Annotated in this window: 54 protein-coding genes and 1 pseudogene (1 of these 55 running past the window's edge); 46 read left to right on the plus strand and 9 right to left on the minus strand. The window is 66.0% G+C overall.

From position 1 onward, the window contains the following. Positions 1 to 33: 33 nt before the first annotated feature. From EET13_RS09670 to EET13_RS09705, 8 genes are all read left to right on the plus strand, one after another. The gene (locus EET13_RS09670) at positions 34 to 441 is read left to right on the plus strand and encodes a PPOX class F420-dependent oxidoreductase (RefSeq protein WP_122442085.1); all 408 of its coding nucleotides are present in this window, start codon (positions 34 to 36) and stop codon (positions 439 to 441) included. A gap of 187 nt (positions 442 to 628) precedes the next feature. Further along, on the plus strand, positions 629 to 2,113 hold the full coding sequence (gene mqo, locus EET13_RS09675; RefSeq protein WP_122442086.1) for a malate dehydrogenase (quinone): 1,485 nt from the start codon (positions 629 to 631) through the stop codon (positions 2,111 to 2,113). After that, positions 2,110 to 2,580: a GNAT family N-acetyltransferase gene (locus EET13_RS09680; RefSeq protein ID WP_122442087.1), complete on the plus strand. Its 471-nt coding sequence runs from the start codon at positions 2,110 to 2,112 to the stop codon at positions 2,578 to 2,580. Before mqo ends, EET13_RS09680 begins: the two co-directional genes overlap by 4 nt. Beyond that, positions 2,577 to 4,547: a magnesium chelatase subunit D family protein gene (locus tag EET13_RS09685; RefSeq protein WP_122442088.1), complete on the plus strand. Its 1,971-nt coding sequence runs from the start codon at positions 2,577 to 2,579 to the stop codon at positions 4,545 to 4,547. The genes EET13_RS09680 and EET13_RS09685 overlap by 4 nt, the downstream gene beginning before the upstream one ends. A 33-nt stretch (positions 4,548 to 4,580) precedes the next feature. Then, a complete protein-coding gene (gene cobO, locus EET13_RS09690; RefSeq protein ID WP_122442089.1) occupies positions 4,581 to 5,204 on the plus strand; it encodes a cob(I)yrinic acid a,c-diamide adenosyltransferase in 624 nt (207 codons plus the stop codon). A gap of 4 nt (positions 5,205 to 5,208) precedes the next feature. After that, positions 5,209 to 6,576, plus strand: a complete 1,368-nt coding sequence (locus tag EET13_RS09695) for a cobyrinic acid a,c-diamide synthase CobB (RefSeq protein WP_244603840.1) — start codon at positions 5,209 to 5,211, stop codon at positions 6,574 to 6,576. Positions 6,577 to 6,708: 132 nt separating this feature from the next. Further along, positions 6,709 to 7,944 (plus strand): uroporphyrinogen-III C-methyltransferase, encoded by a 1,236-nt coding sequence (cobA, locus tag EET13_RS09700; RefSeq protein ID WP_122442091.1) that lies wholly within the window; start codon positions 6,709 to 6,711, stop codon positions 7,942 to 7,944. Between the two features lie 22 nt (positions 7,945 to 7,966). Beyond that, positions 7,967 to 9,559, plus strand: a complete 1,593-nt coding sequence (locus EET13_RS09705; protein WP_122442092.1) for an MFS transporter — start codon at positions 7,967 to 7,969, stop codon at positions 9,557 to 9,559. 12 nt (positions 9,560 to 9,571) lie between these two features. On the opposite strand, the gene EET13_RS09710 is transcribed toward EET13_RS09705, so the two are convergent. Both EET13_RS09710 and EET13_RS09715 read right to left on the minus strand, forming a co-directional pair. Beyond that, the gene (locus EET13_RS09710; protein ID WP_122442093.1) at positions 9,572 to 10,849 is read right to left on the minus strand and encodes a sterol desaturase family protein; all 1,278 of its coding nucleotides are present in this window, start codon (positions 10,847 to 10,849) and stop codon (positions 9,572 to 9,574) included. 139 nt (positions 10,850 to 10,988) lie between these two features. After that, positions 10,989 to 11,669, minus strand: a pseudogene (locus EET13_RS09715) (transposase); the annotation flags it as partial. Between the two features lie 313 nt (positions 11,670 to 11,982). On the opposite strand from EET13_RS09715, the gene EET13_RS09720 reads away from it, so the two are divergent. Then, positions 11,983 to 13,731, plus strand: a complete 1,749-nt coding sequence (locus tag EET13_RS09720; RefSeq protein ID WP_122442094.1) for a proline--tRNA ligase — start codon at positions 11,983 to 11,985, stop codon at positions 13,729 to 13,731. Here the strand turns inward: EET13_RS09720 and EET13_RS09725 are convergent, their stop codons facing one another. Both EET13_RS09725 and EET13_RS09730 read right to left on the minus strand, forming a co-directional pair. Then, a complete protein-coding gene (locus tag EET13_RS09725) occupies positions 13,732 to 14,220 on the minus strand; it encodes a ferritin-like domain-containing protein (protein ID WP_122442095.1) in 489 nt (162 codons plus the stop codon). After that, complete coding sequence (locus tag EET13_RS09730; protein ID WP_122442096.1) at positions 14,217 to 14,753, minus strand: hypothetical protein; 537 nt, start codon at positions 14,751 to 14,753, stop codon at positions 14,217 to 14,219. Before EET13_RS09730 ends, EET13_RS09725 begins: the two co-directional genes overlap by 4 nt. A 227-nt stretch (positions 14,754 to 14,980) precedes the next feature. On the opposite strand from EET13_RS09730, the gene rimP reads away from it, so the two are divergent. From rimP to EET13_RS09785, 11 genes are all read left to right on the plus strand, one after another. Next, on the plus strand, positions 14,981 to 15,514 hold the full coding sequence (gene rimP, locus EET13_RS09735; RefSeq protein ID WP_122442165.1) for a ribosome maturation factor RimP: 534 nt from the start codon (positions 14,981 to 14,983) through the stop codon (positions 15,512 to 15,514). Further along, positions 15,511 to 16,575, plus strand: coding sequence for a transcription termination factor NusA (gene nusA, locus EET13_RS09740; RefSeq protein WP_122442097.1), 1,065 nt, complete (start codon positions 15,511 to 15,513; stop codon positions 16,573 to 16,575). The genes rimP and nusA overlap by 4 nt, the downstream gene beginning before the upstream one ends. Before the next feature lie 180 nt (positions 16,576 to 16,755). Beyond that, the gene (locus tag EET13_RS31310; RefSeq protein ID WP_244603847.1) at positions 16,756 to 16,986 is read left to right on the plus strand and encodes a YlxR family protein; all 231 of its coding nucleotides are present in this window, start codon (positions 16,756 to 16,758) and stop codon (positions 16,984 to 16,986) included. Between the two features lie 88 nt (positions 16,987 to 17,074). Further along, on the plus strand, positions 17,075 to 19,942 hold the full coding sequence (gene infB, locus EET13_RS09750) for a translation initiation factor IF-2 (protein ID WP_122442098.1): 2,868 nt from the start codon (positions 17,075 to 17,077) through the stop codon (positions 19,940 to 19,942). Positions 19,943 to 20,016: 74 nt separating this feature from the next. Continuing rightward, positions 20,017 to 20,514 carry a 30S ribosome-binding factor RbfA gene (gene rbfA, locus EET13_RS09755; RefSeq protein WP_122442099.1) on the plus strand — a complete coding sequence of 166 codons (498 nt, stop codon included), beginning with the start codon at positions 20,017 to 20,019 and terminating at the stop codon, positions 20,512 to 20,514. Further along, entirely contained in the window at positions 20,489 to 21,502 is a 1,014-nt protein-coding gene (locus tag EET13_RS09760) for a DHH family phosphoesterase (RefSeq protein WP_122442100.1), read from the plus strand. Before rbfA ends, EET13_RS09760 begins: the two co-directional genes overlap by 26 nt. Positions 21,503 to 21,508: 6 nt before the next feature. Next, on the plus strand, positions 21,509 to 22,831 hold the full coding sequence (locus tag EET13_RS09765; RefSeq protein ID WP_122442101.1) for an MATE family efflux transporter: 1,323 nt from the start codon (positions 21,509 to 21,511) through the stop codon (positions 22,829 to 22,831). An 89-nt stretch (positions 22,832 to 22,920) separates the two neighbouring features. After that, on the plus strand, positions 22,921 to 23,832 hold the full coding sequence (locus EET13_RS09770) for a carbohydrate ABC transporter permease (protein WP_244603841.1): 912 nt from the start codon (positions 22,921 to 22,923) through the stop codon (positions 23,830 to 23,832). Further along, positions 23,832 to 24,665 (plus strand): carbohydrate ABC transporter permease, encoded by an 834-nt coding sequence (locus tag EET13_RS09775; RefSeq protein ID WP_122442102.1) that lies wholly within the window; start codon positions 23,832 to 23,834, stop codon positions 24,663 to 24,665. Before EET13_RS09770 ends, EET13_RS09775 begins: the two co-directional genes overlap by 1 nt. A gap of 6 nt (positions 24,666 to 24,671) precedes the next feature. Further along, positions 24,672 to 25,985 (plus strand): ABC transporter substrate-binding protein, encoded by a 1,314-nt coding sequence (locus tag EET13_RS09780; RefSeq protein ID WP_122442103.1) that lies wholly within the window; start codon positions 24,672 to 24,674, stop codon positions 25,983 to 25,985. Continuing rightward, the gene (locus tag EET13_RS09785; RefSeq protein WP_122442104.1) at positions 25,978 to 27,060 is read left to right on the plus strand and encodes an ABC transporter ATP-binding protein; all 1,083 of its coding nucleotides are present in this window, start codon (positions 25,978 to 25,980) and stop codon (positions 27,058 to 27,060) included. The genes EET13_RS09780 and EET13_RS09785 overlap by 8 nt, the downstream gene beginning before the upstream one ends. A 6-nt stretch (positions 27,061 to 27,066) precedes the next feature. On the opposite strand, the gene EET13_RS09790 is transcribed toward EET13_RS09785, so the two are convergent. Beyond that, positions 27,067 to 27,816, minus strand: a complete 750-nt coding sequence (locus EET13_RS09790; RefSeq protein WP_122442105.1) for an enoyl-CoA hydratase — start codon at positions 27,814 to 27,816, stop codon at positions 27,067 to 27,069. A gap of 490 nt (positions 27,817 to 28,306) precedes the next feature. Here EET13_RS09790 and EET13_RS09795 point away from each other — a divergent pair, with 490 nt between their 5' ends. The 4 genes from EET13_RS09795 (at position 28,307) to EET13_RS09810 (ending at position 31,721) form a co-directional block, all read left to right on the plus strand. Beyond that, the gene (locus EET13_RS09795; RefSeq protein ID WP_122442106.1) at positions 28,307 to 29,512 is read left to right on the plus strand and encodes a PPE family protein; all 1,206 of its coding nucleotides are present in this window, start codon (positions 28,307 to 28,309) and stop codon (positions 29,510 to 29,512) included. A 127-nt stretch (positions 29,513 to 29,639) separates the two neighbouring features. After that, positions 29,640 to 30,881: a PPE family protein gene (locus tag EET13_RS09800; RefSeq protein WP_122442107.1), complete on the plus strand. Its 1,242-nt coding sequence runs from the start codon at positions 29,640 to 29,642 to the stop codon at positions 30,879 to 30,881. A 28-nt stretch (positions 30,882 to 30,909) separates the two neighbouring features. Then, the gene (locus EET13_RS09805) at positions 30,910 to 31,179 is read left to right on the plus strand and encodes a DUF2277 family protein (RefSeq protein ID WP_122442108.1); all 270 of its coding nucleotides are present in this window, start codon (positions 30,910 to 30,912) and stop codon (positions 31,177 to 31,179) included. Then, positions 31,176 to 31,721, plus strand: a complete 546-nt coding sequence (locus tag EET13_RS09810; protein WP_122442109.1) for a DUF1802 family protein — start codon at positions 31,176 to 31,178, stop codon at positions 31,719 to 31,721. The genes EET13_RS09805 and EET13_RS09810 overlap by 4 nt, the downstream gene beginning before the upstream one ends. On the opposite strand, the gene EET13_RS09815 is transcribed toward EET13_RS09810, so the two are convergent. Both EET13_RS09815 and EET13_RS09820 read right to left on the minus strand, forming a co-directional pair. Beyond that, complete coding sequence (locus EET13_RS09815) at positions 31,680 to 33,371, minus strand: CocE/NonD family hydrolase (RefSeq protein WP_425294233.1); 1,692 nt, start codon at positions 33,369 to 33,371, stop codon at positions 31,680 to 31,682. The genes EET13_RS09810 and EET13_RS09815 overlap by 42 nt on opposite strands. A gap of 10 nt (positions 33,372 to 33,381) precedes the next feature. Then, a complete protein-coding gene (locus EET13_RS09820) occupies positions 33,382 to 33,963 on the minus strand; it encodes a DUF3558 domain-containing protein (protein WP_023372435.1) in 582 nt (193 codons plus the stop codon). A gap of 136 nt (positions 33,964 to 34,099) precedes the next feature. Here EET13_RS09820 and EET13_RS09825 point away from each other — a divergent pair, with 136 nt between their 5' ends. The 10 genes from EET13_RS09825 (at position 34,100) to EET13_RS09870 (ending at position 43,060) form a co-directional block, all read left to right on the plus strand. Next, positions 34,100 to 34,420 (plus strand): hypothetical protein, encoded by a 321-nt coding sequence (locus EET13_RS09825; protein ID WP_023372436.1) that lies wholly within the window; start codon positions 34,100 to 34,102, stop codon positions 34,418 to 34,420. Positions 34,421 to 34,423: 3 nt separating this feature from the next. Next, on the plus strand, positions 34,424 to 36,112 hold the full coding sequence (locus tag EET13_RS09830; RefSeq protein ID WP_122442111.1) for an alpha/beta hydrolase family protein: 1,689 nt from the start codon (positions 34,424 to 34,426) through the stop codon (positions 36,110 to 36,112). Next, positions 36,112 to 36,675 carry an LppA family lipoprotein gene (locus tag EET13_RS09835; protein WP_122442112.1) on the plus strand — a complete coding sequence of 188 codons (564 nt, stop codon included), beginning with the start codon at positions 36,112 to 36,114 and terminating at the stop codon, positions 36,673 to 36,675. Before EET13_RS09830 ends, EET13_RS09835 begins: the two co-directional genes overlap by 1 nt. Before the next feature lie 41 nt (positions 36,676 to 36,716). Next, positions 36,717 to 37,277 carry an LppA family lipoprotein gene (locus EET13_RS09840; RefSeq protein ID WP_122442113.1) on the plus strand — a complete coding sequence of 187 codons (561 nt, stop codon included), beginning with the start codon at positions 36,717 to 36,719 and terminating at the stop codon, positions 37,275 to 37,277. 43 nt (positions 37,278 to 37,320) lie between these two features. Then, positions 37,321 to 37,881 (plus strand): LppA family lipoprotein, encoded by a 561-nt coding sequence (locus tag EET13_RS09845; protein WP_122442168.1) that lies wholly within the window; start codon positions 37,321 to 37,323, stop codon positions 37,879 to 37,881. A gap of 70 nt (positions 37,882 to 37,951) precedes the next feature. Further along, positions 37,952 to 38,917: a metallophosphoesterase family protein gene (locus EET13_RS09850; RefSeq protein WP_122442114.1), complete on the plus strand. Its 966-nt coding sequence runs from the start codon at positions 37,952 to 37,954 to the stop codon at positions 38,915 to 38,917. Further along, a complete protein-coding gene (pptT, locus tag EET13_RS09855) occupies positions 38,914 to 39,597 on the plus strand; it encodes a 4'-phosphopantetheinyl transferase PptT (RefSeq protein ID WP_122442115.1) in 684 nt (227 codons plus the stop codon). Before EET13_RS09850 ends, pptT begins: the two co-directional genes overlap by 4 nt. Next, positions 39,594 to 40,490 carry a tRNA pseudouridine(55) synthase TruB gene (gene truB / locus EET13_RS09860; protein ID WP_122442116.1) on the plus strand — a complete coding sequence of 299 codons (897 nt, stop codon included), beginning with the start codon at positions 39,594 to 39,596 and terminating at the stop codon, positions 40,488 to 40,490. The genes pptT and truB overlap by 4 nt, the downstream gene beginning before the upstream one ends. A 110-nt stretch (positions 40,491 to 40,600) precedes the next feature. Beyond that, positions 40,601 to 41,791 carry a lipid-transfer protein gene (locus EET13_RS09865; RefSeq protein ID WP_103802705.1) on the plus strand — a complete coding sequence of 397 codons (1,191 nt, stop codon included), beginning with the start codon at positions 40,601 to 40,603 and terminating at the stop codon, positions 41,789 to 41,791. Between the two features lie 15 nt (positions 41,792 to 41,806). Continuing rightward, positions 41,807 to 43,060, plus strand: a complete 1,254-nt coding sequence (locus EET13_RS09870) for an acyl-CoA dehydrogenase family protein (protein ID WP_122442117.1) — start codon at positions 41,807 to 41,809, stop codon at positions 43,058 to 43,060. 2 nt (positions 43,061 to 43,062) lie between these two features. Here EET13_RS09870 and mntR read toward each other — a convergent pair whose 3' ends face one another. Continuing rightward, positions 43,063 to 43,755, minus strand: a complete 693-nt coding sequence (gene mntR, locus EET13_RS09875; protein ID WP_122442118.1) for a manganese-binding transcriptional regulator MntR — start codon at positions 43,753 to 43,755, stop codon at positions 43,063 to 43,065. 225 nt (positions 43,756 to 43,980) lie between these two features. Here mntR and EET13_RS09880 point away from each other — a divergent pair, with 225 nt between their 5' ends. The 11 genes from EET13_RS09880 (at position 43,981) to EET13_RS09930 (ending at position 55,847) form a co-directional block, all read left to right on the plus strand. Beyond that, positions 43,981 to 44,955, plus strand: coding sequence for a bifunctional riboflavin kinase/FAD synthetase (locus EET13_RS09880; protein ID WP_168990734.1), 975 nt, complete (start codon positions 43,981 to 43,983; stop codon positions 44,953 to 44,955). A 120-nt stretch (positions 44,956 to 45,075) separates the two neighbouring features. Continuing rightward, entirely contained in the window at positions 45,076 to 45,345 is a 270-nt protein-coding gene (rpsO, locus tag EET13_RS09885) for a 30S ribosomal protein S15 (protein WP_023372450.1), read from the plus strand. An 11-nt stretch (positions 45,346 to 45,356) separates the two neighbouring features. After that, positions 45,357 to 45,875 (plus strand): LppU family putative lipoprotein, encoded by a 519-nt coding sequence (gene lppU, locus EET13_RS09890; RefSeq protein WP_122442119.1) that lies wholly within the window; start codon positions 45,357 to 45,359, stop codon positions 45,873 to 45,875. Positions 45,876 to 46,261: 386 nt separating this feature from the next. Continuing rightward, positions 46,262 to 48,556, plus strand: a complete 2,295-nt coding sequence (locus tag EET13_RS09895) for a polyribonucleotide nucleotidyltransferase (protein WP_122442120.1) — start codon at positions 46,262 to 46,264, stop codon at positions 48,554 to 48,556. After that, complete coding sequence (locus tag EET13_RS09900) at positions 48,534 to 49,850, plus strand: M16 family metallopeptidase (RefSeq protein ID WP_122442121.1); 1,317 nt, start codon at positions 48,534 to 48,536, stop codon at positions 49,848 to 49,850. The genes EET13_RS09895 and EET13_RS09900 overlap by 23 nt, the downstream gene beginning before the upstream one ends. Before the next feature lie 4 nt (positions 49,851 to 49,854). Continuing rightward, positions 49,855 to 50,889, plus strand: a complete 1,035-nt coding sequence (locus EET13_RS09905) for a nitronate monooxygenase (protein ID WP_122442122.1) — start codon at positions 49,855 to 49,857, stop codon at positions 50,887 to 50,889. 137 nt (positions 50,890 to 51,026) lie between these two features. Beyond that, positions 51,027 to 51,488 (plus strand): SRPBCC family protein, encoded by a 462-nt coding sequence (locus EET13_RS09910; protein WP_122442123.1) that lies wholly within the window; start codon positions 51,027 to 51,029, stop codon positions 51,486 to 51,488. Between the two features lie 87 nt (positions 51,489 to 51,575). Continuing rightward, positions 51,576 to 52,493 carry a metal-dependent hydrolase gene (locus EET13_RS09915; protein ID WP_122442124.1) on the plus strand — a complete coding sequence of 306 codons (918 nt, stop codon included), beginning with the start codon at positions 51,576 to 51,578 and terminating at the stop codon, positions 52,491 to 52,493. 27 nt (positions 52,494 to 52,520) lie between these two features. Continuing rightward, on the plus strand, positions 52,521 to 53,630 hold the full coding sequence (locus tag EET13_RS09920; protein WP_122442125.1) for a PDR/VanB family oxidoreductase: 1,110 nt from the start codon (positions 52,521 to 52,523) through the stop codon (positions 53,628 to 53,630). 99 nt (positions 53,631 to 53,729) lie between these two features. Then, the gene (locus EET13_RS09925) at positions 53,730 to 54,755 is read left to right on the plus strand and encodes a Rieske 2Fe-2S domain-containing protein (RefSeq protein WP_122442126.1); all 1,026 of its coding nucleotides are present in this window, start codon (positions 53,730 to 53,732) and stop codon (positions 54,753 to 54,755) included. Between the two features lie 3 nt (positions 54,756 to 54,758). Then, on the plus strand, positions 54,759 to 55,847 hold the full coding sequence (locus EET13_RS09930; protein WP_122442127.1) for an NAD(P)H-dependent amine dehydrogenase family protein: 1,089 nt from the start codon (positions 54,759 to 54,761) through the stop codon (positions 55,845 to 55,847). A 4-nt stretch (positions 55,848 to 55,851) separates the two neighbouring features. On the opposite strand, the gene EET13_RS09935 is transcribed toward EET13_RS09930, so the two are convergent. Further along, positions 55,852 to 57,192 carry an HNH endonuclease signature motif containing protein gene (locus EET13_RS09935; protein ID WP_122442128.1) on the minus strand — a complete coding sequence of 447 codons (1,341 nt, stop codon included), beginning with the start codon at positions 57,190 to 57,192 and terminating at the stop codon, positions 55,852 to 55,854. A gap of 235 nt (positions 57,193 to 57,427) precedes the next feature. On the opposite strand from EET13_RS09935, the gene dapB reads away from it, so the two are divergent. Further along, positions 57,428 to 57,671 carry the 5' end (the start) of a 4-hydroxy-tetrahydrodipicolinate reductase gene (gene dapB, locus EET13_RS09940; protein WP_122442129.1) on the plus strand. The gene runs 494 nt beyond the window's last position, so only the first 244 of its 738 coding nucleotides appear in the window; its start codon is at positions 57,428 to 57,430; the stop codon falls past the right edge of the window.

Genomic DNA, 57,671 nt, shown 5'->3' on the forward strand with positions numbered 1-57,671 from the left:
CGCCCCAACCCGCCCAGGTGAGGATCACCGCTTGTGACTGTGTTCACCGAAGTCGAGATCGAGTACCTGGCTAGCCAGCGGCTCGGCAGGCTTGCGACGCTCGCGCCCAAAGGCTCCCCCCAGATACGCCCGGTCCGCTTCCAGTACAACGCGGAGCTGAACACCATCGACATCGGTGGCCGAGCCATGGCCGGTAGCCGCAAGCTTCGCAACGTCCAGAACGATCCCCGAGTGTCGTTTGTCATCGATGACCTCGCCTCCATTGATCCGTGGCGCCCTCGAGGAATCGAGATCCGCGGGCGGGCCGAAGCGCTGTCGGCCGATGGCGCCCAGGAGGGGTCCGGCGGTGCCATGATCCGGATCCATCCCCGGCGGATCCTGGTTTGGGGACTCGACAGCGAGTCACCTGCTCTGCAGGCCCGCAACGTGACGCAAGTTTGACGCCGGCTGGGTGAGCATTCCCGCAGAACGTTATGCGGCCTCGTGCCGGTAACTTTCACCCCGAGAGCGCGATGGGTCGGCCCAGACCATCGGGTAGGGATCGTCGCCGGATGGAGGGGAAGTCGTCGACCCCGGCCGCCGGGATAACCTTGGGACCATTACACCCGAGGGAAGGACCAACAATCCGGTGGCAAGGCTAGCCAGGGCCGCTGATGTCGTGCTGGTGGGCGCGGGCATCATGAGCGCCACGCTGGGCGCGTTGCTCAAGCGGCTGGAGCCGGACTGGTCGATCGTCGTCGTCGAGAGGCTCGATGCCGTCGCCGCCGAGAGCAGCAGTCCCTGGAACAATGCCGGCACCGGGCATGCGGGGCTGTGCGAAATGAACTACACCCCAGCCAGTCCCGGCGGTGCCATCGACATCACCAAAGCGGTCCTGATCAACGAGCAATTCCAGGTCACCCGCCAGTTCTGGGCCTACGCCGCGGAAAACGGCATGCTGAGCGACGTGCGTGGCTTTCTCAATCCCGTTCCGCACGCCAGTTTCGTGCACGGAGCCGACGGCGTCGACTACCTACGGCGCCGGCGTGATGCGCTGGCGGGCAACCCGTTGTTCTCCCGCACCGAACTGATCGACGACCCGGATGAGTTCGCCGCCCGGCTGCCCTTCATGGCCGCCAAACGAGACTTTTCAGAGCCGGTCGCGCTCAGCTGGGCTCCCGACGGCACCGATGTCGACTTCGGTGCATTGTCGCGCCAGCTCATCGGCTATTGCGTCCGCAACGGCAGCACCGCACTTTTCGGTCACGAGGTCCGCGACCTTCATCGCCGGTCCGATGGCGGTTGGACATTGACCGTCAACAACCGTCGCAGCGGCGAAAAGCACACGCTGGAGGCGAAATTCGTCTTCGTCGGAGCCGGGGGAGACGCGTTGCCGTTGTTACAGAAGTCGGGGGTGAGGGAGATCCGGGGTTTCGCCGGTTTTCCGATCGGTGGCCGCTTCCTGCGCAGCGACAACCCCGCGCTCACCGCCGCGCACCGAGCCAAGGTCTATGGGGTGCCCTCGCCGGGTGCGCCGCCGCTGGGGGCGCTGCACCTGGACCTGAGGTTCGTCAACGGCAAGCCGTGGCTGGTTTTCGGGCCGTACCCGGGCTGGTCGCCAAAGTTCTTGAAACACGGCCACTTCAGCGACCTGCCCCGGTCGATCCGGCGAAACAACCTGCTGTCCCTGCTCGGTGTCGGCGTCACCGAACTGACCTTGCTGAACTACCTGATTGGCCAGCTGCGGCTCTCGACGCCTGATCGTGTCGATGTGCTACGTGAATTTGCACCCAATGCAAGGGATTCGGACTGGGAGCTGACCGTGGCCGGTCAGCGGGTGCAGGTGATACGGCGCGACAAGCGCAAAGGTGGGGTGCTCGAGTTCAACACCACATTTGTCGGCGCCGCCGACGGCAGCATCGCCGGACTGCTGGGAGGCTCGCCGGGAGCCTCGACAGCAGTGCCCATCATGTTCGAGGTCCTGCAGCGCTGCTTTGGTCATCGGTATCAGTCGTGGCTGCCCACGCTCAAAGAGATGGTGCCGTCGCTGGGGGCCGAGCTCTCGCAGGAGCCCGCGCTGTACGACGAAGTGTGGTCCTGGACCACCAAGGCGCTGCAGTTGGACGCCGCATGACCGAAGCCTTGCGCCGAGCGTGGTCGAAAGACCTTGACGCGCGGACCCTATACGAGTTGCTCAAGCTGCGCGTGGAAGTCTTCGTGGTCGAACAGGCCTGCCCGTATCCCGAGCTGGACGGCCGCGACCTGCTCTCCGAGACCAGGCACTTCTGGCTGGAAACCCCTGAGGGTGAGGTGATCTGCACCCTGCGGCTGATGGAGGAACACGCCGGAGGTGAGAAGACCTTCCGCATCGGTCGGCTGTGCACTCGGCGGGATGCCCGCGGTCAGGGGCACACCACCCGGCTGCTGCGCGCCGCGCTGGCCGAAGTGGGTGACTTTCCATGCCGGATCGACGCCCAGGTCTATCTGGCCGACATGTACGCTCAGCACGGATTCGTCCGTGACGGCGACGATTTCATCGACGACGGTATTCCACATGTGCCGATGCTTCGGCCCGCGTCCGGTCCGGCGGCCCACTCGTGAAGCCGTATCCGTTCAGTGCGATCGTCGGGCACGACCACATGCGGCTTGCGTTGCTGTTGTGCGCCGTTCGCCCGCAGATCGGCGGGGTACTGGTCCGCGGCGAGAAAGGCACCGCGAAATCGACGGCCGTGCGCGGACTTGCGGCGTTGCTGTCGGCGGCAACCGGGCATGCCGACGCCGGGCTGGTCGAGATGCCGTTGGGAGCCACCGAGGACCGCGTGGTGGGTTCGCTGGATCTGCAAAGGGTCCTGCGCGACGGTGAGCACGCGTTTTCGCCGGGCTTGCTGGCCCGTGCTCATGGGGGAGTGCTCTACGTCGACGAAGTCAACCTGCTGCATGACCATCTGGTCGACATATTGCTCGACGCCGCCGCGATGGGTCGGGTACATGTCGAGCGTGACGGCATATCGCATTCGCACGAGGCCCGTTTCGTCCTGATCGGCACGATGAATCCCGAAGAGGGCGAACTGCGTCCGCAGCTGCTGGACCGATTCGGTCTCACCGTTGACGTACAAGCGTCGCGGGACGTCGACGTGCGCGTGGAGGTCATTCGGCAACGGATGGCCTACGAGGCCGATCCCGACGGGTTCGCCGAACGCTACGCGGAGGCCGACGCGAAACTGGCTCGCCAGATCGCCGCGGCGCGTGCTCGCGTGGATGACGTCGTGTTGCCGGACAGGGAATTGCGGCGCATCGCCGCGCTATGTGCGGCCTTCGACGTCGACGGCATGCGAGCCGATCTGGTGGTGGCCCGAACGGCCGCTGCCCACGCCGCCTGGCGGGGTGCGCCCACCGTGGAGGAACACGACATTCGCGTGGCCGCCGAACTGGCGTTGCCGCATCGCCGCCGCCGAGACCCCTTCGACGATCACGGCATAGACCGTGACCAGCTCAACGAGGCGCTGCAGCGGGCGGGCTCCGACCAGGATCCCGAGCCCGACCCGCCCGGCGGCGGTCAGGCAGCCGAAGAGCCGGCGCCCCAACCCAACCCCCACTCAACTGACGACCCGCCGAGCCCGGCTTCGCCGGGCTCGCGGTCGTCACCGGACTCGATGGGCGACGACCCGCCGCGCCCGGCTTCGCCGGGCTCGCGGTCGTCACCGGACTCGATGGGCGACGACCCGCCGAGCCCGGCTTCGCCGGGCTCGCGGTCGTCACCGAAACCCAGCGCGCCACCGTCGAAAATCTTTCGGACCCGCGCGCTGACTGTTCCCGGCGTCGGCGAAGGCGCTCCCGGCCGGCGGTCGCGGGCCCGCAATTCAACTGGCAGTGTGGTCGCGGCGGCCGACCCCAGCGAAACCGGCGCGCATGGATTGCATCTGTTCACAACCGTGTTGGCTGCCGCCGAGCATGCGTCGGGGGCGGGTCCATTGCGGCTGCAGCCGGACGATGTGCGCCGGGCGGTCCGCGAGGGACGCGAGGGCAACCTGGTGATCTTCGTCGTCGACGCCTCCGGGTCGATGGCCGCCCGCGATCGCATGGCCGCGGTCAGCGGCGCCACCATGTCGCTGCTGCGCGACGCCTATCAGCGGCGAGACAAGGTCGCGGTCATCACGTTCCGACAGCACGAGGCCAGGGTGTTGCTGCCGCCCACGTCGTCGGCGCACATCGCGGGCCGGCGGCTGGCCGGGTTCGACACCGGCGGCAAGACTCCGCTCGCGGAAGGTCTGCTGGCCGCGCGCGAGCTGGTCATCCGGGAGAAGGCGCGTGACTTCGCTCGCCGCCCCTTGGTGGTGGTGCTCACCGATGGGCGCGCCACTTCTGGACCAGATCCCTTGGGCCGCAGCCGGATTGCGGCTACTCGACTGGCCGCCGAAGGCGTGGCGGCCGTGGTCGTGGACTGTGAAATGTCTTACGTGCGACTCGGATTGGCCGCTCAGCTGGCCCGCCAGCTCGGTGCGCCGGCCGTGCGCCTGGAGCAACTGCACGCCGACCACTTGGCGCGGGCCATTCGTTGCGTGGCCTAAAGCCGGGACCACAAGCTGGAAAGGCAACCGCTTATGCCGCAGGGAAATCCGACCTATGTCCCCGACGACGGTCTGACCACCAGAGCGCGGCGTAACTTGCCGGTCCTGGCGGTACATACCGGCGAGGGCAAGGGAAAATCGACGGCAGCCTTTGGAATGGCATTGCGCGCCTGGAACATTGGGCTCGACGTTGCCGTATTTCAGTTCGTCAAGAGTACCAAATGGCGGGTGGGCGAAGAGGCGGCGTTCCGTCAGCTCGGGCAGTTGCACGACGAACACGGGATCGGCGGGGCCGTTGAATGGCACAAGATGGGCGGCGGCTGGTCGTGGACGCGTACATCGCGCAAGGCCGGCAGCGACTCCGACCACGCCGCAGCGGCGGCGGATGGCTGGGCCGAGATCGCGCACCGCCTGGCGGTGCAACGCCACCAGTTTTACGTGCTGGACGAGTTCACCTACCCGCTGAAGTGGGGGTGGGTTGACGTCGACGACGTGGTGAATGTCTTGCGGACACGGCCCGGCCACCAACACGTCGTGATCACCGGACGTGACGCACCGCCGCAATTGATCGAGGCCGCCGACTTGGTGACGGAGATGACCAAGGTCAAACACCCGATGGATGCGGGCCGTAAGGGCCAGCAGGGCATCGAGTGGTGAGGCCGTGACCTCAACACCGGCCCTGGTCATCGCCGCGCCCGCATCGGGCAGCGGAAAGACCACCATCGCAACGGGTTTGATGGGGGCGCTGCGCCGGGCCGGTCACCGCGTTGCGCCCTTCAAGGTCGGTCCCGACTTCATCGACCCCGGCTACCACACCCTGGCCGCTGGGCGGGTCGGCCGCAACCTGGACCCGGTACTGGTCGGGGAGCAGCTCATCGGCCCGCTCTACGCGCACGGCACCGTCGGCGCCGACATTGCCCTGGTCGAGGGTGTGATGGGCTTATTCGACGGACGCATCGGTGGCGCGGTCAGCGGCCCGGCGGCGGGGTCCACCGCGCACGTCGCAGGCTTGCTGGGAGCCCCCGTACTCCTGGTGGTCGACGCACGGGGCCAGAGCCACAGCGTCGCCGCGCTGGTGCACGGCTTCGTCACGTTCGACTCGGCCACCCGAATCGCGGGCGTGGTCCTCAACCGGGTCGGGACCGCCCGGCACGAACATGTGCTACGACAGGCGTGCGAACAGGCCGGTGTCGCGGTGCTCGGAGCCATCCCCAGAAGCGCTGAATTAGAGCTTCCAACAAGGCATTTAGGTCTCATCACCGCTGTCGAGTACGGTCGTCGGGCCCGGCTGGCGGTCGAGGCGATGACGGCGTTGGTCGCTCGGCACGTCGATTTGACCGCAGTGGCCGCGGCCGCCGCAAGCCGGGTCGGCACGCCTCCCTGGGACCCGGTGGCAGCCGTCGGCGGGCCGCGGGGCAGGCGCCCCACTGTAGCGATGGCCGCGGGCAAGGCTTTTAGCTTCGCCTACGCCGAACATGCCGAGTTGTTGCGGGCGGCCGGCGCCGATGTCGTCGACTTCGACCCGCTCAGCCAATCGCTGCCCGAAGGAACGAACGCCGTGCTGCTGCCGGGTGGATTCCCCGAGCAATTCGCCGCGGAGCTCTCTGCCAATGAGCTGGTCCGCGGTCAGCTCCGGCACTTGGCGGCCGCAGGGGCTCCCGTACACGCCGAATGCGCCGGACTGATTTATCTGGTATCCGAACTCGATGGATACCCGATGTGCGGCGTGCTGGCCGGCTCCGCTCGCTTCACGCAGCGCCTCACACTGGGATACCGCGACGCCGTCGCGGTCGCCGATTCACCGCTGTTTTCGGTTGGCCAGCGAGTTGCCGGACACGAATTCCACCGCACCACGGTCACATTCACCGATAACTACCAGCCGGCTTGGGCCTACCGAGGCGATGAAACGCACGCTGTAAGAGACGGCGCCGTGCACGCTGGCGTGCATGCGTCTTATCTGCACACGCATCCGGCTGCCAACCCCGGCGCGGTGGCACGCTTCCTAGCACATGCCGCAACTCTGTCGTAACCGCGAGCACTAGCCCGCGAACGTACGCCAGGGCGAAAATTCGCGCCTGGAGTCGCCGTGGCGTTACATTCGCGGCTCGACAACACCCGCGTCGCGCTCCGCCGCGCTGGCGATCACCACTAAGCTTGGCGGGTGACCGAGAGCCCCTACCTCGTCGGATTGCGACTGGCCGGCAAGAAGGTGGTAGTGATCGGCGGGGGCAATGTCGCCCAACGCCGCCTGCCCCTTCTCATCTCGAGCGGCGCAGACGTGCACGTCATCTCCCGTAGCGCCACCCGCGCCGTGGAGGCGATGGAAGGCATCACATTGTCGCTGCGTGAATACCGTGACGGTGACCTCGAAGGCGCCTGGTATGCGATAGCGGCCACCGACGACGCGGAGGTCAATGCGACCGTCGTCGCGGAGGCCGACAGCCGGCAGATCTTTTGTGTCCGCGCCGACATCGCCGTCGAAGGAAGTGCAGTCACCCCGGCGACGTTCAGCTATGCAGGGCTGTCCGTGGGCGTGCTGGCCGGCGGCGAGCACCGCCGTTCGGCTGCCATCCGGTCTGCGATTCGCGAGGCGTTGCAGACGGGGCTGATCACCCCGGAAAGCCCGGAAAGCCCCTTAAGCTCCGACATCATTCGCGGCGGGGTAGCGCTGGTCGGTGGCGGCCCGGGCGATCCTGAACTGATCACTGTCCGCGGCCGGCGCCTGCTTGCCCACGCCGATGTCGTGATCGCCGACCGTCTGGCACCACCCGAGCTGCTCGCCGAACTGCCACCACATGTGGAAGTTATCGACGCCGCCAAGATCCCGTATGGCCGGGCCATGGCCCAGGACGCAATCCACGCCGCCATGATCGAGCGAGCCAAATCGGGGAGCTTCGTGGTTCGTCTGAAAGGCGGCGATCCGTTCGTGTTCGCCCGGGGCTACGAGGAGGTACTGGCATGCGCCGAAGCCGGTATTCCGGTGACCGTGGTGCCAGGTGTGACGAGTGCCATAGCAGTTCCTGCTTCCGCGGGCGTTCCGGTCACGCATCGGGCCACGAATCACGAGTTTGTCGTGGTCAGCGGCCATCTCCCGCCCGGTCACCCCGAATCGTTAGTGAATTGGAATGCATTGGCAGCATTGTCGGGCACCATTGTTTTGCTGATGGCCGTGGAACGGATCGAACTTTTCGTCGATGCCCTTTTGAAAGGCGGACGACCTGCGGAAACGCCGGTCGTGGTGGTTCAGCACGGAACGACGCCCGCTCAGCACACGTTGCGGGCCACCCTCGCCGACACGCCGGAAAAGGTCCGCGCAGAGGGGATTCGACCTCCGGCGATCGTTGTCATCGGGGCCGTGGCGGGCCTCAGCAGCGTTCGGGGTTTAAACAATTCTTAAGATTACTGTAAGGTAACCCGTTATGACGGCTCTCAACGACACAGAGCGGGCTGCCCACAATTGGACGTCCGGACGGCAGGAGCGTCCGGCGTCGGCTCGCCCGGCGCGCTCGGCGGAGACCGCCTCGCAGCGCATCACCAGGTATTACCCGACTTGGCTGCCCTCTCGTCGCTTCATCGCCGCAGTCATCGCGATCGGTGGAATGCAGCTCTTGGCGACCATGGACAGCACCGTCGCCATCGTCGCGCTTCCTAAGATCCAGAACGAACTCAGCCTGTCCGACGCCGGCCGTAGCTGGGTGATCACCGCCTACGTGCTGACCTTCGGCGGCCTGATGCTGCTCGGTGGGCGTCTCGGCGACACCATCGGGCGCAAACGGACCTTCATTGTCGGCGTCGCGCTGTTCACCATCTCCTCGGTGCTGTGCGCGGTCGCCTGGGACGAGGCCACGATGGTCGTCGCGCGACTGTCCCAGGGCGTCGGGTCTGCCATCGCCTCGCCGACCGGTCTGGCGCTGGTGGCCACCACGTTCCCGAAGGGGCCAGCCCGTAACGCCGCCACGGCGGTGTTCGCTGCGATGACGGCTATCGGTTCGGTGATGGGCCTGGTGGTCGGCGGAGCCCTGACCGAGGTCTCGTGGCGGCTGGCGTTCCTGGTGAACGTGCCGATCGGTCTGGTGATGATCTACCTGGCCCGCACCGCGCTGCGGGAAACCAATCGTGAGCGGATGAAGCTCGACGCGACCGGCGCCATGCTGGCCACGTTGGCCTGCACCGCGGCCGTCTTCGCCTTCTCGATGGGACCGGAAAAAGGCTGGATCTCGGTGACCACCATCGGTTCCGGCGCGGTGGCTCTGGCGGCTGCTCTCGCGTTCATCGTGGTGGAGCGCAGTGCTGAAAACCCGGTCGTGCCGTTCCACCTGTTCCGTGACCGCAACCGGCTGGTCACCTTCATCGCGATCTTCCTGGCCGGCGGTGTCATGTTCACCCTGACGGTGTGCATCGGTCTGTACGTGCAGGACATCCTGGGCTACAGCGCGCTGCGCGCCGGGGTCGGATTCATCCCGTTCGTTATCGCAATGGGTATCGGCCTGGGCATCTCCTCGCAGCTGGTGTCGCGGTTTTCGCCGCGGGTGCTCACGATCGCCGGGGGATACCTGCTGGTCTTGGCCATGCTGTACGGCTGGTTGTTCATGCATCGTGGCGTGGCTTACTTCCCCAACCTGGTGGTGCCCATCGTTGTGGGCGGGGTCGGCATCGGGATGGCGGTAGTTCCGCTGACCCTGTCGGCGATCGCCGGCGTGGGTTTCGACCAGATCGGCCCGGTGTCCGCGATGACGCTGATGCTGCAGAGCCTGGGCGGGCCGCTGGTGTTGGCCGTGGTTCAGGCCGTGATCACCTCGCGCACGCTGTACCTCGGTGGTACCACCGGTCCGGTGAAGTTCATGAACGACGCTCAGTTGGCAGCGCTTGACCATGGCTACACCTATGGCCTGCTGTGGATCGCCGGAGCGGCCGTCATCGTCGGCGGGGCTGCGGTGCTGATCGGCTACACCCCGGCGCAGGTCGCCCATGCGCAGGAGGTCAAGGAAGCCATGGACGCCGGAGAGTTGTAACTCTTCCGGGTGTCAGCGCAGCGGCCACACCAGTTGGCGAACATAGCCGTCGGGTTGGTCGTCGTCGATGCCATACTCGGCGGGCCAGCGGTCGGCGGGTAGGTACAGCGTGCCGAACAGCGCATCAACGAGAGGGAACTCCGCGGCGTAGTTGGAGTTGTAAGCCTGGGGCTGGCGTGCGTGGTGCCAGTGGTGGAACTGCGGAGTGGCAATCAGCCAGCTCAGCGGCCTGCAGGTCAGCCTTAAGTTGGCATGGATGAAGATGTCCTGCAGCGTCAACAGAATGACGATCGCGCCCAGGCCGACCCGACCAAAGCCCAGCGCATACAGCGGCACCACAGCGGCCGAGCGTATGGCTATCTGGTCGAGGGGATGCATGTGGGCGGCCGCGAGCCAGTCCATCTCGCGGACACTGTGGTGCACGCGGTGGAATCGCCACAGCACGGGGACCTCGTGCATGGCGCGATGCCCCGCGTAGCCACCCACTGCGGTAATGGCCAGGGCCGCAACGACTTGCAACCAACCCGGGTTCCCGACGACCGCGGCGCGAAAGGTCGCCGGTACCAGGGCCTGCAGGGCGGTGCCGGCCACCGCCACGGCGCCGACTAGACCGACTTTGCGCGCGGCCCCGTTGACCAGGTAATGCACCACATCGGTACGCCACCCACGGCGTAGCACTTGCCGCGGGTGAAGTGCGAACAGCCGCTCGAGGGGAATGAAGATCGTCGCCAGGATCGCCAGCTTGACCGCCATCTCACTGCGCACGCTGAGTGCGACGAGCACCAGCAACGAAGTGACCAGCACCAAGGCAATGCCGCCGGGTCTAACCCCGCCCGGCGCCCCGACTTCGACCGACGGGGGAGTAGCTGCGCTCACGGCGCGCGTCGGGCGGTCGGCTATGGCTAACGGCCGCCCGAGTCTGGACAGCCTGCCCCACCCGGCCAGCACACCGGCCGCCACGATGACGGCGGGAACTCCAATGATCGGTCGGACGGTGGCGACCGCTATCGCGGTGATCAGGATCGCCGATTGAAGCGCCATGCCGGTCACCTTCATCACTCGCGCGCCCTGCAGCAGCCGGATCGCGTGCCAGCCGGTCATGGCAGCCGCCGCCACGAGCACAACCTCAAGCACCATTGCGCCGCGGTCAAGACGCTCATGTCTTCCTGTGCCGACAATAGTCACGGCGCCAACGAGCCCGACCAGTTCGGCCGAGTACAAAATGCCCAGAGCCGCCACTAGGGGCCGGTCCCGATATTCGGGCTCTGCCCTGGTAAGCGCCGTACTCATGCGCGACAAGGTATCGCTCGCAGCTGAGGAATATCTGAATGTCTCCCTGTTCGCGACCCCCCATACCTGCTATGGGCGGGCGCGCCGGTCGCGCATCCGGTGGGGCCGTGCCGTCGAGACATCCCAGGTTTGTAAGTTGTCAAGCGGTGATGGGGGTTCGGTGGGCACAGGCTCGGTCTTCGTCGTAGAGGGCGTGGTGGCGGAGGCAGCCGTGCAGGATGCCGACGAGGCGGTTGCCGAGGGCGCGTAGGGCTTGGTGGTGGCTGTCTTTAGACCGTATGGGGGGCTGATCGTAGAAGGCGCGGGCGTCCGGGCTGGTGGAAAGGGCGCAGAAGGCCCACTGGTCGATGGCGTCGTAGAGGCGGCTGTTGCGGATGTAGCGGGCGACGACGCGGCATTTCTTGTCGGGAGCGACGGTCAGGGGTGAGGTTCCGGCGTAGTTTTTGCGAGACTTGGCGTCGGTGTATCGATTCGGGTCGTCCCCGAACTCACCAAGCACCCGGGCGCCGAGTACGACACCAAGTCCTGGCAGGGAGCGGTAGATGTCGGCGTCCGGGTGTGCCTCAAAATGGGCGGCCAAGCTGGTTTCGAGCTTGGTGATCTGTCGATTCAGCTCGGCGATGATGGCCACGGCAGCGCGGGTGGTGGCTGCGAATGCCGTCGCCACCGTTGGTGGGGCGGTCAGCTGTTGTGAGCGCAGCGCGGCTTGAATCTTTTTGGCTCGGCTGGCGATATAGCGTTGGCGGCCTCCGCGTTTGAGCGCGGACTGGATGGTCGACAGACTCAACTTGGCACCCGTATCGGGGGTGGGGGACAAACCCGTTCGACGGCAGGCCGATCAAGACCCATTAGTGTGCGCCTACGGCTTCGAGACTGCAGACACGGCGGCCGCCGGGGCCGCTGACCAGCCCTGAGCTCACATTGAAAGCCGCCACAGCACACTCGCCGTGATTAAGGCGCTTGCCGGGCTTCTCTGCGGGCCGTGCCGGCCCGCCTCGTCGCCCGGCTAGGTGGGATTGCCGGGCTTCTCTGCGGGCCGTGCCGGCCCGCCTCGTCGCCCGGCTAGGTGGGATTGCCGGGCTTCTCTGCGGGCCGTGCCGGCCCGCCTCGTCGCCCGGCTAGGCTTGCCGCCTGTGATCACCCGGATGTCCCAGCTATTCCTGCGCACCCTGCGTGACGACCCCGCCGACGCCGAAGTGCCTAGCCACAAACTGCTGATCCGGGCCGGATACGTCCGGCCCATCGCGCCGGGACTGTACACCTGGCTGCCGCTGGGCTTGAAGGTCCTGCGAAACATCGAACGCGTGGTCCGCGAAGAGATGAACGCAATCGGTGGGCAGGAGATCTTGTTTCCGGCGCTGCTGCCACGAGCGCCTTACGAAACCACGAACCGGTGGACCGAATACGGCGACGGTGTTTTCCGGCTGCAGGACCGCCGCGGCAATGACTACCTGCTCGGGCCCACACACGAGGAGCTGTTCACCCTGACCGTGAAGGGCGAATACAACTCCTACAAGGACTTTCCGCTGGTCTTGTATCAAATCCAGAACAAATACCGCGACGAGGCCCGTCCTCGCGCCGGCATCCTGCGGGTCCGCGAATTCCTGATGAAGGACTCCTATTCCTTCAACATCGACAGCGCCGGCCTGAAGGCCGCCTACCACGCCCATCGAGAGGCCTACCAGCGAATCTTCGACCGGCTCAAGGTGCGCTACGTCATTGTCTCGGCGGTCTCCGGCGCCATGGGCGGCAGCGCCTCCGAAGAATTCCTGGCTGAAAGCCCGGTCGGCGAGGATACGTTCGTGCGCTGCCCGGAGTCCGGTTATGCCGCCAACGTCGAAGCCGTCATCACCGCGCGTCCGGATAGCCGACCGATCGACGGGCTGCCGGAAGCAGTGGTTCACGACACCGGCGACACCCCGACCATCGCCACCCTGGTGGCCTGGGCGAACCAGGCTGACCTGGGCCGCACGGTAACCGCCGCGGACACCCTGAAGAACGTCATGGTCAAGGTGCGCCAGCCCGGCAAAGACTGGGAGCTGCTGGCCATCGGAGTGCCCGGCGACCGGGAGGTCGACGACAAGAGATTGAGCGCGGCGCTGGAACCCGCCGAATACGCGTTGCTCGACGACGGCGACTTCGACAAATACCCGTTTCTGGTGAAGGGCTACATCGGACCAAAGGCATTGCGCGCCAATAATGTTCGCTACCTCGTGGACCCACGCGTGGTCGACGGCAGCAGCTGGATCACGGGGGCGGACGAACCCGGCCGCCACGTGGTCGGCCTGGTGGCCGCCCGTGATTTCACCGCCGACGGCACCATCGAGGCCGCCGAGGTGCGGGAAGGTGATCCCTCTCCGGACGGCGCGGGTTCCCTGGTCATGGCGCGTGGCATCGAGATCGGCCACATCTTCCAGCTCGGCCGCAAGTACACCGACGCCTTCAGCGCCGACGTGCTCGGCGAGGACGGCAAGCCGGTCCGGCTGACCATGGGCTCCTATGGCATCGGGGTGTCGCGGCTGGTCGCCGTCGTCGCCGAGCAGCACCACGACCAGCTGGGCCTGCGCTGGCCGCCGGCGATCGCGCCGTTCGGCGTTCACCTGGTGATCGCCAACAAGGACGCCGAGGCACGCAGCGGAGCCGTCGCGCTGGCCACCGAACTGGATCAGCTTGGGGTTGAGGTGCTGCTCGACGATCGTCAAGCCTCGCCCGGCGTCAAGTTCAAGGACGCCGAATTGTTGGGAGTGCCCTGGATCGTCGTGGTGGGGCGCGGCTGGGCGGACGGAGTTGTGGAGCTGCGTGACCGGTTCAGCGGTCAGACCCGTGAGCTGCCCGCCGGCGCCTCGCTGGCCACCGATGTTGCGGCTGCCATCACCGGTTAGCTATTCATTCCCGCCAGGAAACGACGAAGTGATCGGCCAAGCGCCCAGCACCTTGTTCCAGCGGGCGGCCAGCACCGCGCTTTGGGTCACAGCAGTGGACGCGAAAGCCCGGTCATCTGCCGTCTCGGCATGCTCGACGACCGCACGCCACGCCGTTGCGCCGTCGTTCTCCATCCGCGCGGCCAGCCGCGCCGCATCGGCGGGGCTGCCCACGTCGCTGGGCAACTGGTAGCCCGCGGCAGCCACCGGCGCGGTGACTTTACGCGCGGCCAGCATGGCGATGACATCGTCACGGCGCTGGCGGTGTTGGTTCAATGCCTCGACCACCAAGTCGTTGACGCTGGGCGGCGACATTGCGGACACGATGCCGTATCCGTAGATGGTCGCGTGTTCGACGGCCAGGGCGTCACTCAGGGCCGCGGTGTCGGCGTCTTTGCCCGCAGGGGAGCGCTTGGGGCTGGCCCCGAAGCTGGGCTCGGAGGACGTCATATCGAGGGTCCCCCGGGCATCAGCGCAACCATGTAGGACGCCGTACACGAAGCCGCGATGGAGGCCAGCAGACCAGCGCGGTAGCCCGAGACCGTCGCCACCAGGCGACTGGCATCTTCGGCCGACTTGCGCAGCGAATCCACCACGTCCGACACCGGCGGTGGCGGTGGCGGTGGTTCCGTGCCGGTCGGGCTCGGGCTGGGACTCGAGCTGCTTATGTCGCTGGTAGCCGATACCAGCTTGCCCGCGGCCCGGGCGATCTCGGTGGCCAGTGCCCGGGCATGCGCGCCGCGCTGGCTGGCCACTACCGTCAGCGCGGCAGCGATCTGTGGCGGATTGCCGATCGCTGCAGCAGCGGCCGAAGCCAGCGCACTGTCGCGTCGGGCCTGCTCCAAGGGCGACAAAAGCTCGTCGACCGCGGGAGGCTTCGGGGCGGACTCACCGCACGCGGTCACCACCACCCCGAGCGCAGCGAGAGCGGCACCGCCGGCGAGCACGCCCCGCCTGTTGATGACGGGTACTGCTCTGGGCACAGCAACATCCTGCCATCACCGACGAGCTGGCCACGACAAGGGACGAGCCCGATCAGGAGAGCTCAGACCTCTACGGCCTGATCACGTGGGCATCGGCGATTCCTGGCGTATCGTTGGTAGCTGGTTCCCTGTGGATCGCCGACGATTGGGCGCCGGCGGACGAGGGGAACTGCCCCTGGCAGCGATACCAGCCAGATGTCCGGACAACTCAAGATGAGGAGCTCGCCGTGACCACCGGGCTACCTTCGCAGACGCAGGTGATCGAGCTACTCGGTGGCGTGTTTGCGTGCGCCGGCTACGAGATCGAAGACGTGGTCATCGACACCGGCGCCCGCCCACCGCGGATCACGGTGGTCGCCGACGGCGACACCGCACTCGACCTGGACACCATCGCTACCCTGTCGCGCTCCGCTTCGGCTTTGCTGGACGGCCTGGACACCATTCGCGACAGGTACGTCCTCGAAGTCAGCTCGCCCGGTGTCGAACGCCCCCTGACCACCGAAAAGCATTTCCGTCGCGCCCGCGGGCGCAAGGTTGAGCTCGCATTGTCCGACGGCTCCCGGTTGACCGGCCGCCTCGGCGAGCTGATGGGCGACACGGTGGCGCTGGTGGTCCGGCAGGGCCGGGACTGGACGGTGCGCCAGATCCCGCTGACACAGGTCCTGAAAGCTGTTGTCCAAGTGGAGTTTTCGCAGCCGGCTCGGGCCGAACTCGAGTTGGCGACGGCGGGCGGGGCCGCTGGTACGGAGGCCGAATCATGAACATCGACATGGCCGCGCTGCACGCGATCGAGGTCGACCGGGGCATCTCGGTCAATGAATTGCTCGAAACCATCAAATCCGCACTGCTCAGCGCCTACCGGCACACCCAAGGTCACCAGAACGACGCCCGCATCGAAATCGACCGTAAGAGCGGCGTCGTCCGGGTGATCGCCCGCGAGCTCGACGACGAGGGAAACCTCATCAGCGAATGGGATGACACCCCGGAGGGTTTCGGTCGCATCGCGGCGACGACAGCTCGTCAAGTGATGTTGCAGCGATTCCGCGACGCCGAGAACGAGCGGACCTACGGCGAGTTCTCGACCCGGGAGGGTGAGATCGTGGCGGGGGTGATCCAGCGCGACAGCCGGGCAAACGCCCGCGGCCTGGTGGTAGTCCGGATGGGAAGTGAGACCAAGGCCTCCGAGGGTGTGATCCCGGCCGCCGAACAGGTCCCCGGCGAAAGGTACGAACACGGCAACCGGCTGCGCTGCTACGTCGTTGGCGTGACCCGTGGTGCCCGCGAACCGTTGATCACGTTGTCGCGCACGCACCCGAACCTGGTGCGCAAGCTGTTCTCCCTGGAAGTTCCCGAGATTGCCGACGGCTCGGTGGAGATTGTGGCAGTGGCCCGGGAGGCCGGTCATCGGTCCAAGATCGCGGTGCGCTCGAACGTCCCCGGGCTCAATGCCAAAGGCGCCTGCATCGGGCCGATGGGGCAGCGGGTGCGCAACGTGATGAGCGAACTATCCGGCGAGAAGATCGACATCATCGACTACGACGAGGATCCCGCGCGGTTCGTAGCCAACGCGTTGTCGCCCGCGAAGGTGGTCTCGGTGTCGGTGATCGACCAGAACGCCCGGGCCGCGCGCGTGGTGGTGCCCGACTTCCAGCTGTCACTGGCCATCGGCAAGGAGGGGCAGAACGCGCGGCTGGCCGCTCGGCTCACCGGATGGCGGATCGACATCCGCGGCGATTCACCTGGGCACCCGGCCGCTCAGCCTGAACACGGTGCCAGCCGCGGAATGGCACATGACCGCTCGCAGTTGGCGTCGGATCCATAACGCCATCCCCGGGTGGTTCTGGCCGCCCGTTTCGTGACGCTAGACTTAGCCGTGATCCAGCGCGAGCCTTCGGCCCCCCGAGCCAGCTGGGCGCACAGATGCTCTGACAGTCCCTGCGGACCGGTGCGGACGTGCGTCGGGTGCCGGAAGCGAGAGTTGGCCGTCGAACTGCTTCGAGTGGTGGCTGAGTCGACCGGGAACGGCAACTGCGCCGTGATCGTTGACCCAAACAGAAGGCTGCCGGGGCGGGGTGCATGGCTGCACCCCGAACCGCAGTGCATACAACAAGCAATTCGGCGGCGGGCTTTCACCAGAGCGCTGCGCATCACCGGTTCACCGGATACGTCAGCGGTGGTCGAACACATCAGCGGGTCTTCCGCTGAGCAACAGAACGGGCAGCAACGAACATGAGCACACCGTGAAGTCCCGATGACAATGTGTCATAGCTAAACCCGAGGCGCGGCCTACAACTGTCGTCGCCTCATAGACAGGAGATGTAGTGGCAGGTAAGGCCCGCGTACACGAGTTGGCCAAGGAACTCGGTGTTACCAGCAAGGAAGTGCTCGCCCGGCTGAGTGAACAGGGCGAATTCGTGAAATCGGCGTCATCGACGGTGGAGGCGCCCGTCGCCCGCCGCCTGCGGGAATCGTTCGGTGGCGGCAAACCCGCCCCGGGCAAGGGCCCCGCAACCGGCACGGCGAAAGGCCCCGAAAAAAGCCCCGATTCTGGTCCCGTTGGTGGTGTGGCCAAAGCCGCGGTCAACCTGCCCGGTACCGACGGCGGCAAAGCCGCAGAGCGGTCACTTGACCAGGCCCTCGACAAGGCGATTGCCAAGGCGGCCGGCAACGGCGCGCCCACCCCCGTCGCACCCGAACAGGCCGCCGGTGCGGGCAACGCGGGGACTGCGCCCACCCGAGCCACGCCCCGTCCGCCGGCCGCTACCGCGACTCCTGCACCTCCGAAGGTCCCGCAACCCGGGCAACCGGCGGCACCGTCGCCGGGTCAGCCGCCAAGCGCCCCGGCGCCTCACCCCGGCATGGCTCCCGGCGCGCGTCCGGGACCGGCGCCCAAGCCCGGTATCCGAACCCCGCGCGTCGGGAACAACCCGTTCTCGTCGGCGCAACCCGCCGACCGGCCCATTCCCCGTCCGCAGGCGCCGCGGCCCGGCGCGCCGCGTCCCGGGGCACCGCGTCCCGGTGCTTCGCCCGGCAGCATGCCGCCGCGGCCCGGCGGCGCGGCCGGCGGGCCACGTCCACCACGCACCGGCGCGCCCCGACCCGGCGGCGGCCGGCCCGGGGGTCCGGGCGGCCGTCCGGATGGCGGCGGCGGTAACTACCGCGGCTCAGGCGGTGGCGTCGGTGCCGCACCCGGGACTGGATTCCGCGGCCGTCCCGGTGGTGGCGGCGGCGGCCCCGGTGGCGGCGGTGGTCGTCCCGGACAGCGCGGCGGTGCCGCGGGCGCCTTCGGTCGTCCCGGCGGCGCACCCCGGCGTGGCCGCAAGTCCAAGCGCCAGAAGCGCCAGGAATACGACTCGATGCAGGCCCCGGTCGTCGGCGGCGTGCGGTTGCCGCACGGCAACGGCGAAACCATCCGGCTGGCCCGCGGCGCGTCGCTGTCCGACTTCGCCGAAAAGATCGACGCCAACCCGGCCGCACTGGTCCAGGCGCTGTTCAACCTCGGCGAAATGGTGACCGCCACCCAGTCGGTCGGCGACGAAACGCTCGAGCTGCTGGGCAGCGAGATGAATTACAACGTCCAGGTGGTCAGCCCCGAGGACGAGGACCGCGAGCTGCTGGAATCCTTCGACCTGTCCTATGGTGAGGACACCGGAGACGAGGCCGATCTGCAGACCCGTCCGCCAGTCGTGACCGTGATGGGCCACGTCGACCACGGTAAGACTCGGCTGCTGGACACCATTCGTAAGGCCAACGTCCGAGAGGGCGAGGCCGGCGGCATCACCCAGCACATCGGCGCCTACCAGGTAGGTGTCGACCTCGACGGCAGCGAGCGGCTGATCACCTTCATCGACACCCCGGGTCACGAGGCGTTCACCGCCATGCGTGCCCGCGGTGCCAAGGCCACCGACATCGCCATTCTGGTGGTCGCGGCCGACGACGGCGTGATGCCGCAGACGGTCGAGGCCATCAACCACGCGCAGGCCGCCGATGTGCCGATCGTGGTGGCGGTCAACAAGATCGACAAGGAGGGCGCCGACCCGGCCAAGATCCGGGCACAGCTCACCGAGTACGGCCTGGTGGCCGAGGACTTCGGCGGCGACACCATGTTCGTCGACATCTCGGCCAAGAACGGCACCAACATCGAGCAGTTGTTGGAGGCGGTGCTGCTGACGGCCGACGCCGCCCTGGATCTGCGCGCCAACCCCGACATGGAGGCCCAGGGTGTGGCCATCGAGGCGCACCTGGACCGCGGTCGCGGGCCGGTCGCCACGGTGCTGGTGCAGCGCGGCACGCTGCGGGTCGGGGACTCGGTGGTCGCCGGCGACGCCTACGGCCGGGTCCGGCGGATGGTCGACGAACACGGCGACGACATCGAAGCGGCGTTACCGTCGCGTCCTGTCCAGGTCATCGGCTTCACCTCGGTGCCAGGGGCCGGTGATAACTTCCTGGTCGTCGACGAAGACCGCATCGCGCGCCAGATCGCCGACCGGCGCAGCGCCCGCAAGCGCAACGCCATGGCGGCGCGCAGCCGTAAGCGGATCAGCCTGGAGGACCTGGACTCGGCGCTGAAGGAAACCAGCCAGCTCAACCTGATCCTCAAGGGCGACAACGCCGGTACCGTCGAGGCGTTGGAAGAGGCCCTGATGGGTATCGAGGTGGACGACGAGGTGGCGCTGCGGGTCATCGACCGCGGTGTCGGTGGTATCACCGAGACCAACGTCAACCTGGCGTCGGCGTCGGATGCGATCATCATCGGCTTCAACGTGCGCGCCGAGGGCAAGGCCACGGAGCTGGCCAACCGCGAAGGCGTCGAGATCCGCTACTACTCGGTCATCTATCAGGCGATCGATGAGATCGAGAAGGCCCTGCGCGGCATGCTCAAGCCGATCTACGAAGAGGTCGAGCTGGGTCGTGCCGAGATCCGGGCGTTGTTCCGGTCCTCGAAGGTCGGCCTCATCGCCGGCTGCATGATCACCTCGGGTGTGGTGCGACGCAACGCGAAGGCCCGGCTATTGCGGGACAACATCGTGGTCACCGAGAACCTCTCGATCCAGTCGCTGCGCCGCGAGAAGGACGACGTGACAGAGGTCCGCGAGGGCTTCGAATGCGGTTTGACGCTGGGCTACTCCGACATCAAGGAGGGCGACGTCATCGAGTCCTACGAGCTGGTCCAGAAGGAACGCTCGTGACCGGCGCCGACGATGCAGTGGGGGCACCGCCCGCGCGCGGGGGTGCGGCGGTGCACTCGTGATGGGCCGGACGGATGGCTGATCCGGCCCGCGCACGTCGACTGGCCAAACGGATCACCACCATCGTCGCCTCCGCGATCGAGTACGAGATCAAGGATCCGGGGCTGGCGGGGGTCACCATCACCGACACCAAGGTGACCGCCGACCTGCACGACGCGACGGTGTACTACACGGTGATGGGCCGCACGCTGGACGACGAGCCGGACTACGACGCCGCCGCGGCGGCCCTGGACCGGGCCAAGGGTGTGCTGCGCGCGAAGGTCGGAGCCGGTACCGGGGTGCGATTCACGCCCACCTTGAGCTTCACCCGCGACACCACCTCCGACACCGTGCATCGGATGGAGGAGTTGTTGGCACGCGCCCGCGCCGCCGACGCCGACTTGGCGCGGGTTCGGCAGGGCGCCAAGCCGGCCGGCGACGCCGACCCGTACCGTAATGGCGGGGCTTCCGGGGGACTTAGCGATCAGATCGAGGCTGGGGACACCGGTGACGACGACCGATCGAAGGACTGAGCTGGCCGAGGTGCCGAGCTGTGCGGGTGCGCACGTCGACGCCGCGGGCGCCGTCGAGCTGCTGTCGGCCGCCGCCAGCGTTGCGGTGATCGCCCACGTCCATCCCGACGCCGATGCCATCGGTGCCGGATTGGCACTGGCCCTGGTACTGGATAAGTGCGGCAAGCAGGTCGAGGTGAGTTTCGGGGCGCCGGCGACGCTGCCGGAGTCACTGGCGTCCTTGCCCGGCTGCCACTTGTTGGTGAGCCCAGGTGCGATGCGCCGCGATGTCGATTTGGCGGTGACCGTGGATGTGCCCAGTGTCAGACGGCTCGGTCGTCTAAGTCACCTGGCCGGTCCCGGACGAGATGTGCTGGTGATCGACCACCATGCTTCCAACGATGCGTTCGGCACCGCGAACTTCATCGACCTGACGGCAGACTCGACCACGATGATGATCGCCGACCTTCTCGACGTCTGGGGCAAGCCGATCGAGGCGGACGTTGCCCAGTGCATCTATGCCGGATTGACGACGGACACGGGGTCGTTTCGGTGGGCAAGCGCGCGCGGGTATCGACTGGCGGCGCGCCTGGTCGAGATCGGCGTGGACAATGCCGCCGTCAGCCGGACCTTGATGGACACCCACCCGTTCGAATGGTTGCCGATGCTGTCGCGGGTGCTGGGTTCGGCGCGGTTGGTGCCCGCGGCGGTCGATGGCCGGGGGTTGGTCTACGTGGTCGTCAACAATCGCGAATTTCTCGTGGCGCGTCAGGAGGAAGTAGAGAGCATTGTCGACATCGTGCGCACCACCGAGCAGGCCGAGGTGGCGGCGGTGTTGAAGGAGGTCGAACCACGACAGTGGTCGGTATCGATGCGGGCCAAGCGCGATATTGATCTGACGGCCGTTGCCGCGCGGTTCGGCGGCGGCGGCCACCGGCTGGCAGCCGGCTATTCGACGAGCGGCTCCATCGACGATGCGGTGACGTCGCTGCTCGCGGCTCTGGGCTAACGGTCGTTGAGCGACGGCGGACGGTCTCGCGTACCTGGCCGCCGGATCGCGGCGCTGGCCTTGCCTGCGCTGGGAGTGCTGGCCGCCGAGCCGTTGTACCTGCTCTTCGATACCGCCGTGGTGGGCCGGCTGGGCGCACTGTCGCTGGCGGGACTTGCGATCGGCAGCCTGGTGCTTGGCTTGGTCGGTTCGCAGGCGACCTTTCTGTCGTATGGCACGACCGCGCGCTCGGCGCGCCAGTTCGGTGCCGGCGATCGGGCCGCTGCGGTAGTCGAGGGCGTGCAGGCGACCTGGCTGGCGGCGGGTTTGGGCGGGGCGACCATCGTGGTGGTGGAAGCCGCGGCGGTGCCGCTGGTGTCGGCGATCGGGGGTAGTAGCGCGATCTCGGCGGTGGCGTTGCCCTGGCTGCGGATCGCGATCCTGGGGGTGCCGGCGATTCTGGTTTCGCTCGCCGGCAACGGCTGGATGCGCGGGGTGCAGGACACCGTGCGCCCGCTGCGCTATGTGATCGCGGGTTTTGGGTTGTCGGCATTGCTGTGCCCGCTGCTGGTTTTCGGCTGGCTGGGCATGCCGAAGCTTGGGTTATCCGGTTCTGCAGTGGCAAATCTGGTTGGTCAGTGGCTGGCGGCGCTGCTGTTTGGAGGCGCGTTGCTGGCCGAGCGCGTGCCGTTGCGGCTCAATGGGCCGGTGTTGCGCGCACAACTGGTCATGGCACGCGACCTGATCGTGCGGGGTCTGGCCTTCCAGGCATGTTTCGTCTCGGCTGCGGCGGTGGCCGCGAGGTTCGGCGCCGCCGCGCTGGCGGCGCACCAGGTGGTGCTGCAATTGTGGGGTTTCCTTGCCCTGGTTCTCGATTCGTTGGCCATCGCGGCGCAGGCACTGGTCGGTGCCGCGCTGGGTGCGGGTGACGTCGTCCACGCAAAGTCGGTGGCCTGGCGGGTGACGGTGTTTTCCCTGCTGGCGGCGGGCGTGCTGGCCGTTGCATTAGGGGTGGGGGCGCCGCTATTGCCCGCGCTGTTCACCCATGATCGATCGGTGCTTGCCGCGATAGCGGTGCCGTGGTGGTTTCTGGTGGCCCAATTACCCTTCGCCGGAATCGTTTTCGCGCTCGACGGGGTGTTGCTGGGTGCCGGCGACGCTGCCTTCATGCGCACCGCCACGGTCGTCAGCGCCCTGATCGGCTTTCTGCCGCTGACCTGGTTGTCGTTGATGTACGGCTGGGGCCTGGCGGGCATCTGGTCGGGGCTGGCCATGTTCATCGTGCTGCGACTGCTCTTCGTCGGATGGCGGACCATGAGCGGCCGGTGGGCGCTGACCGGAACGACCTGACCCGCCGAAATGCCGCCATGGGTGCCGTCAGGGTCGCGGGCCCGACCGTGGCGGCAATCTCTACGCCAACCGGCCGATACACTGCGCCGGTGACCCCCCTCCTCCCCGACGCGCGCCGAGCGCGACACCGGCCGTGGCGGGATTACGCGCTGTTTGCCGTTCTGGTCGGCCCCAATGTGGGGCTGCTGCTGCTGTTCATCTACCGCCCACTGGCCGACAACATCAGGTTGTCATTGTTCGACTGGAACATCTCCGATCCGGAAGCCGAGTACGTCGGGTTTTCCAACTACGCCGAATGGTTCGCTCGTGACGACACCCGCCAGATCGTGGCCAACACCGCGGTGTTCACCACGGCAGCAGTGGTCGGTTCGATGGTGTTGGGACTGGTGCTGGCGATGCTGCTTGACCAACCGCTGCGTGGACGAAACCTGGTGCGCTCCACCGTATTCGCGCCGTTTGTGATCTCGGGGGCGGCCGTCGGCCTGGCGGCGCAGTTCATCTTCGACCCCCACTTCGGTCTGGTGCAAGACCTGTTGGCGCGCATCGGAGTCGACGTGCCGAACTTTTACCAGGATGCGCACTGGGCGATGTTCATGGTGACGGTCACCTATGTCTGGAAGAACCTCGGATACACCTTCGTCATCTACCTGGCAGCGTTGCAAGGGGTACGCCGAGACCTGTTGGAGGCGGCCGAAATCGACGGCGCCAGCCGATGGACCACGTTTCGCCGGGTGCTGTTGCCGCAGCTGCGCCCCACCACCTTCTTCCTGTCGATCACCGTGCTGATCAACTCGTTGCAGGTGTTCGACGTGATCAACGTCATGACCCGCGGTGGCCCGCAGGGCACCGGCACCACCACCATGGTTTACCAGGTCTATTTGGAGACGTTCCGCAATTTTCGGGCCGGTTACGGCGCCACCGTGGCCACCATCATGTTCCTGGTGCTGCTGGCCATCACCTACTACCAGGTGCGAGTCATGGATCGGGGGCAGCGGCAGTGATGTCAGCAGGCCGTCGCACGACCGCTCGCTTGCTCGGGTATGCGGCAATGTCGTTGGTTGTCCTACTGATCGCGGGGCCGTTGCTTTTCGTGTTCTTCACCTCGTTCAAAGACCAGCCGGACATCTATTCGCAGCCCACCACCTGGTGGCCGCCGCGCTGGTATCCGCAGAATTACCAGACCGCGACCGAGCAGATTCCGTTTTGGACCTTTTTGCGTAATTCGGTGATCATCACGTCGACGCTGGCCGCGGTGAAGTTCGTGCTGGGTGTGCTCTGCGCATTCGGCTTGGTATTCGTCCGATTTCCGGGCAAGAACGCGGTGTTCTTACTGATCATCGCCGCCCTGATGGTGCCCAACCAGATCACCGTGATCTCGAATTATGCGCTGATCTCACAGCTGGGCTTGCGCAACACCTTTGCGGGCATCATCCTGCCCCTGGCAGGTGTCGCGTTCGGGACATTCCTGATGCGCAACCACTTCCTGTCGCTTCCTCCCGAGATCATCGAAGCGGCCAGGATGGATGGCGCGCGCTGGTGGCAACTTCTCTTGCGGGTGGTGCTACCTATGTCGGGACCCACCATGGTGGCCTTCGGCATCATCACGGTGGTCAACGAATGGAACGAATACCTGTGGCCGTTCCTGATGTCTGACGACGAATCGGTGGCGCCGCTGCCGGTGGGGCTGACCTTTCTTCAACAGGCCGAGGGAATCACGAATTGGGGTCCGGTGATGGCGGTGACGCTGCTGGCGATGTTGCCGATTCTGCTGATCTTCATCGCCTTGCAACGGCAAATGATCAAGGGCCTCACTTCGGGTGCGGTCAAGGGTTAGCGCGCCATGAATCCGGTAAGCCGTCGACAGTTCCTCGCACTGGCAAGTGCTGCGGCCGCAGGAGCAACGGGCGGGTGTGCGGGGATGGGCGGCAGCGGGGGAGTGAAGTCGGGTTCGGGCCCGATCACGTTCTGGTCCTGCCACCCCGGCTCATCCACTGCAGTGGAGAAGGAGTTGATCAACCGGTTTCAGAGCCGTTTCCCGGATCTGGCGGCCAAGCTGATCGACGCTGGCAAGGACTACGAGGAGGTTGTGCAGAAGTTCAATGCGGCGCTGATCGGGACCGATGTGCCCGACGTCGTGTTGCTGGACGACATCTGGTGGTTCCACTTCGCCCTGAGCGGTAATATCACCCCGCTGGAAGATTTGTTCGACGAAGTGGCAATGGACACAAGCGATTACGTCGACTCGCTGTTGGCCGACTACGAGTTCAACGGCCGGCACTATGCGTTGCCGTATGCTCGCTCCACGCCGCTGTTTTACTACAACAAAGCGGTATGGGAACGTGCCGGCCTGCCAGACCGAGGACCGCACAGCTGGCAAGAATTCGACGAGTGGGGTCCGCACCTGCAGCGTGTTGTCACCGCCGGCAACTGGGCACACGGCTGGGCCAACGACACGCTGATCTCGTGGACGTTCCAGGGACCCAACTGGACATTCGGCGGTGCCTACTCCGACGAGTGGACGCTGAAGTTCACCGATCCGGCCACCATCGCGGCCGGCAGCTTTTACCGAGATACCATCCATCGCAAGGGTTATGCGGCGATCGCCAACGATATCAACAACGAGTTCGCCACCGGCATCGTGGCTTCGGCCCTGGCATCGACCGGCGCGTTGATCGGCATCACCGCAGCGGCCCACTTCGATTTCGGGGTTTCGCCACTGCCCACCGGCGCGGGTGGGGCGCCGGGCTGTCCGACCGGCGGCGCGGGCCTCGCGATCCCCACCAAGCTTTCCCACGAACGAAAAGTGAACGCGCTCAAATTCATTGAATTCGTCACCAACCCGGGCAACACGGCGTACTTCAGCCAGCGCACCGGCTATCTGCCGGTGCGAAAGTCGGCGGTCGACGAACCGAGCGAACGTCAATACCTGGCGGCCAATCCCCGGGCACGAGTGGCGCTGGACCAGCTTCCGCACACTCGCCCGCAGGATTACGCACGCGTTTTCCTGCCCGGCGGCAACCGCATCATCTCCAGCGGGCTGGAATCCATCGGACTGAGTGGAGCCGACGTCACGTCAACCTTTGCCAACATCGAACAGCAACTGAAAATCATCCTCGACCGCCAGATCAAACGAAAGCTGCCCGGTCGTGGCTGAAGTCCGGTATTCCGCAGTGACCCATCGCTATTCCGGTGCCGACGCGCCTGCTGTCGACAACCTGGACCTCGACATTGCCGACGGCGAATTTCTGGTCCTCGTCGGCCCCTCCGGCTGCGGCAAGTCCACGGTCCTTCGGCTGCTGGCCGGGCTGGAGTCGGTCGAAAGCGGCCAGATCACCATCGGCGGCGTGGACGTGACTCATCGTCCGCCACGTGAACGCGACGTCGCGATGGTTTTCCAGAACTATGCGCTGTACCCGAATATGACCGTGGCCGCCAACATGGGGTTTGCCTTGAGAAACGGCGGGATGTCGCGCGCGGCCGCCCGGCAGCGAGTACTCGAAGTCGCCAAGATGCTGGAATTGACTGAGCTGCTTGATCGTAAGCCGTCAAAGCTTTCCGGCGGACAGCGTCAACGGGTGGCGATGGGGCGTGCGATCGTGCGCCGGCCCCAGGTGTTCTGCATGGATGAACCGCTGTCGAATCTGGATGCCAAGTTGCGGGTGAGCACCAGGTCACAGATTTCCGGGCTGCAGCGCCAGCTGGGCACCACCACCGTCTACGTCACCCACGACCAGGTGGAGGCGATGACCATGGGTGACCGGGTAGCCGTGCTCAAAGACGGTGTGTTGCAACAGGTTGACAGCCCGCGGACGCTGTACGACGATCCGGTGAACGCGTTCGTGGCAACGTTCATCGGGGCACCCGCGATGAACCTCGTTGAGGTCACCGTGAGCGCCGGTGCGGTGACGTCGCCCGCGCTGGCGATTCCGGTTCCGCGCGGGGCGGTCGGGCGGGTCTTGGCGGGTATCCGGCCCGAATCCTGGGATGTGGTGCCGGCCGGCACTGCGGGATCGCTGGGTGTGCGCGCGGAATTGGTCGAAGAGCTGGGGTTCGAATCCTTCGTCTACACAACCCCTCTCGAGCAGGACGGCTGGGCGTCCCGGGCGCCGCGGATCGTGGTCCGCACCGACCGCCGCACCGCGGTCGGGGTAGGTGATTGCCTGGGCATCGTGCCGCACCCGCACGAGGTGTGCTTCTTCGACAGCGGCACCGAGTCCCGTATCCGCTGAGGACGGCTAACGCAGCTGGGAGCGACCGCGCTTCAGCACGGCCTCGCGGTTGGCGGCGATGTCGTCACCGCTGGTGCGAAATTTCCTGGCGGCCATGGCTTCCAACCACAGCCCGGCACTGGTGTGCGACTCGTCGATGCGGTGGTAAGACGCCAGCAGCGCGCGCACCGCGTTCTGGTTGTTGCCGACGATGGACGTCGCGACCTGGCGGGCGATGGGCAGCAGTTGATCGTGGGGCACCACCTGAGTAACCAGGCCGGTCCGCAGTGCGTCGGCAGCAGACAGGTAATCACCGGTGAGGCTCATCCGCCGGGCCATACCCACGCCTACCTTCTGCGGCAGCCGCACGCTGAGTCCCCAGGTCGGCAGCAATCCCACCCGGGCGTGTGTGTCGGCGAAGCGGGCTTGTTCGGAGGCGATCAGGATGTCGCAGTAGAGCGCCACCTCGAGACCGCCCGTCACCGCCGCGCCGTTGATAGCGCCGATCACCGGCTTGGTCATTGCGGGCCAACGCGGTGAGATGTCGGGCAACGCCGATTGTCCGCCCAACTCCTTGAGATCCAGTCCTGCACAGAACACCGGATCAGCGCCGGTGAGAATGATGACGTCTACGGCGCCGTCGGCGTCGGCTTCGGCAAGGGCTCCGAAAAACCGGTCCCGGAGCGCGGCGGACAACGCATTGCGGGACTGCGGGCGGTTCAGCGTCAAGGTGCGGATCCGCTCGTCGGTGTGGATCAGCAGGATGTCGTCGGTCATTAGCCAACCGTAGTCAGCCCGGGCCGGCCAGCAACCGCTGTCGGTGGCCGCCCGCCAAGAACCTTGCGGATCCGCGACGCCCGCCAGGCGAAACCCGGCACGTCACGCTAGACGCCTACGTTGAGAGCGCAACCAGGACCCCCGTATCCGCAGTCGACGTCGGGCGGCGCGGCGCCGCTGTCAGGTATACGGCGGCGTTCACTGACGAATGTCTTGAGCTGACATGGCGACGCGATCGAGTCGTTTTCGGGAATGTTACGTATTAGCCGTGAAGGCGACTTTGGAGTAGCTGAGCAATGTACGACGGGTGAATATTCATGTTCTGAGTTGGGGCTTGACCAGCGGACACGTAATATTCGCTTCAGTCAGCTAACAAGTGCATATAACAACAATTGTTAAAATAGCTGTTAGCTAAGTCACTTTTGTCAGTGCGCGTGGGCCAGAAGTGTGACCGGCTTCACCCGCCACTGCCGAGCTGGGAGACGAAGCGATGGATTACGGAGGCTTGCCACCGGAAGTCAACTCGGCGCGCATGTATACCGGCCCGGGGTCGATGTCGATGACGACAGCGGCATCGGTCTGGAGCGCGCTGGCAGCCGAATTGGATTCCGCAGCCGCCGGCTATGAAAAGCTGGTCACCCAGCTGGCAGGGGAAGGGTGGTTGGGCCCGGCATCAACGGCGATGGCGGCTGCCGTGGCACCCTATGTTGTCTGGATGCTGGCCACCGCCGCCCAGGCCGAGCAGACGGCCATGCAGGCCAGAGCGTGCGCGGCCGCATACGAGAACGCCTTCGCTGCGACAGTGCCGCCGCCGATGATCCTGGCCAACCGGCTGCAATTGACCGAGTTGGTGCAATCGAACGTCTACGGCCAAAACACTTCGACCATAGCGGCTTTGGAGTCTCAGTACGGCCAGATGTGGGCTCAGGACGCCGCTGCAATGTACGAATACGCCGCCGCGAGCGGGTCCGCCACGACCTTGTCCCCCTTCAACAAGCCGCCGCACATCGTCAACCCGGCCGGCACATCCGGCCAGTCCGGTGCGGTCGCTCACGCCGCCGCCACCTCGGCCGGCGCCAGCCAATCAGCCCTTTCGCGTCTTATTTCGGGAATCCCCACGGCCCTGCAGGGACTCGCTACCCCGATTAGTCTGGGGACGGCATCCTCACCGTTGGCGTGGCTGTGGCAGATCCTGTTCGGGACGTCGACTTTTCCCACGTCGATTGCGGCGCTGCTGACCGATTTGCAGCCATACGCCAGCTTCTTCTACAACACCGAGGGCTTGCCCTATTTCAGCATTGGTATGGCGAACAACTTTGTGCAGTCCAGCAAGACGTTGGGGTTGCTCGGCGGCACGGCCGCCCCAGCCGCCGCCGGTGCCGCGCAAAGCGGACTGGCAGGCTTGGAGGGCCTGGTGGGTGGCGGTGGGCAGGTGTCGGCCGGCTTGGGTCACGCGGGATCGATAGGCCGCGGGCTGTCGGTGCCGCCCTCGTGGGCGCAGGCCCTCCCGGGCGTCGAGTCCATCCCGGCGCGGATGCCGGTCGAGACGTTCAAGTTCGCGCCCGACGGTGCAGGTTCTGGAAACCTGTTGGGCGGCATGCCGCTTGGCGGGCCGGTCGGGCACGGCGCGGCGAGTTCCGGTCCCCGGTATGGAGTTCGCCCCACAGTGATGGCGCGTCCGCCGTTCGCGGGCTAAGGCTGATGACGACGAGTGCGGCAACGAGCCGCCGAAAACCTGGTCCGCGAGTTACGTTCCCCGCCATGGCAATTCTGTGGCGGTGGATTTTCCCTGCAGGCGAGCGTGCCCAGTCACGGATAGTCCGATGATGTGGGGCGATTACGGGGCGCTGCCCCCGGAGATCAACTCCGCGCGGATGTATGCCGGTCCGGGTTCGGGATCCATGTTGGCAGCTGCTGCCGCCTGGGATGCGCTGGCAACCGAGCTGAGCACGATGGCCGCCGGCTACTCGTCGGTGGTCTCAGAGCTGACCAGCGCACTATGGATCGGTCCGGCCGCGGCGTCGATGGCGGCCGCGGCCGCGCCGTATGTGGCCTGGCTCAGCGCCACCGCGATCCAGGCCGAACACACGGCCAGCCAGGCGCGGGTGGCCGCCGCCGCATACGAGACGGCCTTCACCATGACGGTGCCTCCGCCGACTGTTGCCGGCAACCGCATCTTGCTGATGACGCTCGTTAACACCAACTTCTTCGGCCAGAACACTCCGGCGATCGCGACCACCGAGGCGGAATACGCCGAGATGTGGGCGCAAGACGCCGCCGCGATGTACGGCTATGCCGGCTCGTCGGCAACCGCCACCGTGCTGAGGCCGTTCCACCCTCCGCCGGCGACCACCGACCTGGCGGGTCCGATGAGGCAATCAGCCGCGGTTGCCGAAGCCGCCGCGACATCTGCGGGTACGGCAATATCGGCAAAGATTTGGGGGCTCGCGTCCAGCCCGGCTATATCGCGCGGGCTGGCACGGCTGTCGTCCAACGCGTGTTTCCCGGCATACGCAGCGTTCGCGCAATGGCTCGAGGCGCTGTTGCCCGACATCACTCCCGCGGAACGCACCGCGCTGGTTCGACTGGCGGGGTTGAGCTATTTCGCGATGGGGATAGCACAGTTCATCGCCTCGATTACACAACAGACCATACCGGGAAGCCCCGGCGGTGCCGGCGATTCAGGATCCTCGGTTCTGGACAGCTGGGGCCCGAAACTTCGTATCGGAGCCTCCACCGGCGGTGGGGCGCCCAGGATTTTCGGGGCGCCTGAACAGTATTGGGAACACCTCGACCGTCTGGCCAGACCGGTGTCGGCGGTGATGGCCAAGGCGGGTTCGATCGGATCCTTGTCGACGCCGAGTAGTTGGGGCGCCAGTGTTCGAGCGTTTCACGCTGCCCCGCTGGATCAGGAGTTCGACATCATCGGCTCCTTAGCGAATGCGAAGGCAAACGCCTACCTGCAGGGCATGCCGACGGCGGCGGCCGGCAGGCATGCCGCGGCGCCTGACCAGCGATACGGATTCCGGTATCGGGTGACGCAACGCTCACCGTCTGCCGGGTAGCCGGCTACACCGCACCTATCGTTGAGACATGTGCCGAAACATCACCGAATTGCGCGGCCTGGAACCCCCGGCCACGGCTGCGGAGATCGCGGCCGCCGCGCGCCAATATGTGCGCAAGGTCAGCGGTATCACCCGTCCGTCACCAGCCAATGCCGAAGCGTTCGAAGCCGCGGTTGCTGAAGTGACGGCGACGACGACGCGGCTGCTGGCCGCGTTGCCGGCGCGGCGTCAGCCACCCAAGAGTCTGCCGCCGCTGCGCCGGCCCGAAGTGTTGGCCCGCGTGGCGAGATCCCAGTGACGCCCGCGCTGAAGGAATGGAGTGCGGCCGTGCACGCGCTGCTCGACGGCCGTCAAACCGTGCTGTTGCGCAAGGGCGGCATCGGGGAGAAGCGGTTCGAGGTGGCGGCCGGAGAGTTCTTGTTGTTCCCGACGGTCGCGCACAGCCACCCGCAGCGGGTTCGTCCCGAGCACCGCGACCTGTTGGCCCGCGCGGCCGCCGACAGCGCCGACGAGCACGTCCTGGTTCGCGCTGCGGCGAAAGTCGTTGCAGCACTGCAGGTTAACCGGCCTGAGGGGCTGGACGACATTCAGGATCTGCATATCTGGACCGCCGCGTCGATCCGCGCGGACCGGCTCGACTTCCGGCCCAAGCACAAGCTGGCCGTCCTGGTGGTGTCTGCGATGCCGCTTATTGAGCCGGTGCAGGTCACCCGCATCCCCGAGTACGGCGGTTGCACCAGCTGGGTTCAGCTGCCGATTGCGGCGAGCCTGGCGACGCCGGTGCATGACGGTGATGTGCTAGCGGAGGTGGCCGCCCGGGTCCGCGATGCGGTCGGCTGACGGGCCGACGGGTAGTACCAGCCGGGAATTGCTGAAATGCACCGAATGGGTGGCGGGCTTTGTCTGCCGGCCGGACAGCGCCGGTTCGCCGGTGCCGAGATTGGGTGCGTAGCGGGGAAACCAACTGCCGGCGACCAGGACGCGGATACGGGAGCCGGCTTTGAACCGGTGGGCGACGGCGTCGAGCTCGATGCGGACTGTCTCCGGCGCGTCCCCGAGCCGACGGTAGCCGTCGGTGACATTGCGGGATCGGCCCTTGGCGTCGACCTCGCTTACCCGGACGAACACGTCGACGTTGGGGTTGTCCGAAGAGTGCGTCAATTCGATGATGGGATTTCCGTATATGTACAGATCCTGCGTAATGGTGGTGCCGGTAAAGGACAGGACGTCGTCGCGCAGCGCTAGCCGTGTGTCGTCGCGGTAGCCGCCTTTGGCCAATAACGCGCCGCCGGTGATGGGTGTTGGGTCGGCGGGGTCATAGCGGAAACTCGCCGGTGGGCTGCTGGCCGGCGGCGCCGCCTCGTCCAAGTGGCCATGCGGTGCCAGGTACAGCACCCGTTGGCTGGTCGGCGGCGGCCAGTCGGGCAGTGAACGCCAGTCATGACGGTTCACGAAGACGCGAACGGCATCTGGGCGGCGTGGAGCCGGCGCGCTGCCCAAGTGGGCGTTCAACCAGTCCAACGACTCCCGAGCACAGGTGGCCAACCCTTTACTCATCATCTGGGTATGTGTCCACGGGCCGACTGTCAGCGCCACCTCTACGCCTCGGTCGCGCAGCTGCTGATACTGGTGCAGCGTCTGGTCCAGGAAGATGTCCTGCCAGCCGGTCAGCAGCAGGACCGGAACCTCAACGCGGTCCAACGCGGCGGGATAACGCCGTGATTCCCAGAAGGGGTGATCGTGGTCGGCGTTTTGTACCCAGGATTCGAACCAGGGTGCGCCCTCGCCGAGCAGTGTCCGGGCCGCCGAGTTCATCGGCATCCCAGAGATGGCACGTTTCACCTTGCGCGGCGCCCGTAGCTGGCGGATCGCGCCTCGCAGCGGCCCCGATTCTTCTTGACGCGAAACCAGATAACTCCAGCCCAAGAAGTCGTTGACGGCAAACGATCCGGTGCCCCACACCGAGGCCCGGAAATCGTGTGGCCCCACGGTGATGACGGCCGCGGCCAGCTCCGGCGGCGGATCGTGCAGCAGCGCCCACTGAGTGAAACCCAAGTACGAGAGGCCGACGGTTGCGAACCGGCCGGTGAACCACGGTTGGCGCCGCAACCACTCGACGGTGTCGGCACCGTCGGCCGCTTCGTTGGCCATCGGTTCGAATTCGCCGGCCGACCCGAAAGTTCCGCGCACGCTTTGCAACACCACGTGATAGCCGCGCGCGGCATAGAGCCCGGCGAACACCAAAGAAAACGGGAATCCGCGGCCATAGGGGCACCGGACGAGCAGCGTGCCGGTCGGCTCGGACGTCGTGGGCGCGTAGTGGTCGGCGACCAGGTGAATCCCGTCGCGCATCGGGACGTGCACCCGGCTCACGGTGTAGCGCGTGGTCGCGCGGGGCAGACGCAGCAGCGCGCCAACCGCTCCCGGGACGGCGCGGCCGGCTCGCCTGCTCGGGCCGCGCTGCTCGGACCGTGGCGAGGTGGCGCTCACTGTGCGCGACCTAGAACTTGTAATACGGAGCCAGATCGTTGGCCCGTTGCAGGTTGGTGGACGGGCAGTCGACGTCGGGCTCGGAGTAGACCGTCGAGTAGAACAGCGACTGCTGGATCACCCCATAGCTCGTTTTGAACGTCACCATGCACGAGGAGTACCAGAAGCTGTTGTGGTAGGTCGGCTTGAGCACCCAATACTGCGCGGCGCGGTGGCCGGCGATGGTGGTCTCGATGGCGTCCGCCGGCAGAGTCTGGGCGTAGCTGCGCCAGGTGATGGGCTCGACGGCCAGCTGATAGTTGCCCGCGTCGTAGTGGCACCGCAACCCCTCCTCGGCTTCCGGCGGTGTGTAGGCGAGGCCGAGGCGCTGGACTGCGTCGAAGGGAATGTCGTTGCACGGGTCGAACGGACTCGGATCGGTGGTCGCCACGATGGGGCTCTTCATGGTGGTCGACATCGGTTCCGCAGTTGACCGCAACTCGACACTGCCGTCGGCCGGCGACGCCGAGGCGCCATGCCAGCCCACGGTCCCCGCTACGGCAGCTGTGACCAGCGCACCGAGCGCTCCGGCCAGACGCACCTTGGCGAACACCACACCCCCTGCCTTTGGCGGTCCCTTTGCCGGGAGTGTACAAGTCCTCGCCGCGGCCGTCACAGAGGTTCGCTGAGTTGTGCACCCATGAGGCGCTTGGCATGCTGGGGTCTCCACATGGCATCAGGAGGTTGGGATGTTTCAGCTCAGCCCGGAGGAGTGGATGTCCTCGGCGGTGCACGTGACCGGTCAGGGTGAGGGGTTGGCGACCGCGCATTTGACGTCCGACTATCGGCTTCAGTCGGCGCAGGTGGGCTGGCAAGGCGCCTCGGCGACGGCGTTCGATGCCAAACTGGGCGACTGGTTGGAGGTGTCCAGGGCGCTGCTGACCCGGGTCGGTGACCACGCACGCGGCCTGCACGAGGCCGCTGTCCGGCACGCGGCGGCGGAGGAGGAAAGGGCACATGCGTTAGCGCGGGTCGGCGCTTCTGCCGTCGGTACGACGCGTCAGGTGTGATCGGTGTCCTTGACGGTGGCCGATATCGATCGGTGGAACGCGCAAGCGGTCCGGGAGGTGTTTCACGCCGCCAAGTCCCGAGCCGAGGTGACGTTGGAGGTGTCCCGTCAGTTGGCGACGTTGTCGATATTTGCGAGCTCCGGCGGCAAGACCGCTGAGGCGGCGGCACACCAAAACGAGGGGCTTCGCCGCGATCTCGACGCCCACGGTTACGAGGCGTTGGCCGTTGCCCGCGCGGCTGACAGGGCCGCGGACGGCATTGTGAAGGTTCAATCGGACCTGGCCGCACTACGCAAAGCCGCCGCGGCCGCCGAGCTGACGGTCGACGCGCTCAGCAACAAGGTGGTGCCGGTCCCCGGACTGCGGTATACCGAGGCCGAGTGGGCGCGGATGCTGGCCAAGCAAGCGGAGCTGCAGGCCGAGCTCGATGTGATCGTTGCCGAGGCCAACGCCGTCGACGAGCAATTGGCCTCAGCGGTCAACATGGCTGACGGAGATGCGCCCATCCCGGCGGAGTCCGGTCCGCCGGTCGGTCCCGAAGGCCTGACACCGACACAGCTTGCCAGCGACGCCAACGAGGAGCGGCTGCGCGAGGAGCGCGCCAAGCTGCAAGCCCGTATCGGACAGTTGCAGGGACGATACGACGACCTTGCGGCACAGGCTGCCAGAGATTACAACAACGGCATCCTGAACAGCGACGCGTTGGGCCAGCTTGCCGCCCTTGATGGTCAGCTCAGTGCCGCCAAGGGTCGGCTGGCCGACCTTGACGCCGTCGACCAGGCGCTGCGCAATGCCCCGGAGACTTACCTCGCCCAACTCCGGATTCCCGACGACCCGCACCAGCAGGTGCTGGCGGCCGTGGCCGTCGGCAATCCGGATACCGCGGCCAACGTGTCGGTGACCGTGCCTGGGGTGGGTTCCACAACTCGAGGTACTTTGCCCGGGATGGTGACCGAGGCCCGCAACTTGCAGGCCGAAGAAATTCGACAATTGAAGAATGCCGGCAAACCGACCTCTGTTGCCACGATCGCCTGGATGGGCTACACCCCGCCGCCTAACCCGCTCGACACCGGGAGCGCGGGCGATTTGTGGCAGACCATGACCGACGAGCAGGCACGTGCGGGCGCGGCCGATTTGTCAAGGTATTTGCAGCAGGTCCGAGCAAACAACCCCAGCGGCCACCTGACGGTGTTGGGACACTCCTACGGGTCGCTAACCGCGTCGCTGGCCTTGCAGGATCTCAACGCCCACGGTTCCCACCCGGTTAACGATGTGGTGTTCTATGGCTCGCCGGGCCTGGAACTGTACAGCCCGGTCCAGCTGGGGCTTGATCACGGCGAGGCCTACGTCATGCAGGCTCCGCACGACCTCATCACAGATCTCGTGGCCCCGGTGGCACCACTGCACGGCTGGGGTCCGGACCCCTACCTGACCCCCGGGTTGACCGAACTCTCGTCACAGGCCGGCTTCGATCGGAGCGGCATTTGGCGTGACGGGGTGTATGCCCATGGCGACTATCCTCGCGTCTTCCAAGACGCCGCTGGCCAGCCGCAGCTGCGGATGTCCGGCTACAACTTCGCGGCGATCGCCGCCGGGCTGCCCGGCAACAAGGTGGAGGCGCCGTTGCTTCCGCCGGTTCTGGGCGGTGGCATGCCCGGCGCGCCGGGCCCGGTACCGGCAGGAGGGCATTGATGCGGTGGCCGATGGCATGGTTACTGGCCGTGGTTTGTGTGATGGTGCTGGGCTGCGGTCGCAGTGGTCACGGGACCGGTAGCGGAGAGGAGGGACCTTTGAGCCCAGAAAAAGTCGCCGAACTCGAGAACCCACTGCGGGCCAAGCCTACGTTGGAGGCCGCCAAGGATCAGTACCGGGCCGCGGTGACTCAGATGGCCAATGCGATAACGGCCCTGGTGCCTGGGTTGACTTGGTCGATGGATATGGACAGCTGGAATCACTGTGGAGGCGAATATGTATGGACCGACGCCAAGATGGCGTATTTCATGGCCGGATTCAGCGGACCAATCCCGGACGACAAGTGGCCGCAGGCCGTGCAGATCGTTAAGGACGGGGCAAAACAGTTCGGCGCAACCAACTTTGGTGTCATGAAGGATAAACCGGGAGACCACGACGTGTACATTTCCGGTGCCGGTGGTGTCGAATTCAAGCTCGGCACCCAGGTCGCTTCATCGCTCACCGCACAGTCGGACTGCCGCATCAGCCAAACCGATACGCCGAAACCCTCGCCGAGCCCATAGCGGTTCGGAGCGTGGCAAAGACTAGTGACGGACCCTCCAACATGCGATGGCTTGTGGCCTGGCTGGCCATGGTCTGTGTGATCGTGCTGGGCTGCGGTCGCATCGGTCATGGTGCCGGTGGCGGAGAGGAGGGGCCGTTGAGCCCGGAGAAGGTCGCCGAACTTGAGGACGCATTGCGCGCCAAGCCACCGCTGGAAGCAGCGAAGGACGAGTACCGGGCCGTGTCGGCCGAAATGGCAAACGCAATCACAGCATTGGTGCCCGGGTTGACATGGAGGACCGACATGGATACCTGGACGGGCTGCGGTGGCGATTATGAATGGACCAGGGCAAAAGCCGCGTATTTCATGATGGTCTTCAGTGGACCAATTCCCGACGACAAGTGGCCGCAGGCCGTGCAGATCGTCAAAGACCGTGGTAAACAATTCGGCGCCACCAACTTCGGGGTGATGAAAAACAAGCCTGGCGATCACGATGTCTACATCGCGGGCCATGGCGGAGTCGAGTTCAAGCTATCCACTCAGAAGGCGGCGGTGCTCACCGCGCAATCGGACTGCCGCATCAGCCAAACCGATACGGCGAAACCCTCGCCCAGCGCGTAGCGGTTCGGACCGTGGCAAAAGACTAGTGACGCAGGTTCCCAACATGCGATGGCTTGTGGCCTGGCTGGCCGTGGTTTGTGTGATGGTGCTGGGCTGTGGTCGCATCGGTCATGGAACCGGTCGTGGTGAGGAGGGGCCGTTGAGCCCCGAAAAGGTGGCCGAATTGGAGAACCCGCTGCGGGCCAAGCCTTCATTGGAGGCCGCCAGGGAGGAGTATCGCGCCGCGGTGACGCAGATGGCCAATTCGATCACAGGCTTGGTGCCGGGGTTGACTTGGCGAACCGATATGGACAGCTGGAACCACTGTGAAGGCGAATATGTATGGACCGACGCCAAGATGGCTTACCTCATGGTGGTCTTCAGTGGACCAATCCCGGACGACAAGTGGCCGCAGGCCGTGCAGATCGTCAAAGACCGTGGTAAACAATTCGGCGCCACCAACTTCGGGGTGATGAAAAACAAGCCTGGCGATCACGATGTCTACATCGCGGGTCATGGCGGAGTCGAGTTCAAGCTATCCACTCAGAAGGCGTCATCGCTCACCGCGCAATCGGACTGCCGCATCAGCCAGACCGACACGCCCAAACCCCCGCCCACCCCGTAGCGCGCCGCAGCAAAGCGTGTGACAAGGAACAATTCGTCTGCACCTCGCCAGTTCATTAGGGTGGTTGATCGTGACAGGGCACGAGTCGACCGGCGGACAGCCGACGCTGTGGGCTGTCTCCGACCTGCACACCGGTCACCTGGGCAACAAGCCCGTCGCCGAGTCGCTGCACCCATCGTCGCCGGACGACTGGCTGATCGTCGCCGGCGATGTCGCCGAACGCACCGACGAGATCCGCTGGACACTGGACTTGCTGCGGCGGCGGTTCGCCAAGGTCATCTGGGTGCCCGGTAACCACGAGTTGTGGACCACCAACCGCGACCCCGCGCAGATCTTCGGCAAAGCGCGCTACGACTACCTGGTCAATATGTGCGACGAACTGGGCGTCGTGACCCCCGAGCACCCGTTTCCGGTGTGGACCGAACGCGGCGGCCCGGCCACCATCGTGCCGATGTTCCTGCTGTATGACTACTCCTTCCTGCCACATGGCGCCACCAGCAAAGCCGAGGGCATGGCGATCGCGAAGCAACGCAATGTGGTGGCCACCGACGAATTCCTGCTCTCACCCGAGCCGTACCCCACTCGAACTGCCTGGTGCCACGAACGGGTGGCCAGCACTCGCGCGCGTCTTGAACAGCTCGATTGGATGCAACCGACCGTGCTCGTCAACCACTTTCCCCTGGTGCGCGAGCCCTGCGAAGCGCTGTTTTACCCCGAATTCTCGCTGTGGTGCGGAACCACCAAGACCGCCGACTGGCACACCCGCTACAACGCGGTGTGCTCGGTATACGGCCATCTCCACATTCCCCGCACCACCTGGCATGACGACGTGCGCTTCGAAGAGGTGTCGGTGGGCTACCCGCGGGAATGGCGTCGTCGCAAGCCGTACAGCTGGCTGCGCCAAGTCCTGCCCGACCCGCAGTACGCGCCGGGTTATCTCAACGACTTCGGCGGCCACTTTGTCATCACTCCCGAGATGCGTGCCCAAGCCGCCCAATTCCGGGAACGATTGCGGCAGCGGCAATTACGGCGGTGACGACGAGCATGCTGGTGTCGTCGGTGTTGCCCGGCGCGGTGGTCGAGGATCTGGCGTATGCCGAGATGTACTCCGACCCGCCCGGTCTGGCGCCGTTGCCGGACGAGGAGCCGTTGATTGCCAGATCGGTGGACAAGCGCCGCAACGAATTCATCACCGCCCGCCATTGCGCCCGCGTCGCGCTGCGTGAGCTCGGCGTGCCGCCGGTGCCGATTCTCAAGGGCGACAAGGGACAACCCTGCTGGCCCGACGGCGTCGTCGGCAGTCTGACCCACTGCACCGGTTATCGGGGCGCGGTGGTCGGGCGCAGCGGGGCGGTGCGTTCGGTGGGCATCGACGCCGAACCGCACGACGTGCTGCCCAACGGCGTGCTCGACGCGATCAGCCTGCCTGCCGAACGCGCCGAACTGTCCCACAGCATGCCGGCCGGCCTGCACTGGGACCGAATCTTATTCTGCGCCAAGGAGGCAACGTACAAGGCGTGGTTCCCGCTGACCGAGAGATGGCTGGGTTTCGAAGACGCCCACATCACGTTCGACGCCGACGCCTCCGGTATGACGGGCCGCTTCAGGTCGCGCATCCTGATCGACCCGTCGGCTCTATCGGGTCCGCCGCTGACGACGCTGAGCGGCCGATGGTCGGTCGAACGTGGCCTGGTGCTCACCGCTATCGTGCTATGAGCCAAAGCCGCACCGGCCCAGGTCTTGTGGTGGTCGACAAGCCGCCCGGAATGACCAGTCACGACGTGGTGGGGCGGTGCCGCCGCATCTTCGCCACCCGCAAGGTAGGCCATGCAGGGACGCTGGACCCGATGGCCACCGGCGTGCTGGTCATCGGAATCGAACGCGCCACCAAGATCCTGGGCCTGCTGACCGCGACGTCGAAGTCGTATGCCGCCACCATCCGCCTGGGCCGGTCCACGTCCACCGACGACGCCGAAGGTGAAGTGCTGCACACCGTTTCCGCCGCGCATCTCACGGATGAGCAGATCGCCAGCACAATCGCCGGGCTGTGTGGCGACATCAGTCAGGTGCCCTCGGCGGTCAGTGCGATCAAGGTCGGCGGCCGTCGCGCCTATGAGCTCGCCCGCCAGGGTCATGACGTCGCGCTGCAAGCTCGGCCGGTACGCGTCGACCGGTTCGACGTTCTGGCCGCGCGACGCGGCGGTGACGGCGTCGTCGACCTCGACGTGGAAGTCGACTGCTCGTCGGGCACCTACATTCGCGCGTTGGCGCGCGATCTCGGTGATGCCCTTGGCGTGGGTGGCCACCTGACGTCGTTGCGACGCACCCGGGTGGGCCGCTTCGGCCTGGACCAGGCGTGCTCGCTCGACAAGCTGGCGCAGCATCCGCAACTCAGCCTGAGCCTGGACGACGCGTGCCTGCTGATGTTTCCTCGCCGCGACCTCACTGCCAAGGAGGCCGAGGCCACCGCCAACGGCCGGCCCCTCGCGCCGGCCGGTATCGACGGCATATACGCCGCCGCCGACGCCGACGGGCGGGTGATTGCGCTGCTGCGCGACGACGGTCCACGGACCAGATCCCTGGTCGTAATTCGTCCGGCAACGTTGTAGGGCACCCGGGCTGTTGTCCGTCGGTATCCAGGTTGCACACTGGGAGGCAGGCCAACGGCGCTCGCCGGGCGGCCGCTGCTCGAATGGAAGGGGCGTGCATGTCTCCCAAGATGCCTAGCAAGGTTTTTGTCGTCGGTGTGGGCATGACCAAGTTCGAGAAGCCGGGCCGCCGCGAAGGCTGGGACTATCCCGACATGGCGCGGGAATCGGGAACCAACGCGCTGCGCGATGCCGGCGTCGACTACAACGACGTCGAGCAAGGCTACGTCGGCTATGTCGCCGGCGATTCGACGTCCGGGCAGCGGGCGCTCTACGAGCTCGGCATGACCGGGATCCCGATCGTCAACGTCAACAACAACTGCTCGACCGGCTCGACGGCGCTGTTCTTGGCGGCCCAGGCCATCCGCGGCGGAATCGCCGACTGCACGATCGCGCTCGGCTTCGAGAAGATGCAACCCGGTTCGTTGAGCGGTGGTGCGCAAGACCGCGAATCGCCGATGGCCAGACACGTCAAGGCGCTGGCGCAGATCGACGAGTTCGCCATGCCGGTGGCCCCGTGGATGTTCGGCGCCGCCGGCCGGGAGCACATGAAGCAGTACGGCACCACCGCAGAGCATTTCGCCAAGATCGGCTACAAGAATCACAAGCATTCGGTCAACAACCCCTATGCGCAGTTTCAGGAGTCCTACACCCTCGACGACATCCTGGCGTCGCGGATGATCTCCGACCCGCTGACTAAGCTGCAATGTTCGCCGACCTCCGACGGTTCGGCTGCGGCTATCCTGGCATCGGAATCGTTCGTCGACAGTCACGGGCTGGCCGGCCAGGCGGTGGAGATCGTCGGTCAGGCCATGACAACCGATTTCGCGTCCACCTTCGACGGCAGCGCCAAGAACCTCATTGGCTACGACATGAATGTTCAAGCGGCACAACGTGTTTATCAGCAATCGGGACTCGGTCCCGAGGACTTTCAGGTTATCGAGTTGCACGACTGCTTTTCGGCCAACGAGCTCTTGCTGTACGAGGCGCTGGGCCTATGCGGCCCGGGCGAGGCGCCCAAGCTGATCGACAACGGCGACACCACCTATGGCGGACGCTGGGTGGTCAACCCTTCCGGCGGTCTCATCTCCAAGGGGCATCCGCTGGGCGCGACGGGCTTGGCGCAGTGCTCCGAATTGACTTGGCAACTGCGCGGCACCGCAGACAAGCGGCAGGTCGACAACGTCACCGCCGCTTTGCAACACAACATCGGGCTAGGCGGCGCCGCCGTCGTCACCGCCTACCAGCGCGCCGAGCGCTGAGATCGGGCGCGCGCCGTGATCGAGTGGTCCGAGACCGATCTGATGATGCGCGACGCGGTTCGCCAATTCATCGACAAAGAAATCCGGCCGAATCTGGACGAGTTGGAAACCGGTGCGCTGTCGCCATATCCGATCGTGCGCAAGCTGTTCAGCCAGTTCGGCCTCGACGCGGTGGCCGCCGAATCGGTCAAGTCGATGCTGGACCGGGAACGGGCTGAGCGCCACGGAAAGAACGAAAGAGGTGGCAGTTCAAGCAGTTTCGGTGTCCTCGGCGCTCAGGCGTCGATGGTTGCGGTCATGGTGTCCGAACTTGCGGGGGTGAGCATCGGATTGATCAGCACGGTCGCGGTCAGCATCGGGTTGGGGGCGGCGACCATCATGAGCCGCGGCACGCTGGCCCAGAAGGAGCGCTGGTTGCCTGAGCTGATGACGCTGGAAAAGGTCGCGGCGTGGGCAATCACCGAGCCTGACTCGGGCTCGGATGCGTTCGGCGGCATGAAAACCCACGTCAAGCGCGACGGCGCGGACTACATTCTCAACGGGCAGAAGACCTTCATCACCAACGGTCCCGACGCGGACGTGCTGGTGGTCTACGCGAAACTCGACGACGGCTCCGCTGGCGACGCCGATTCGGACCGGCGCAACCGGCCGGTGCTCACCTTCGTTTTGGATGCGGGAATGCCGGGTCTGACGCAGGGCAAGCCGTTCAAGAAGATGGGCATGATGTCGTCGCCGACCGGCGAACTTTTCTTCGACAGCGTGCGACTGACTCCGGACCGTCTGCTGGGGGAGCAGGAACAGCACACCGACGGCGACGGCCGCGACAGTGCCCGGGCCAACTTCGCCGCGGAACGCCTCGGGGTCGCGTTGATGGCGCTGGGCATCATCAACGAATGTCACCGGCTGTGTGTGGCATATGCGAAGACCCGCACCCTCTGGGGCAAGAATATCGGGCAGTTCCAGCTGATCCAGCTCAAGCTTGCCAAGATGGAGATTGCCCGAATCAACGTGCAGAACATGGTGTTTCAAATTCTGGAACGGCTCAAGGCCGGCAAGCTTCCGTCACTGGCCGAGGCGTCGGCCATCAAGCTCTATTCCTCGGAGGCCGCCACCGACGTCGCGATGGAGGCCGTGCAATTGTTCGGCGGCAACGGCTATATGGCGGAGTATCGGGTCGAACAGCTTGCCCGGGACGCGAAGTCGCTGATGATCTATGCCGGCAGCAACGAGATCCAGGTAACGCATATCGCCAAGGGCCTACTGGCCTGACGCTAGGCCACCACCCAGATCGCTCGTGCCGCCGGGCTCCCCAACTCGACAGGCGTCGGGCCGCCGTCACCGGAGTCGATCGCCACTGAGATCATGCCGGCGAACTCGCGCCGGGTCACTACCCGCAGCCGCGAGTCCAGGCTGATTCCGACACTGTCGAAATACCGCAGCATTTCCGGTTCGGCATCGGAGATGCGGGCCACCGTGCCGGTATCGCCGTCGCGGCACTCCCACAGTTGCCGGGCCGGCGGCGTGGGCACTTGCCCGTCGGATGCCGGAATGGGGTCCCCGTGCGGATCGCGCTGCGGAAAGCCCAGCTTGGCGTCGATTCGAGCCACCAGCCGATCCGATACCGCATGCTCGAGCACCTCGGCCTCGTCGTGCACTTCGTCCCAGCCGTAACCGAGTTCATTGACCAGGAACGTCTCCAGAAGCCGGTGCCGGCGCACCATCGCCAGCGCCGCGCGACGGCCGGCGTCGGTCAACGTCACCGCGCCGTATTTTTCGTGGTCGACCAAACCCTGTTCGGCGAGTCTGCGGATCGACTCCGAGGCCGTGCTGGCCGAAACCCCGATCTTCTCGGCCAGCATCTTGGTACTGACCTTTTCCAACGACCATTCCTGAGCCTTCCAGATGACCTTCAGGTAGTCCTGGGCAACCGCGGTGAGACCGCCAGGCTCTTCGTCAGCCCTCACAACCTGAGAGTTTAGGCGCACCTGACCTAAAACCGGGTCTGCGATCGCCTCGGTTGGCCGGTGCCGTTGTCGAGCCTGCGGTGGGCGCGCGAGCCCAAGGCCGCGATCGGCGCTCTGGGCGCAGTCTCGGTGCGGGCAGCGCAGTCTCGGCGCGAGCAGCGCGAACCAGCGATAACTCGCCGATCCTGCCCGCCGCAGCTGTACCGGCGCCGTAGGCTTGCGACTGTGCAGCGGTGGCGCGGTCAAGACGAGATCCCCACGGACTGGGGTCGATGTGTACTCACCGTCGGAGTGTTCGACGGGGTGCATCGGGGGCACGCCGAGTTGATCGCACACGCCGTGAAAGCCGGCAGGACGCGTGGTGTCCCGACCGTGCTGATGACGTTCGATCCACACCCCATGGAAGTGGTGTACCCCGGCAGCCATCCGGCGCAGCTGACGACGCTGACCCGCCGCGCCGAGCTGGTCGAAGAACTGGGTATCGACGTGTTTCTGGTGATGCCCTTCACCACCGATTTCATGAAGCTCACACCGGAGCGCTACATCCACGAGCTGCTGGTCGAGCACCTGCACGTGGTTGAGGTCGTCGTGGGTGAGAACTTCACCTTCGGAAAGAAGGCGGCCGGCAACGTGCACACCCTGCGCCGGGCCGGCGAGCGATTGGGGTTCGCGGTGGAGTCGATGTCGCTGGTGTCCGAGCATCACAGCCACGAGACGGTGACGTTCTCCTCCACCTACATCCGGTCGTGCGTGGACGCAGGCGATGTCATGGCCGCCACCGAAGCATTGGGCCGGCCGCACCGCGTGGAAGGCGTGGTGGTCCGAGGTTATGGGCGAGGGGCCGAGCTGGGCTTTCCCACCGCCAACATCGCGCCCCCGATGTATTCGGCCATACCGGCCGACGGTGTGTACGCCGCGTGGTTCACCGTCTTGGGCCATGGTCCGGCCACCGGCGCGGTGATTCCCGGTGAGCGCTATCAGGCTGCGGTGTCCATCGGGACCAATCCGACCTTCTCCGGGCGCACCCGAACTGTCGAGGCTTTCGTGCTTGACACCACCGCAGACCTGTACGGCCAGCACGTGGCCCTGGACTTCGTCGCTCGCATCCGCGGCCAGAAGAAGTTCGAATCGGTGCGTGATCTCGTCGCCGAGATTGCCGCCGACACCGAGTGCACCCGAACGCTGCTGGCCGCGGGCTGACGGTTATGCCGCCGGGCTGAACCGCTGTTAGACTGCCCGTCGTCAATCGGCGCGTGCTGCGGTTCGCGGCGGCCGTGCCGGAAAAATCCTTGATCGCGGACCAATTGATGGAGATGTTTCGTGGCGCTGACTGCCGAGCAGAAAAAGGAAATTCTCAAGACCTACGGTCTGCACGAGACCGACACCGGTTCCCCCGAAGCGCAGATCGCGCTGCTGACCAAGCGGATCGCCGACCTAACCGAGCACCTGAAGGTGCACAAGCATGACCACCACTCACGCCGCGGACTGTTGCTCCTGGTGGGACGCCGCCGCCGGCTGATCAAGTACATCTCCCAGATCGATGTCGAGCGTTATCGCTCACTTATCGAGCGGCTGGGTCTGCGTCGCTGACACCTGGCGGCATGCGCACGCTCGCGTGCGTGTTCGTGGCGGCATCCGGGATAGTGCTGGGGTGTTCGTCCGCGGCCAACGTCGCTGACCTCAAGGTGGGGGATTGTCTCCGGCTCGGTGGCACGCCGGACCGACCGCAGGTCACCAAGGCGGCGTGCGGCACCCCGGATTCGAATTTCAAGGTCATCGCCGTGGTGAAGCCCGGGGTCGGCCGCGCGCAATGCCCGGCCGACATCGACTCCTCGTATTCCATGCATAACTCGTTGAGCGGTGAAGACAGCACCTTGTGCCTGGACATTGACTGGGTGGTCGGCGGCTGCATGAGCGTCGACCCGGCGCACAAGACCGACCCGTTCCGGGTGGACTGCAACGATACCTCGGCGCCACACCGACAACGGGCCACGCAGATCCTTCGAGACCTGGATCCGCCGGTGACCGCCGACCAATGTGTCAGCGGCGTGGGCTATACCTACACCCAGCGGCGATTCGCCGTGTGCGTCGAGGACGTCAGCAACGGACCGCGGACATAGTGGTCGGACACATCAGGCATCCGGGTCTTCCCATGACCCGGTAGTTAGCCGGTGTACAGTGATGACGTTCTGGGCCGGTTCGGCCCGAGCAAGTGGTGCGGTCCACGTAGATCCGCGTGTACCGCTCCAGCGAGTCACAAGGTATGTCCGAGGGAGCAGCCCGGCCTGTATCGGGCGGTCTTCGGTAGTGGCGGCCGGGCTCCCCGGATCTGGGAAGGTCGGCCGCTTCGATCGATGGCCGTAGCCGCATTCAGGCTCGCTTTTAGGGACGCTCACTCAGGGCGGCTCGCAGGTCCGTCCGGGCCCGCGAGCCGGCCCTGCGAACCCTCAGGGTGTACGTGACAACGCGAAACAGTTGAACAACCCAGAGAGGGCGCGCGGACGTCATGTCTGTAGCTGAAATTGAAGAAGGCGTGTTCGAAGCGACCGCCACCATCGACAACGGGAGCTTTGGCACCCGCACCATCCGGTTTGAGACCGGCCGATTGGCCTTACAGGCGGCCGGCGCTGTCGTCGCCTACCTCGACGAGGAGAACATGCTCCTGTCGGCGACCACCGCCAGCAAGAACCCCAAGGAGCATTTCGACTTCTTCCCGCTGACCGTCGACGTCGAGGAGCGGATGTATGCCGCGGGCCGGATTCCCGGTTCGTTCTTCCGCCGGGAGGGGCGACCCTCCACCGACGCCATCCTGACCTGCCGGCTCATCGACCGGCCGCTGCGCCCGTCGTTCGTCGACGGTCTGCGCAACGAAATCCAGATCGTGGTGACCATCCTGAGCCTGGACCCCAACGACCTGTACGACGTGCTGGCGATCAACGCCGCGTCGGCGTCCACCCAGCTGGGTGGCCTGCCGTTCTCCGGACCTATCGGCGCGGTGCGCGTCGCGCTGATCGACGGCACTTGGATTGCGTTTCCGACCGTCGAACAGATCGGGCGTGCGGTGTTCGACATGGTGGTCGCCGGCCGGATGGTCGGTGACGGTGGCGGCAGCCTCGAGAAAAATGACGTCGCAATCATGATGGTCGAAGCCGAGGCCACCGAAAAGGTCATCGAACTCGTCGAAGGCGGTGCCCAGGCGCCTACGGAAAGCGTTGTCGCACAAGGCTTAGAGGCGGCCAAACCGTTTATTGCCGCACTCTGCACCGCGCAGCAGGAGCTCGCCGAGGCGACTGGGATGTCGTCGAAACCGGCCGCTGACTACCCCGTGTTCCCCGAGTACGGCGACGACGTCTACTACGCGGTGTCCTCGGTGGCCACCGACGAGTTGTCGGCCGCGCTGACCATCGCCGGCAAGGCCGAACGCAACCAGCGCACCGACGAAATCAAGACCCAGGTGCTCGAGCGGCTCGTCGAAACCTACCCGGGCAGGGAGAAGGAGATCGGCGCCGCGTTCCGTGCGCTGACCAAGAAGCTAGTCCGGCAGCGCATCGTCACCGACCACTTCCGCATCGACGGCCGCGGCATCACTGACATCCGCGCTTTGTCGGCCGAGGTCGCCGTGGTACCGCGGGCACACGGCAGCGCACTGTTCGAACGCGGTGAAACTCAGATCCTCGGTGTGACGACGCTCGACATGGTCAAGATGGCCCAGCAGATCGACTCGCTGGGCCCCGAGACGTCCAAGCGCTACATGCATCACTACAACTTCCCGCCGTTCTCCACCGGCGAGACCGGCCGGGTCGGCTCGCCCAAGCGGCGGGAGATCGGCCACGGTGCGCTGGCCGAGCGAGCGCTGGTGCCGGTGCTGCCCAGTGTTGAGGAGTTCCCCTACGCCATCCGCCAGGTGTCCGAAGCGCTGGGCTCCAACGGCTCGACATCGATGGGATCGGTCTGCGCGTCCACCCTGGCTCTGCTCAACGCCGGCGTGCCGCTGAAGGCGCCGGTGGCCGGCATCGCGATGGGTTTGGTCTCCGACGATGTCGAGGTTGACGGTGGCGAAACCGAGCGCCGGTTCGTCACCCTGACCGACATCCTGGGCGCCGAAGACGCCTTTGGCGACATGGACTTCAAGGTCGCCGGAACCAAGGACTTCGTCACCGCTTTGCAGCTGGACACCAAGCTCGACGGCATTCCCTCTCAGGTGCTCGCCGGCGCGCTGGAGCAGGCCCGCGACGCCCGGCTGACCATCTTGGAGGTGATGGCCGAGGCCATCGACCGACCCGACGAGATGAGCCCGTATGCGCCGCGTGTCACCACCATCAAGGTTCCGGTGGACAAGATCGGCGAGGTCATCGGCCCCAAGGGCAAGGTCATCAACGCCATCACCGAAGAAACCGGTGCGCAGATCTCCATCGAGGACGACGGAACCGTGTTCGTCGGCGCCACCGACGGGCCCTCGGCGCAGGCCGCGATCGACCGGATCAACGCCATCGCCAATCCCCAGTTGCCGACGGTAGGGGAGCGGTTCCTCGGAACGGTGGTCAAGACAACCGATTTCGGTGCCTTCGTGTCCTTGCTGCCCGGGCGGGACGGCCTGGTGCACATCTCCAAGCTCGGCAAGGGCAAGCGGATCGCGAAGGTCGAGGACGTGGTCAACGTCGGCGACAAGCTGCGGGTAGAGATCGCCGATATCGACAAGCGCGGCAAGATCTCGCTCGTCTTGGTGGCCGAAGAGGAAAACTCCGCCAACGCGCCTTCTGGCACCGCAGCGCCAACCGATGCCGCGACGGCCAGCAGCTGAGCCAGCGGCGGCCCAGGCGGTGCGCCGTACTACGCTGCCAGGCGGTCTGCGCGTCGTTACCGAATACTTGCCATCGGTGCGTTCGGCCTCGGTCGGGCTCTGGATCGGCGTGGGATCGCGTGACGAGGGCACCACGGTGGCCGGTGCTGCGCACTTCCTCGAGCACCTGCTGTTCAAGTCGACGCCCACCCGCACGGCCGTGGACATCGCGCAGGCAATGGACGCCGTGGGCGGCGAGCTGAACGCGTTCACCGCCAAGGAACACACCTGTTACTACGCGCATGTGCTCGACGCTGACCTGGCGTTGGCCATGGATCTGGTCTCCGATGTGGTGCTCAACGGGCGTTGCGCCGCCGACGATGTCGAGCTGGAACGCGACGTCGTCCTCGAGGAGATCGCGATGCGCGACGACGATCCCGAGGACGCGCTGGCAGACCTGTTCCTCTCGGCGCTGTTCGGCAACCATCCGGTGGGCCGGCCGGTGATCGGGACCGTGCAATCCGTATCGGCGATGACGCGGGCCCAGCTGCAGTCGTTTCACGTGCGGCGCTACACACCCGAGCGCATGGTCGTGGCGGTGGCCGGCAACGTCGACCACGACGAGGTGGTCGCTTTGGTGCGGGAGCACTTCGGGCCGCGGTTGGTCCGCGGGCGCCGGCCCGTCGCACCCCGCAAGGGCGCCGGCCGGGTGAACGGCATGCCCGGGTTGACGCTGGCCGAGCGCGATGCCGAGCAGACACACGTCTCGCTGGGCATCCGAACGCCCGGACGCGGTTGGCAGCATCGGTGGGCGCTGTCGGTGCTGCACACCGCGTTGGGTGGCGGGCTCAGTTCGAGGCTGTTCCAGGAGATCCGCGAGGCCCGCGGGTTGGCCTACTCGGTGTATTCCGCGCTGGACATTTTCGCCGACAGCGGCGCCCTTTCGGTGTATGCGGCCTGCCTGCCCGAACGTTTCGCCGAGGTGATGCGAGTGACCGCCAGCGTGCTGGAATCGGTGGCGCGCGACGGCATCACCGAGGCGGAATGCCGGATCGCCAAGGGGTCGTTGCGCGGCGGGCTGGTGCTGGGCCTGGAAGATTCCAGCTCGCGGATGAGCCGCATCGGTCGCAGCGAATTGAATTACGGCAAGCACCGCAGCATCGAGCACACGCTTCAGCAAATCGAGCGGGTCACCGTCGACGAAGTCAACCTGGTGGCCCGGCGGCTGCTGGGCAAACGCTATGGCGCTGCCGTCCTGGGACCGTATGGCTCGAAACGACAGCTGCCGCAACAACTTCGAGCGATGGTAAATTAATCCGATGGTGCTGGGCTTCTGGGACATCGCGGTGCCCATCGTTGGTGCGCCGATGGCCGGCGGGCCGGGCACTGCGGCCCTGGCCGCGGCGGTGTCGAATGCGGGCGGGCTGGGCTTCGTCGCGGGTGGCTACATCACCGCAGACAAGTTTGCCGACGATATCGCCGCCGCGCGCGCCGCGACCACGGGCCCGATCGGGGCGAACCTATTTGTGCCCCAGCCCAGCGTCGCCGACTGGATGCAGCTGGAGTATTACGCGGAAGAACTCGAAGAGGTTGCCGAGTACTACCGCTGTGAGGTCGGCCAGCCGATACACGGCGACGACGACGATTGGGCGCGCAAACTCGAAGTGGTGGCCGACGTGCGCCCGGAGGTGGTGTCGTTCACTTTCGGGGCGCCGCCGCCGGATGTCATTCGCCGGCTGAGCGCGCTCGGACTGCTGGTGTCGATCACCGTGACGTCGTCGTATGAGGCCGGCGTTGCCGTCGCGGCCGGTGCCGACAGCCTGGTGGTGCAGGGCCCGGGCGCTGGCGGGCATCGTGGCACCTTCGCGCCGGACATGGAGCCGGGGGAGGAATCGCTGCACCAGCTGCTCGATCGGATCGGCAAGGCACACGAGGTTCCGCTCATCGCCGCCGGCGGCCTGGGCACCGCCGAGGACGTCGCGGCCGTCCTGCGCAGGGGAGCCATCGCCGCCCAGGTGGGCACCGCGCTGCTGCTCGCCGACGAAGCGGGAACCAACCCGGCGCATCGGGTTGCACTGAAGAACCCGGAGTTCGACTCAACGCTGGTCACGCGGGCATTCTCGGGCCGGTACGCCCGCGGGCTGGCGAACAACTTCACGCGACTGCTCGACCATGTGGCGCCACTGGGCTATCCCGAGGTCAACCAGATGACCAAACCGATACGGGCAGCAGCGGTCGCCGCGGACGACCCGCACGGGACCAACCTCTGGGCGGGTACGGGCTACCGGGAGGTCCGGCCGGGTCCGGCGGCCGACATCGTCGCGTCGTTGGCCCCTGACCTGCGATTGCTGTAGCGCGGCTTTCGAAAATTGTTGCGGGCGTTGGTTTCTGCGATAGCGGGAATCAGTACTGTCGCAGATTCTGACCGGCCGGAGGGCCCCCGACGTCGATGATCGGCGAGGCGGCTACGCGGGCTGGCTATGATCGGCCAATGACTGAGCTCTCGGTGTCGGCCACTGTCCAGATCAACGCCAGCCCGGAGCGGGTGTACGGGATGATCACCGACTTGCCGACACTGGCCTCGTTGGCCGAGGAGGCGGTGTCGATGCAATTGCGCAAGGGCGACGCAGTCCGCAAAGGGGCGGTGTTCGTCGGCCACAACGAAAATGGCGGTCGACGCTGGCACACGACATGTACCGTGACCGACGCCGAACCGGGGCGCACCTTCGCATTCGATGTACGCAGCGCTGTCATTCCGGTGGCGCGATGGCAATACGACATCGTCGCCTCCGACGGCGGCTGCCGGGTCACCGAGAGCACGTGGGACCGTCGGCCGCGCTGGTTTCGCAAGCTAGCCAGCATGGCAACCGGGGTCAACGATCGGGCGGCGGCCAACGCCGAACACATCCAGCTCACCCTGCGCCGCCTCAAGCAGCGCGCTGAGGCCAAGTAGCGGACACGGCACTATACTGACCGGCGCGTGGTGTCCACGGGGACGACAATTGCCGCGCTGATGTAAACGTCCAGGCAAGGGGGCCTCATGTTCACCGTCGATGAACGGGCAGCGGGGCTGCACGCCGGCAAGCCGGGCCATGCCGACCATGAGCATCTAGTCCTGGAAGCACGCGATGTCGAGTTCGACTGGGCGCGTTTGCCATTCCACTATGTTCCGGACGAACCGTTGGCCACGCACTTCATGAATGTGCTGCACCTACTGCTGCCGGCCGGCGAGGAGTTCTTCGTCGAAGTGTTCAAGAAGACCTTGCCGCTGCTCAAGGACGATCAGCTGCGACTGGACGTACAGGGATTCATCGGGCAAGAGGCGATGCATTCGCAAGCGCATTTTGGCGTGCTGGCCTACTTCGATGCCCAGGGTGTGGACGTCACGCCCTTCACCGACCAGATCAACTGGCTGTTTGAGAAGCTGTTGGCGGACAAACCCCGGCGTAGCGTACGCAGACAGCATCGCTGGTTGTTGGAGCAGGTCTCGTTCATCTCGGCGATCGAGCATTACACCGCTGTGCTGGGCGAGTGGATTCTGGACTCCCCGCAGCTTGACGTCGTCGGCGCCGATGCGGTGATGCTGGACATGCTCCGGTGGCATGGCGCAGAAGAGGTCGAGCACAAATCGGTGGCCTTCGACACCATGAAGCACTTGCGCGCCGGCTATTGGCGGCAGGTGCGCGCCCAGCTGGCAGTCACCCCGGTGCTGTTGCTGTTGTGGATTCGCGGAGTGCAGTTCATGTATTCGGTGGATCCCCACGTGCCGCCGGGCGTCAAGCCCCGTTGGCGCGACTACGTCGATGCCGCGCGCCGCGGTCTGCTGCCGGGCCCGTGGCGATTGCTGCGGGTCGTCGGTCACTACTACCGGCCAGGTTTCCACCCGTCACAGCTGGGTGGACTGGACAAGGCGGTGGATTACTTGGCCGTTTCACCCGCCGCCCGCGCGTCGCACTGACCGATGGCTCAGAGGCGCGACCCGGCGATGCGCCGGTTGCTTGGGTGGTCGAGTTCGACGGTGCCGCAAAGTATTTGGCGCAGTAGGCCAGCCGATCTGCACGGTGGGGGCCGCCCGGATCGCTTTGCCACCGCGTTGTGGGGAGTTCGTACGCTATTGGGTGGGTTGGCGTCGGCCTCACGGTGGGACCCGTCGCGGGTGAGCCCGGTGCGACGGACACATCTGGCGACCATTGTGAAACGCCAATTCGTGGCATCCGATGTGGTGGCGTTGACCCTGGCCCATCCGGATGGTGGATTGCTGCCGTCCTGGACGCCCGGCGCTCACATCGACGTGCACCTGCCCTCGGGCCGGCGCCGGCAGTACTCACTGTGCGGGCGGCCCGGGCGCCGCACGGATTACCGGATCGCGGTCCAGCGCATCGCCGACGGTGGCGGCGGCTCGGTGGAGATGCATGAGGCCTATGACGTCGGCGACTTACTCGTTTTCGAAGGGCCCCGCAACGCGTTCTGCCTCGGAACGGCCGAACAGGACCTGCTTTTCGTGATCGGCGGCATCGGAGTGACACCAATCCTGCCGATGATCCAGATGGCTCACCAGCGCGGAACCGATTGGCGTGCAGTATATGCCGGCCGAAGCCGAGGCCACATGCCGTTGCTCGAGGAGGTCATGGCGGTGGCGCCGGAGCGGGTGACCGTCTGGGCCGACGACGATCGCGGCCGCTTTCCTAAAGTCGATGAGCTGCTGGGTGACGCCGGGCCGAGGACGGCTGTTTATGTGTGTGGGCCGACCCCCATGCTGGAGGCGGTATGTGCGGCTCGCGCTCGACACGCCCGCGCACCACTGCACTACGAGCGGTTCAGCCCGCCGCCGGTGGTCGATGGCGCTCCCTTCGAGGTGGAGTTCGGGCGGTCGGGCCGGGTACTGAGGATCCCGGCCAACCGGTCGGCGCTGGACGTCATGCGCGACGACGACCCGACCACCGCATACTCCTGTCAGCAGGGCTTCTGTGGCACGTGCAAGGTCAAAGTCCTTGCCGGACAGGTCGATCACCGCGGCCGCGCAGCTGAAGGCGATGACGAGATGCTGGTGTGCGTGTCCCGGGCGAAGAGCCGCCGCGTGGTCATCGATCGCTGAGGGCTGCTCCGTCATTGCGGCACGCCAATTTTTCGTAGAGGGGACTGTGCTTTTCCCGCGGCTGCCGCCTATCATTCGTACCCAAGGAGGACCGCTGAGATGGCCAAGCCCCCGCTGTCGATGAAGCCGACCGGATGGTTCCAGGTGGCTTGGTGCGACGAAATCGGGGTCGGTGACGTCCATCGGATGAAGTACTTCTCTCAGGACATGGTCGCGTGGCGCGCCGCGTCCGGCCGCCTGACCGTGATGAACGCTTATTGCGAACACCTCGGCGCCCACCTTGGTTATGGCGGCAGAGTAGTCGGCGAGGTGTTGCAATGTCCCTTCCACGGCTGGCAGTGGAGTCAACAGGGCCGCAACGTATGCATCCCGTATCAGGACCGGCCCAACCGCGGGCGGCGCATTCGCACGTATCCCGTGATTGAGCGCAACGAGTCGGTGTACATCTGGCACGACGTGGACGGACGCCAACCCTTCTTCGACGTGCCCGATGTGTTCGCCAGCTTCGACGAAGGTAGTGCAGCGGATTATCACCCGCAGCAGCGGTTGTACCGGCCGGGCCTGGAACTCCATCCACAGTATGTGCTCGAAAACGGCGTTGACTTCGCGCATTTCAAGTACGTGCACCGGACCCCGATCGTGCCCGTGTTCACCCGCCACGACTTCGCTGCGCCGGTGTCGTATGTCGACTTCACTATCACCTTCGAGGGTGACGACGGTCAGCAGATCGAAGATGTCAACAGCGGCGTGCAGGCGGTCAACGGCGGGCTTGGCGTTGCGGTGACCAAGAGCTGGGGCATGGTCGACAACCGCACCATCTCGGCAATCACGCCGGTAGACGGATCCACCTCCGATGTCCGGTTCATGGTCTATATCGGCCGGACGACGGGCAAGGATGCGGCCCGCGCCGAACTCCGAGCGCGCGAGTTCGGGCGGGAGGTGATCCGGCAGTTCGAGCAGGATATCGAGATCTGGGCTCACCAGCGCTATTCCGACCGGCCCGCGCTGGCCCCCGACGAGTTGGCGGGTTTCACCGCCATACGCACCTGGGCCACGCAGTTCTATCCGGACGGTCGCGGCCGCAGCGCGGTCGAAGTGTCTGCCGCGTCACTCGAAAGGCCGTAGCGAATGAATGCCCCGAGCCGCCCGATCCGCGTCTTTCAGGTCGCCACCGGCAACGTCGGCCGCGAGATGATCAAGCGACTTCAGGCGCAGCCGGACCTGGAGCTGATCGGAGTGCATTGCTACTCGCCCGGCAAGGTCGGCACGGACGCCGGGGACCTGGCCGGTATCGGGCCCATCGGCATATCGGCCACCGGCAGCGTCGAGGAGATCATCGCGGCCAAGCCGGACGTGCTGACCTTCCACGGGGTGTTTCCCGACGAGGACCTGTACGTGAAAGTGCTTGAGGCCGGCATCAATATCGTCACCACCGCCGACTGGATCACCGGGTGGCACCGCGACCACAACCATCCGCATCCGTCGGGGAAGCCGGTGACCCAGCTGTTGGCCGAGGCTTGTGAGAAGGGTGGGGCCTCGTTCTACGGCACCGGCATGAACCCTGGCCTGAATCAGGTTCTCGGCGTGGTGTGTTCGGCTGATGTCGCCGAGATCGAGAACATCACCACGATCGAGTCCGTCGACGTGTCTTGCCATCACTCCAAGGAGACCTGGATCGAGGTCGGTTATGGCCAACCGGTCGACGATCCGCAAATCCCGTCGAAGCTGGAAAAGTACACCCGGGTCTTCGCCGACAGCGTGCTCATGATGGCCGACTGCTTCGATCTGCCGCTCGACGAGGTTGTGTTCAGCTATGAACTGGGAGCCTGTACCAAAGACGTCGACCTGGGCTGGTACATGCTGCCCGAAGGCTCGGTGGGCGGCAGCTACATCAAATACCGGGGCATGGTCGACGGAGTCGCGCGGGTCGAGACGCATCTGGAGTGGCAGATGACCCCGCACACCGACCCGAGCTGGAAGATCAAGGGCTGCTACATCACTCAGATCAAGGGCGATCCGTGTGTTTACAACAAGCACATGATCTTCCCCAAGCCCGGCGTCGATCTGTCCAACCCGGCCAACTTCGCCTCGATTGGCATGACGGTCACCGGCATGCCGGCTCTCAATGCGATCGAGTCGGTGGTCGCCGCGCGCCCCGGCCTGATCACCAGCGCCGACATTCCCTTGCGCGGGTTTGCCGGTCGATTCAGAAAGTAACCTGTCAAGGCGCTTCATCTTCGTCGAAGAGGCGTTCGGGGTGGTGGTAGTCGTTGGTTCGGGTGCCGGTGTCCAGTTCTGGTGGTGGAATCCATGCGGTGCGGCCGTTGGGGAGTTTCCTTGTGTGCCAGCCTTTTCCGATGAGTTTATGGTCAGGTGTGCAGGCGAAGGTGAGTGTGTCGATGTCGGTGCGGCCGCCTGCTGCCCACTCCTCTACGTGGTGGACTTCACACCAGTAACCGGGGACGTCGCAACCGGGGTGCGTGCAGCCGCGGTCTTGCGCATACAGCACGATGCGCTGATCCGGTGAGGCGATTCGCCGGGACCGGCCCAGATACAGCGGGCGGCTGGTGTGCTGGTCGAACACGGCGAGGTAGTGGTACGCGTGCCGGGCCAGGCGGATCACGTCGGGCATGGGCAGCAGGGTGCCGCCGCCGGTGACGGCTCGCCCGGTGCCTGCGGTGAGCTCTTGAAGCGTGGTGGACACGATGACGGTGACGGGTAATCCATTGTGCGCGCCTAGTTTCGGATCACCGAGCTGGCCGCGGACGAGGGCGTTGAGTGCATCGTGTTGGCGCTGGGCGGGACCGCGCCGGTCGGCCGTGACGGCGTCTTCGCTGGGCTGGCCTGTAACGCAAGCTTGTTCGTCGTCCGGATTGCACATTCCGGGCGCGGCGAAGCGCGCCAGCCACGCATCAAGGTTGGCGCGCAGCTCCGGTGATGCCACCAGCTTGGCGATGCTCATGCCGTCGCGGCGCTGCCCGCACCAGGTGAAGCCGCGCTGACGCGCGCGGTCGGCGTCGGAAAACTTGCCGTCGGGATTGATGTAGAGGGCGCAGCGCTGCGCCACCTTCTCCAGTTGGTCGGGCCGCAACTTTGTCGCTTGCCCAGCCAGGAACCTCTCGGCTCGTTCGACGGTGCCGGGCGGGGTGGCCTCGGGCAGGTCGCGAAAGAAGGTCTGGATCACCCGCAGATGCTGTCCGTCGAGCAGGCCTTGGCGCCACGACACGGCGGTGGCGGGCAGATTGGGCGGCAGTTGCTCTCCGGTGAGCGTCACGCGCGGGGATAGTTGCTGGGCGTCGTGGAGCCGGCGGCGTGCCTCGGCGTAGCTGATCCGCAGCCAATCGGCGACCACCTTGTGGGCAGGGCCTCCGATGCGGGCGGGATCCTCCTTGGCCAGGCCGGCGATGACGTTATGGCTGATCACCGCCTGGCGCCGGCGCGCCGACTCCAACCGCTCCAGCGCACCCAATCGCGCCGCGGGCGGCAACGCGTCGAAGTCGACGTCATCGAATGCCGCCACCGCCGCATCGAGTGCATCCAGCGCCCGCGGTATCGAACACATATTCGAATCCTAATGGCGGGCGGCTGAAGGCGGCGCCCGATCGTCGTCGGCTGTGGATGGTTGGCGAACTGTGGATAACAGCGGGCATGAGACCAGCCCGGCGCCGGTCACTGGGACCTCGAGCCGCAAGGATGCCGTCGCAGCCTTCGGCCCATCCGTGGGCGCCCGCGCCGGAAGGCTTAGATGGGCGAGCACGCATGTTTGCGGAAGTACCGGCCGCAGTAGGCTTCAACAAATGCGGGTAGGTGTGCTGGGAGCCAAGGGCAAAGTCGGAGCGACGATGGTGGCGGCGGTGCGGGCCGCCGAAGACCTGACCCTGTCGGCCGAGGTGGATGCCGGTGATCCGCTGAGTCTGCTGACCGACGGCAACACCGAGGCGGTCATCGACTTCACGCACCCCGAAGTCGTGATGGATAATCTAAAGTTCCTGATTGACAACGGGATTCACGCGGTGGTCGGCACCACCGGCTTTACTTCCG

It is taken from the genome of Mycobacterium attenuatum (assembly GCF_900566085.1).
Taxonomy (GTDB): domain Bacteria; phylum Actinomycetota; class Actinomycetes; order Mycobacteriales; family Mycobacteriaceae; genus Mycobacterium; species Mycobacterium attenuatum.

Excerpts from the sequence above, each read along its gene's own strand:
- EET13_RS09900 (WP_122442121.1), top strand. The coding sequence starts at position 48,534 with ATGCCGCGACGGCCAGCAGCTGAGCCAGCGGCGGCCCAGGCGGTGCGC.
- EET13_RS09775 (WP_122442102.1), top strand. The coding sequence starts at position 23,832 with ATGTCAGCAGGCCGTCGCACGACCGCTCGCTTGCTCGGGTATGCGGCA.
- EET13_RS09800 (WP_122442107.1), top strand. The coding sequence starts at position 29,640 with ATGATGTGGGGCGATTACGGGGCGCTGCCCCCGGAGATCAACTCCGCG.
- EET13_RS09905 (WP_122442122.1), top strand. The coding sequence starts at position 49,855 with ATGGTGCTGGGCTTCTGGGACATCGCGGTGCCCATCGTTGGTGCGCCG.
- EET13_RS09925 (WP_122442126.1), top strand. The coding sequence starts at position 53,730 with ATGGCCAAGCCCCCGCTGTCGATGAAGCCGACCGGATGGTTCCAGGTG.
- nusA (WP_122442097.1), top strand. The coding sequence starts at position 15,511 with ATGAACATCGACATGGCCGCGCTGCACGCGATCGAGGTCGACCGGGGC.
- EET13_RS09790 (WP_122442105.1), bottom strand. The coding sequence starts at position 27,816 with ATGACCGACGACATCCTGCTGATCCACACCGACGAGCGGATCCGCACC.
- EET13_RS09895 (WP_122442120.1), top strand. The coding sequence starts at position 46,262 with ATGTCTGTAGCTGAAATTGAAGAAGGCGTGTTCGAAGCGACCGCCACC.
- lppU (WP_122442119.1), top strand. The coding sequence starts at position 45,357 with ATGCGCACGCTCGCGTGCGTGTTCGTGGCGGCATCCGGGATAGTGCTG.
- EET13_RS09805 (WP_122442108.1), top strand. The coding sequence starts at position 30,910 with ATGTGCCGAAACATCACCGAATTGCGCGGCCTGGAACCCCCGGCCACG.
- EET13_RS09865 (WP_103802705.1), top strand. The coding sequence starts at position 40,601 with ATGCCTAGCAAGGTTTTTGTCGTCGGTGTGGGCATGACCAAGTTCGAG.
- EET13_RS09835 (WP_122442112.1), top strand. The coding sequence starts at position 36,112 with ATGCGGTGGCCGATGGCATGGTTACTGGCCGTGGTTTGTGTGATGGTG.
- EET13_RS09840 (WP_122442113.1), top strand. The coding sequence starts at position 36,717 with ATGCGATGGCTTGTGGCCTGGCTGGCCATGGTCTGTGTGATCGTGCTG.
- EET13_RS09845 (WP_122442168.1), top strand. The coding sequence starts at position 37,321 with ATGCGATGGCTTGTGGCCTGGCTGGCCGTGGTTTGTGTGATGGTGCTG.
- EET13_RS09705 (WP_122442092.1), top strand. The coding sequence starts at position 7,967 with ATGACGGCTCTCAACGACACAGAGCGGGCTGCCCACAATTGGACGTCC.
- EET13_RS09930 (WP_122442127.1), top strand. The coding sequence starts at position 54,759 with ATGAATGCCCCGAGCCGCCCGATCCGCGTCTTTCAGGTCGCCACCGGC.
- EET13_RS09725 (WP_122442095.1), bottom strand. The coding sequence starts at position 14,220 with ATGACGTCCTCCGAGCCCAGCTTCGGGGCCAGCCCCAAGCGCTCCCCT.
- EET13_RS09795 (WP_122442106.1), top strand. The coding sequence starts at position 28,307 with ATGGATTACGGAGGCTTGCCACCGGAAGTCAACTCGGCGCGCATGTAT.
- EET13_RS09915 (WP_122442124.1), top strand. The coding sequence starts at position 51,576 with ATGTTCACCGTCGATGAACGGGCAGCGGGGCTGCACGCCGGCAAGCCG.
- EET13_RS09935 (WP_122442128.1), bottom strand. The coding sequence starts at position 57,192 with ATGTGTTCGATACCGCGGGCGCTGGATGCACTCGATGCGGCGGTGGCG.
- EET13_RS09680 (WP_122442087.1), top strand. The coding sequence starts at position 2,110 with ATGACCGAAGCCTTGCGCCGAGCGTGGTCGAAAGACCTTGACGCGCGG.
- rbfA (WP_122442099.1), top strand. The coding sequence starts at position 20,017 with ATGGCTGATCCGGCCCGCGCACGTCGACTGGCCAAACGGATCACCACC.
- EET13_RS09910 (WP_122442123.1), top strand. The coding sequence starts at position 51,027 with ATGACTGAGCTCTCGGTGTCGGCCACTGTCCAGATCAACGCCAGCCCG.
- EET13_RS09780 (WP_122442103.1), top strand. The coding sequence starts at position 24,672 with ATGAATCCGGTAAGCCGTCGACAGTTCCTCGCACTGGCAAGTGCTGCG.
- truB (WP_122442116.1), top strand. The coding sequence starts at position 39,594 with ATGAGCCAAAGCCGCACCGGCCCAGGTCTTGTGGTGGTCGACAAGCCG.
- EET13_RS09920 (WP_122442125.1), top strand. The coding sequence starts at position 52,521 with ATGCGCCGGTTGCTTGGGTGGTCGAGTTCGACGGTGCCGCAAAGTATT.
- cobO (WP_122442089.1), top strand. The coding sequence starts at position 4,581 with ATGCCGCAGGGAAATCCGACCTATGTCCCCGACGACGGTCTGACCACC.
- EET13_RS09710 (WP_122442093.1), bottom strand. The coding sequence starts at position 10,849 with ATGAGTACGGCGCTTACCAGGGCAGAGCCCGAATATCGGGACCGGCCC.
- EET13_RS09825 (WP_023372436.1), top strand. The coding sequence starts at position 34,100 with ATGTTTCAGCTCAGCCCGGAGGAGTGGATGTCCTCGGCGGTGCACGTG.